55 protein-coding genes and 1 pseudogene (2 of these 56 running past the window's edge) are annotated in these 57,671 nt (G+C 39.9%); 16 read left to right on the forward strand and 40 right to left on the reverse strand.

Annotated elements, in window-relative coordinates; genetic code table 11:
• The 4 genes from QNH29_RS26690 to QNH29_RS26705 all read right to left on the reverse strand — a co-directional run.
• Nucleotides 1-461: the beginning of a glycoside hydrolase family 32 protein gene (locus QNH29_RS26690; protein WP_283862285.1), read on the reverse strand. 988 nt of this gene lie to the left of the window's left edge; the window shows 461 of its 1,449 coding nt (coding positions 1-461); the start codon lies at nt 459-461; the stop codon falls past the left edge of the window.
• Between the two features lie 64 nt (nt 462-525).
• Complete coding sequence (locus tag QNH29_RS26695) at nt 526-2,148, reverse strand: ABC transporter substrate-binding protein (protein WP_481858760.1); 1,623 nt, start codon at nt 2,146-2,148, stop codon at nt 526-528.
• Between the two features lie 15 nt (nt 2,149-2,163).
• Entirely contained in the window at nt 2,164-3,051 is an 888-nt protein-coding gene (locus QNH29_RS26700) for a carbohydrate ABC transporter permease (protein WP_283862286.1), read from the reverse strand.
• Between the two features lie 15 nt (nt 3,052-3,066).
• Nucleotides 3,067-4,002 carry an ABC transporter permease gene (locus QNH29_RS26705; RefSeq protein WP_283865754.1) on the reverse strand — a complete coding sequence of 312 codons (936 nt, stop codon included), beginning with the start codon at nt 4,000-4,002 and terminating at the stop codon, nt 3,067-3,069.
• A 201-nt stretch (nt 4,003-4,203) separates the two neighbouring features.
• Between QNH29_RS26705 and QNH29_RS26710 the strand changes: the two genes are divergently transcribed.
• Nucleotides 4,204-5,139, forward strand: a complete 936-nt coding sequence (locus QNH29_RS26710; protein ID WP_283862287.1) for a nuclease-related domain-containing protein — start codon at nt 4,204-4,206, stop codon at nt 5,137-5,139.
• 553 nt (nt 5,140-5,692) lie between these two features.
• Here the strand turns inward: QNH29_RS26710 and QNH29_RS26715 are convergent.
• Genes QNH29_RS26715 through QNH29_RS26725 form a run of 3 tightly spaced genes read right to left on the reverse strand, consistent with a single transcriptional unit; the run spans nt 5,693 to nt 10,374 of the window.
• Nucleotides 5,693-7,006, reverse strand: a complete 1,314-nt coding sequence (locus tag QNH29_RS26715) for an ABC transporter substrate-binding protein (protein ID WP_283862288.1) — start codon at nt 7,004-7,006, stop codon at nt 5,693-5,695.
• Between the two features lie 22 nt (nt 7,007-7,028).
• Nucleotides 7,029-8,603, reverse strand: a complete 1,575-nt coding sequence (locus tag QNH29_RS26720; protein WP_283862289.1) for a response regulator transcription factor — start codon at nt 8,601-8,603, stop codon at nt 7,029-7,031.
• Nucleotides 8,584-10,374, reverse strand: a complete 1,791-nt coding sequence (locus QNH29_RS26725) for a sensor histidine kinase (RefSeq protein WP_283862290.1) — start codon at nt 10,372-10,374, stop codon at nt 8,584-8,586. The genes QNH29_RS26720 and QNH29_RS26725 overlap by 20 nt, the downstream gene beginning before the upstream one ends.
• A gap of 205 nt (nt 10,375-10,579) precedes the next feature.
• Here QNH29_RS26725 and QNH29_RS26730 point away from each other — a divergent pair, with 205 nt between their 5' ends.
• The gene (locus tag QNH29_RS26730; RefSeq protein ID WP_283862291.1) at nt 10,580-11,497 is read left to right on the forward strand and encodes an aldo/keto reductase; all 918 of its coding nucleotides are present in this window, start codon (nt 10,580-10,582) and stop codon (nt 11,495-11,497) included.
• A 69-nt stretch (nt 11,498-11,566) separates the two neighbouring features.
• Here the strand turns inward: QNH29_RS26730 and QNH29_RS26735 are convergent, their stop codons facing one another.
• From QNH29_RS26735 to kynU, 4 genes are all read right to left on the reverse strand, one after another.
• Nucleotides 11,567-11,722 carry a hypothetical protein gene (locus QNH29_RS26735; protein WP_283862292.1) on the reverse strand — a complete coding sequence of 52 codons (156 nt, stop codon included), beginning with the start codon at nt 11,720-11,722 and terminating at the stop codon, nt 11,567-11,569.
• A 144-nt stretch (nt 11,723-11,866) separates the two neighbouring features.
• Nucleotides 11,867-13,000: an alanine dehydrogenase gene (gene ald / locus QNH29_RS26740; RefSeq protein WP_283862293.1), complete on the reverse strand. Its 1,134-nt coding sequence runs from the start codon at nt 12,998-13,000 to the stop codon at nt 11,867-11,869.
• Nucleotides 13,001-13,030: 30 nt separating this feature from the next.
• A complete protein-coding gene (locus tag QNH29_RS26745) occupies nt 13,031-14,422 on the reverse strand; it encodes an amino acid permease (RefSeq protein WP_283862294.1) in 1,392 nt (463 codons plus the stop codon).
• A 106-nt stretch (nt 14,423-14,528) separates the two neighbouring features.
• On the reverse strand, nt 14,529-15,815 hold the full coding sequence (gene kynU, locus QNH29_RS26750; protein ID WP_283862295.1) for a kynureninase: 1,287 nt from the start codon (nt 15,813-15,815) through the stop codon (nt 14,529-14,531).
• Nucleotides 15,816-16,003: 188 nt separating this feature from the next.
• Between kynU and QNH29_RS26755 the strand changes: the two genes are divergently transcribed.
• Complete coding sequence (locus QNH29_RS26755; protein WP_283862296.1) at nt 16,004-16,609, forward strand: TetR/AcrR family transcriptional regulator; 606 nt, start codon at nt 16,004-16,006, stop codon at nt 16,607-16,609.
• A gap of 72 nt (nt 16,610-16,681) precedes the next feature.
• Here the strand turns inward: QNH29_RS26755 and QNH29_RS26760 are convergent, their stop codons facing one another.
• From QNH29_RS26760 to QNH29_RS26770, 3 genes are all read right to left on the reverse strand, one after another.
• Nucleotides 16,682-17,128, reverse strand: coding sequence for a hypothetical protein (locus tag QNH29_RS26760; RefSeq protein WP_283862297.1), 447 nt, complete (start codon nt 17,126-17,128; stop codon nt 16,682-16,684).
• Nucleotides 17,129-17,316: 188 nt separating this feature from the next.
• Nucleotides 17,317-17,586 (reverse strand): family 4 glycosyl hydrolase, encoded by a 270-nt coding sequence (locus QNH29_RS26765; RefSeq protein ID WP_283862298.1) that lies wholly within the window; start codon nt 17,584-17,586, stop codon nt 17,317-17,319.
• Nucleotides 17,587-17,961: 375 nt separating this feature from the next.
• Nucleotides 17,962-18,921, reverse strand: a complete 960-nt coding sequence (locus tag QNH29_RS26770; RefSeq protein WP_283862299.1) for an NAD(P)H-dependent flavin oxidoreductase — start codon at nt 18,919-18,921, stop codon at nt 17,962-17,964.
• 80 nt (nt 18,922-19,001) lie between these two features.
• Between QNH29_RS26770 and QNH29_RS26775 the strand changes: the two genes are divergently transcribed.
• On the forward strand, nt 19,002-19,514 hold the full coding sequence (locus QNH29_RS26775; RefSeq protein ID WP_283862300.1) for a gamma carbonic anhydrase family protein: 513 nt from the start codon (nt 19,002-19,004) through the stop codon (nt 19,512-19,514).
• Between the two features lie 92 nt (nt 19,515-19,606).
• Here QNH29_RS26775 and paaX read toward each other — a convergent pair whose 3' ends face one another.
• The 13 genes from paaX to QNH29_RS26840 form a co-directional block, all read right to left on the reverse strand.
• Nucleotides 19,607-20,497: a phenylacetic acid degradation operon negative regulatory protein PaaX gene (gene paaX / locus QNH29_RS26780; RefSeq protein ID WP_283862301.1), complete on the reverse strand. Its 891-nt coding sequence runs from the start codon at nt 20,495-20,497 to the stop codon at nt 19,607-19,609.
• A gap of 83 nt (nt 20,498-20,580) precedes the next feature.
• Nucleotides 20,581-21,357, reverse strand: a complete 777-nt coding sequence (locus QNH29_RS26785; RefSeq protein WP_283862302.1) for an enoyl-CoA hydratase-related protein — start codon at nt 21,355-21,357, stop codon at nt 20,581-20,583.
• A 66-nt stretch (nt 21,358-21,423) separates the two neighbouring features.
• Nucleotides 21,424-22,626, reverse strand: coding sequence for a thiolase family protein (locus tag QNH29_RS26790; protein ID WP_283862303.1), 1,203 nt, complete (start codon nt 22,624-22,626; stop codon nt 21,424-21,426).
• On the reverse strand, nt 22,623-23,495 hold the full coding sequence (locus tag QNH29_RS26795) for a 3-hydroxyacyl-CoA dehydrogenase (protein WP_283862304.1): 873 nt from the start codon (nt 23,493-23,495) through the stop codon (nt 22,623-22,625). The genes QNH29_RS26790 and QNH29_RS26795 overlap by 4 nt, the downstream gene beginning before the upstream one ends.
• 166 nt (nt 23,496-23,661) lie before the next feature.
• Nucleotides 23,662-25,185 (reverse strand): aldehyde dehydrogenase family protein, encoded by a 1,524-nt coding sequence (locus QNH29_RS26800; RefSeq protein WP_283862305.1) that lies wholly within the window; start codon nt 25,183-25,185, stop codon nt 23,662-23,664.
• Nucleotides 25,186-25,208: 23 nt separating this feature from the next.
• Complete coding sequence (locus QNH29_RS26805) at nt 25,209-25,982, reverse strand: enoyl-CoA hydratase-related protein (protein ID WP_283862306.1); 774 nt, start codon at nt 25,980-25,982, stop codon at nt 25,209-25,211.
• A 10-nt stretch (nt 25,983-25,992) separates the two neighbouring features.
• Complete coding sequence (locus QNH29_RS26810) at nt 25,993-26,769, reverse strand: enoyl-CoA hydratase/isomerase family protein (protein WP_283862307.1); 777 nt, start codon at nt 26,767-26,769, stop codon at nt 25,993-25,995.
• Nucleotides 26,770-26,771: 2 nt separating this feature from the next.
• On the reverse strand, nt 26,772-27,074 hold the full coding sequence (locus QNH29_RS26815; RefSeq protein ID WP_283862308.1) for an EthD family reductase: 303 nt from the start codon (nt 27,072-27,074) through the stop codon (nt 26,772-26,774).
• A 17-nt stretch (nt 27,075-27,091) separates the two neighbouring features.
• Nucleotides 27,092-27,589, reverse strand: coding sequence for a 1,2-phenylacetyl-CoA epoxidase subunit PaaD (gene paaD / locus QNH29_RS26820; RefSeq protein ID WP_283862309.1), 498 nt, complete (start codon nt 27,587-27,589; stop codon nt 27,092-27,094).
• 26 nt (nt 27,590-27,615) lie between these two features.
• Nucleotides 27,616-28,419: a 1,2-phenylacetyl-CoA epoxidase subunit PaaC gene (gene paaC / locus QNH29_RS26825; protein WP_283862310.1), complete on the reverse strand. Its 804-nt coding sequence runs from the start codon at nt 28,417-28,419 to the stop codon at nt 27,616-27,618.
• Nucleotides 28,409-28,768, reverse strand: coding sequence for a 1,2-phenylacetyl-CoA epoxidase subunit PaaB (gene paaB / locus QNH29_RS26830; protein ID WP_283862311.1), 360 nt, complete (start codon nt 28,766-28,768; stop codon nt 28,409-28,411). The genes paaC and paaB overlap by 11 nt, the downstream gene beginning before the upstream one ends.
• Before the next feature lie 15 nt (nt 28,769-28,783).
• A complete protein-coding gene (gene paaA, locus QNH29_RS26835) occupies nt 28,784-29,740 on the reverse strand; it encodes a 1,2-phenylacetyl-CoA epoxidase subunit PaaA (RefSeq protein WP_283862312.1) in 957 nt (318 codons plus the stop codon).
• Nucleotides 29,741-30,022: 282 nt separating this feature from the next.
• Nucleotides 30,023-31,351 (reverse strand): phenylacetate--CoA ligase family protein, encoded by a 1,329-nt coding sequence (locus tag QNH29_RS26840; protein ID WP_283862313.1) that lies wholly within the window; start codon nt 31,349-31,351, stop codon nt 30,023-30,025.
• A gap of 270 nt (nt 31,352-31,621) precedes the next feature.
• On the opposite strand from QNH29_RS26840, the gene QNH29_RS26845 reads away from it, so the two are divergent.
• From QNH29_RS26845 to QNH29_RS26855, 3 genes are read left to right on the forward strand one after another with little or no spacing between them, the layout of a single operon-like run.
• Nucleotides 31,622-31,975, forward strand: a complete 354-nt coding sequence (locus QNH29_RS26845) for a DUF485 domain-containing protein (RefSeq protein WP_283862314.1) — start codon at nt 31,622-31,624, stop codon at nt 31,973-31,975.
• Nucleotides 31,972-33,522 (forward strand): solute symporter family protein, encoded by a 1,551-nt coding sequence (locus QNH29_RS26850; RefSeq protein ID WP_283862315.1) that lies wholly within the window; start codon nt 31,972-31,974, stop codon nt 33,520-33,522. The genes QNH29_RS26845 and QNH29_RS26850 overlap by 4 nt, the downstream gene beginning before the upstream one ends.
• Before the next feature lie 15 nt (nt 33,523-33,537).
• Nucleotides 33,538-33,987, forward strand: coding sequence for a PaaI family thioesterase (locus QNH29_RS26855; protein WP_283862316.1), 450 nt, complete (start codon nt 33,538-33,540; stop codon nt 33,985-33,987).
• Nucleotides 33,988-34,060: 73 nt separating this feature from the next.
• On the opposite strand, the gene QNH29_RS26860 is transcribed toward QNH29_RS26855, so the two are convergent.
• Entirely contained in the window at nt 34,061-34,933 is an 873-nt protein-coding gene (locus QNH29_RS26860; RefSeq protein ID WP_283862317.1) for a LysR family transcriptional regulator, read from the reverse strand.
• 148 nt (nt 34,934-35,081) lie between these two features.
• Between QNH29_RS26860 and QNH29_RS26865 the strand changes: the two genes are divergently transcribed.
• Together QNH29_RS26865 and yyaC are read left to right on the forward strand one after the other, a co-directional pair.
• Nucleotides 35,082-36,212 carry an AbrB family transcriptional regulator gene (locus QNH29_RS26865; protein WP_283862318.1) on the forward strand — a complete coding sequence of 377 codons (1,131 nt, stop codon included), beginning with the start codon at nt 35,082-35,084 and terminating at the stop codon, nt 36,210-36,212.
• A 50-nt stretch (nt 36,213-36,262) separates the two neighbouring features.
• The gene (gene yyaC / locus QNH29_RS26870) at nt 36,263-36,832 is read left to right on the forward strand and encodes a spore protease YyaC (RefSeq protein WP_283862319.1); all 570 of its coding nucleotides are present in this window, start codon (nt 36,263-36,265) and stop codon (nt 36,830-36,832) included.
• Nucleotides 36,833-36,906: 74 nt separating this feature from the next.
• Here the strand turns inward: yyaC and QNH29_RS26875 are convergent, their stop codons facing one another.
• Nucleotides 36,907-38,223, reverse strand: a complete 1,317-nt coding sequence (locus tag QNH29_RS26875; protein ID WP_283865755.1) for a CitMHS family transporter — start codon at nt 38,221-38,223, stop codon at nt 36,907-36,909.
• A gap of 216 nt (nt 38,224-38,439) precedes the next feature.
• Entirely contained in the window at nt 38,440-39,303 is an 864-nt protein-coding gene (locus QNH29_RS26880) for a LysR family transcriptional regulator (protein WP_283862320.1), read from the reverse strand.
• A 145-nt stretch (nt 39,304-39,448) separates the two neighbouring features.
• On the opposite strand from QNH29_RS26880, the gene QNH29_RS26885 reads away from it, so the two are divergent.
• Both QNH29_RS26885 and QNH29_RS26890 read left to right on the forward strand, forming a co-directional pair.
• Nucleotides 39,449-40,576, forward strand: coding sequence for a 2-methylaconitate cis-trans isomerase PrpF family protein (locus QNH29_RS26885; RefSeq protein ID WP_283862321.1), 1,128 nt, complete (start codon nt 39,449-39,451; stop codon nt 40,574-40,576).
• A 56-nt stretch (nt 40,577-40,632) separates the two neighbouring features.
• Complete coding sequence (locus QNH29_RS26890) at nt 40,633-40,779, forward strand: hypothetical protein (protein WP_283862322.1); 147 nt, start codon at nt 40,633-40,635, stop codon at nt 40,777-40,779.
• 103 nt (nt 40,780-40,882) lie between these two features.
• On the opposite strand, the gene QNH29_RS26895 is transcribed toward QNH29_RS26890, so the two are convergent.
• The 5 genes from QNH29_RS26895 to QNH29_RS26915 all read right to left on the reverse strand — a co-directional run bounded on the left by QNH29_RS26895 (nt 40,883) and on the right by QNH29_RS26915 (nt 46,263).
• Complete coding sequence (locus QNH29_RS26895; protein WP_283862323.1) at nt 40,883-41,887, reverse strand: MupG family TIM beta-alpha barrel fold protein; 1,005 nt, start codon at nt 41,885-41,887, stop codon at nt 40,883-40,885.
• Nucleotides 41,884-43,245: a PTS transporter subunit EIIC gene (locus QNH29_RS26900; RefSeq protein WP_283862324.1), complete on the reverse strand. Its 1,362-nt coding sequence runs from the start codon at nt 43,243-43,245 to the stop codon at nt 41,884-41,886. Before QNH29_RS26900 ends, QNH29_RS26895 begins: the two co-directional genes overlap by 4 nt.
• Nucleotides 43,246-43,347: 102 nt before the next feature.
• A complete protein-coding gene (locus QNH29_RS26905) occupies nt 43,348-44,205 on the reverse strand; it encodes a MurR/RpiR family transcriptional regulator (RefSeq protein ID WP_283862325.1) in 858 nt (285 codons plus the stop codon).
• A 22-nt stretch (nt 44,206-44,227) separates the two neighbouring features.
• Nucleotides 44,228-45,133, reverse strand: a complete 906-nt coding sequence (gene murQ, locus QNH29_RS26910; protein WP_283862326.1) for an N-acetylmuramic acid 6-phosphate etherase — start codon at nt 45,131-45,133, stop codon at nt 44,228-44,230.
• A gap of 269 nt (nt 45,134-45,402) precedes the next feature.
• Nucleotides 45,403-46,263 carry a Cof-type HAD-IIB family hydrolase gene (locus QNH29_RS26915; RefSeq protein WP_283862327.1) on the reverse strand — a complete coding sequence of 287 codons (861 nt, stop codon included), beginning with the start codon at nt 46,261-46,263 and terminating at the stop codon, nt 45,403-45,405.
• An 86-nt stretch (nt 46,264-46,349) separates the two neighbouring features.
• Here QNH29_RS26915 and QNH29_RS26920 point away from each other — a divergent pair, with 86 nt between their 5' ends.
• The 3 genes from QNH29_RS26920 to QNH29_RS26930 all read left to right on the forward strand — a co-directional run bounded on the left by QNH29_RS26920 (nt 46,350) and on the right by QNH29_RS26930 (nt 50,299).
• Nucleotides 46,350-47,474 (forward strand): CdaR family transcriptional regulator, encoded by a 1,125-nt coding sequence (locus tag QNH29_RS26920; RefSeq protein ID WP_283862328.1) that lies wholly within the window; start codon nt 46,350-46,352, stop codon nt 47,472-47,474.
• A gap of 93 nt (nt 47,475-47,567) precedes the next feature.
• On the forward strand, nt 47,568-48,980 hold the full coding sequence (gene glcD, locus QNH29_RS26925; RefSeq protein ID WP_283862329.1) for a glycolate oxidase subunit GlcD: 1,413 nt from the start codon (nt 47,568-47,570) through the stop codon (nt 48,978-48,980).
• Nucleotides 48,977-50,299, forward strand: a complete 1,323-nt coding sequence (locus QNH29_RS26930) for a (Fe-S)-binding protein (protein WP_283862330.1) — start codon at nt 48,977-48,979, stop codon at nt 50,297-50,299. The genes glcD and QNH29_RS26930 overlap by 4 nt, the downstream gene beginning before the upstream one ends.
• Before the next feature lie 165 nt (nt 50,300-50,464).
• Here the strand turns inward: QNH29_RS26930 and QNH29_RS26935 are convergent, their stop codons facing one another.
• Entirely contained in the window at nt 50,465-50,962 is a 498-nt protein-coding gene (locus QNH29_RS26935) for a DoxX family membrane protein (protein ID WP_283862331.1), read from the reverse strand.
• A 353-nt stretch (nt 50,963-51,315) separates the two neighbouring features.
• Between QNH29_RS26935 and QNH29_RS26940 the strand changes: the two are divergent.
• Nucleotides 51,316-51,497 (forward strand): annotated as a pseudogene (locus QNH29_RS26940) (sugar diacid recognition domain-containing protein); the annotation flags it as partial.
• A 378-nt stretch (nt 51,498-51,875) separates the two neighbouring features.
• On the forward strand, nt 51,876-53,174 hold the full coding sequence (locus QNH29_RS26945; RefSeq protein ID WP_481858761.1) for a Glu/Leu/Phe/Val family dehydrogenase: 1,299 nt from the start codon (nt 51,876-51,878) through the stop codon (nt 53,172-53,174).
• Nucleotides 53,175-53,543: 369 nt separating this feature from the next.
• Here QNH29_RS26945 and QNH29_RS26950 read toward each other — a convergent pair whose 3' ends face one another.
• From QNH29_RS26950 to QNH29_RS26965, 4 genes are all read right to left on the reverse strand, one after another.
• Entirely contained in the window at nt 53,544-54,791 is a 1,248-nt protein-coding gene (locus QNH29_RS26950) for an NAD(P)-dependent malic enzyme (protein ID WP_283862332.1), read from the reverse strand.
• 91 nt (nt 54,792-54,882) lie between these two features.
• Nucleotides 54,883-55,029 (reverse strand): hypothetical protein, encoded by a 147-nt coding sequence (locus QNH29_RS26955; RefSeq protein ID WP_283862333.1) that lies wholly within the window; start codon nt 55,027-55,029, stop codon nt 54,883-54,885.
• Between the two features lie 49 nt (nt 55,030-55,078).
• Nucleotides 55,079-55,579: an acyl-CoA thioesterase gene (locus QNH29_RS26960; protein WP_283862334.1), complete on the reverse strand. Its 501-nt coding sequence runs from the start codon at nt 55,577-55,579 to the stop codon at nt 55,079-55,081.
• Between the two features lie 741 nt (nt 55,580-56,320).
• Nucleotides 56,321-57,671 carry the 3' portion of an alanine/glycine:cation symporter family protein gene (locus tag QNH29_RS26965; protein ID WP_283865757.1) on the reverse strand. Its footprint extends 83 nt past the window's final position, so only the last 1,351 of its 1,434 coding nucleotides appear in the window; its start codon lies beyond the right edge, outside the window; it ends in the stop codon at nt 56,321-56,323.

Here is a 57,671-nt window from a genome sequence, read left to right on the forward strand (position 1 = left end):
GGATCGCGGTAATCGGTAATATTTACATCTGAAAGGACAGGATTGCCTTCATATTTTACCCACGTTCTGCCATTATCTTTACTATAAGCTAAACTCTGTTGCTGAAGCGGCCGGTCAGAATCCGGATAGGTGCCGGCACTTGTATAAATTGCAACCAATCCTGGTTTATCTTTTTCAAAAAATCCTGTGGTATTATTCCAATCCACAACCGCACTTCCTGAAAAAATGGCCCCCAGTTCATCCGGATATAAGGCAATCGGCAGGTGCTCCCACTGGATCATGTCCTTACTTACGGCATGTCCCCAATGCATCGGCCCCCAGGTCGTCCCAAATGGATGATATTGATAGAACAAGTGATACTCATCATTAAAAAAGACCATTCCATTTGGGTCATTCATCCACTTTTCCTCTGGTGAAAAGTGAAATTGTGGCCGGTGCAGTTCTTTACACATTTGTGTCATTTTTTTCTCTCCTTTATTCAAAACTAGTAGGAAAGGCTGTACGTACTGCACAGCCTTTTTCTGTTTATTCTTGGCTTCTGTCATAACCCTTTTGTTTAATGTCTAACCACTCTTGCAGTCCAAGTCGATCTAATTCTGCTAAATAATCATTCCATTCTTTTTCAACGCCGCCATTGGCAATCCATTCCGCACGCTTTCGCTTAATGTAAGCAAACATATCCGTTTCAATCACAGAAAGTCGATCAAGGTCCTCAATTGAGAAGAATACACGTGGATAAATATTCTCTGCTTCCATGTAAGGAACCATAACCTCTTTCATTAAGTTCAATCTCCAAGCAGCATCGTCTGGTTTCGTTGTTACAGTACCGTAGTAGCTGTCTAAAATCGCTAACGGTCCGCCGACAGAAGTTTTTTCTCTCAATTCAACTGGTGCTGTACCTTCTAAAGGAAGGTGTTTTAACATTTTTGCACCCTCGTCCATTCCAAAAATGTTTTGTTGCTTTTCATCCCCATACGTACCCCAGTTATTTTGAACCGATTGAGACGGATCATATAATTGGTCAATCCACTTCGCTGTTAATTCAAGGTTTTTATTTGAGGATGTTACGACTAAACGTGAACGGTCAAAGCCCATTCCATTTGTTCTGGCAACATTTTGATGTCCCTCTGGACCTTTTAATGGAGCTAATAAATCGTAATCATCGCCCATACCAGTGATATTCCCTTTATCCCATGTGAAATATAAACCATATTTTTTGTCTCGGCCTTTTGCAAGATACGTATTCCAATCATGTTCAAACGCTTCAACATCAATTAAGCCTTCATTATATAAATCATTGAACCAGCTGATGGCTTTTTTATAGCTTTCATCTGCAGCCGTAAGTTTTACTTCCCCATCATTGGTGACAACTGTAAAATCCCAGTTATCCCCTAAGCCAAATGCCCCAAACAAAGAATGTGGATCTTGTCCTCCATCATTGATGATGAATGACATTGGAATCTCGTCCGCTTCACCATTACCATTTGGATCCTGGGTTTTAAACGCAAGCAATACTTGCTTTAACTCTTCTGTTGTTTTTGGAACTTCTAATCCTAATTTATTTAACCATTCCATATTAATCCAAGGGAACGCGTCAACAGAGTGAATACTTTCTTTGCCTTCACCCAGCTCCTCAATCCATGGGAAAGCATAGATATGGCCATCAGGAGCCGTCATCATTGCTTTATACTGTGGTGCTTTTTCAAGGACAGCTTGTAGGTTCGGCATATATTGGATTAAATCTTCAACAGGAACAATAACGCCATCCTTAGCATGTTTTAATAATTCATAGTCACTGAAACCCGCATTAAAGATCGCGTCTGGAAGCTCACCGCTTGCAATCGCTAAATTTCGTTTTTCACCAAAAACATCTGTTGTGTAGTTTCTCCAATCAATTTTTACACCTGTTTGCTTTTCTAATCGTTGAAAAATCAATTTCTCATTCGGATCTTTAGGAGCTAATGGTGAACTGGATGTCATAATTTTTAATGTTTTTTCCTCTTTCAATGGGAAGGTTACGTCCTTTAGTCCATAATCCTTAGAGGAGAAACTTTCGCTGCCCCCGCTTTTGCTTGAACAGCCAGTAAGAATGAGCGACCCTGAAAGTAGTAGTGCTGAAGCAGTTGTAAGCATTCTTTTTTTCATCATAAACCCTCACTTTTTTTATTTTAATGAACCAACCATAACTCCCTTTTCAAAATACTTTTGGAAGAATGGATACATAATCAATAACGGCAAACTTGCAATGACAATGGAGGAATAACGGATCATTTCTGAAATTCTCATTAGCTCGTTCCTAGCTTCCACATCGGCAACCATTCCAGGCTGTACCTCGTTTTGAATCAGAATCGAACGCAATACTAATTGCAGTGGATGCAATTCTCGATCGTCAAGGTAGATCATCGCATCGAAATAGGCATTCCATTGTCCAATAAAGGCGTATAGTGCTAGAACAAAGATAATCGGCTTCGATAAAGGTAAAATAATTTGAAAGAAAATTTTCAAATCGGAAGCGCCATCGATTCGTGCAGCTTCCTTCAGCTCATTTGGAACCGCTTTAAAGTAAGTTCTTGCGAGTATAATAAACCACACATTCACCGCACCTGGCAGGATAATCGCCCAAATCGTATTCAGCATTCCTAAATCACGGATAACGAAATACGTTGGAATTAAGCCTCCTCCGAAAAACATGGTAAATAAGAAGAAAACCATAAATACCTTTTTTCCCACTAAACCATCTACCGATAATGTGTATCCGGCAAAGAGACAAACGACTACGGTCACAATCGTGAAACCAGTTGAGTATAGAAGTGAATTGAAAAACCCTCTTACAATCGTGTCATCGGTAAAGAGCCGTTTATAACCTTCTAATGACCAATCAGAAGCATGCAGCGAAAGCCCTTTTCGAATGATGGCATTCGGTTCTAAGAAAGACGAAAGAAATACATACAATAGTGGTCCCACAATGACAAGAACAATGATGGTTAGTAAAATATTATTAGTTAACAGCAGGATTCGGTCGCCCTTTGAGTGTTTGATTCTGTTGTTCATACGTATCCTCCTTTCTTATACGAGACCTTCGCCTTCGTTTAGTTTCTTAACCACTTGATTGACGACTCCAAGTAAAATCACATTTACAACGGCATTAAATAATCCAACCGCAGTAGCAAACGAGTAATCTCCTGCAAGCAGACCCCGTTTATATACATAGGTGGCGATAATTTCTGATGACGGCGAGTTCATCGGCGTTTGAAGCAGGTACGCTTTTTCAAATCCTATCCCCATGATTCCTCCAGCAGCCAGGATGAACAATACGGCCATAACTGGCTTTAACGTTGGGAGATCGATATGCCAGATTCGTTGGAGAAGTGACGCTCCGTCAAGGGTTGCCGCTTCATGCAGCTGCGGGTCAACGTTCGCAAGTGCGGCAACATAAACAATCGAAGCCCAGCCTGCTCCCTGCCAAATTCCTGACCAAATGTAGATGGTCCTAAAATAATCTGGGTCCGACATGAATGATATCGGCTTATCTAAAAAGATTGATAACAGTGCATTTATTGGTCCCACTGGTGATAGAAAAAGAAAGACCATTCCTGAAACGACAACTACCGATATAAAATGCGGTGCATATAAAGCTAATTGAACGTTCTTTTTCACGCCCGATCTTCTCAGCTGATTTAACATCAAGGCCAAAATAATCGGAATTGGAAAACCGATGAGAAGTTCAAAGGAACTTAATTTTATCGTGTTCATCAAGATTTCCATGAAATTGGGTGATGTTAGGAAACTGGTAAAATGTTTAAACCCCACCCACTCGCTTCCCATAATCCCCCGTATCGGACTAAAATCTTTAAAGGCTATCGTTGCCCCGTATATTGGGATGTACTTAAAAATAATCGTGAGAATAACGGCAGGAGCAAGAAGCAAATATAGAATGTAGTTCTTTTTGATATATTGAAGGTTCCTGCTTAATTTGGTCGGTTTACTTGTGTGAACCGGTATGGCTTGCTCTGCTTTTACTATTTCTTCCACTCTCTTATCCTCCTATCCATGTACTCTGCTGAAAGCACTTTCAACATGGGTTAAATATAACAAAATGGCAGGAAATAAGAGTTTAATATTTTTGGTTATAGCAGTTTAAAATTTTCGGCAGTTTGACATCGCTTTCAAACTATTTTTTCGGTATGATAGGATGGAGAAAGGATGTGGGATATGCCGCCGCCATATAAAGCCAGAAGTGAATCTTTGATATTAATGGTATTACGTATTTTGAACAAACGAATGAAATTAACTGAGGATGAACAGAGGTATTATCAAAACCAAGAGAAAGGTTTTCAAGGAGAAGTTCAGTTTGATATATTGACGGAGAAACTTAAACGCAGCAGCTATATTTTAAATGATTTACAGCTTGAAAGTAACAAATCTAGTTTTCAACTGGATTCCTCCCTTATTTTTCAAGACACCTATTCCCTCTTTGATGTAAAAAATTTCGAAGGCGAGTACGTTTATGGTGATGAATATTTTAAAACAATCAGCGGACGAGATTTCCAAAACCCCCTTGACCAATTAAAACGAAGTAAGTTATTACTAAGCCAGCTTCTCCAAACGCTGGGAAGTAAACTTACTGTTGAAGCATACGTGATTTTCATTAACCCCCAGTTTACGTTATACCAGACTCCACCTGACCTGCCTTTTATACTCCCCACCAAACTGGACAGCTTTATGAAGAAATTAGACCAGGGACCTTCACGATTAAACGACTCCCATAAAACGCTTGCGGATAAACTTATTTCGTTGCATCAGACAGTACCGCCCTATACACATTTGCCGTCCTATGAGTATGATCAACTTAGAAAAGGAATCACCTGCAAAAAGTGTCTTTCATTCTCAGTTTCTGTTCAAGGAAAGAGAGTAATATGCCATAGTTGCGGGTTCGAAGAAATGGTTACATCTGCTGTTTTGCGTATGGTTGGGGAATTTAGCTTACTTTTTCCAGATAGAAAAATCACCACAAATATAATTCATGAATGGTGCAGGGTGGGTATTTCTAAGAAGACAATTAGTAGGACATTGGGAAAGTATTTAATGGTCAAAGGTGTTCACCAATGGACTTATTATGAGTGGAAAGTGGATAAATGACAGTATTAAAGACAAATCTCGTGGTCTCTTGCTGAGTTTTTTCCTTCATCCCTATGATGAAAAACTAATCTCTTACTCTTTTGCTGAGTTTTGTCCTTCATCCCAATGATGAAGGACTAATCTCTTACTTTTTTTCTGAGTTTTGTCCTTCATCGCTATGATGAAAGACTAATCTCTTACTCTCTTGCTGAGTTTTGTCCTTCATCCCTATGATGAAGGACTAATCTTCCACTCTCTTTTTGAGTTTTGTCCTTCATCCCTATGATGAAGGACTAATCTTCCACTCTCTTTTTGAGTTTTGTCCTTCATCCCTATGATGAAAGACTAATCTTCCACTCTCTTGCTGAGTTTTGTCCTTCATCCCAATGATGAAGGACTAATCTTCCACTCTCTTGCTGAGTTTTATCCTTCATCCCAATGATGAAGGACTAATCTCGTACTCTCTTGCTGAGTTTTGTCCTTCATCCTTATGATGAAGGACTAATCTCTTACTCTCTTGCTGAGTTTTGTCCTTCATAATAATAAAATCCCCTAGTTAATAAACTAGAGGACATTACGGCTTTTTGATATCTCTTAACCCATTATTAATTTTTTCCGCTGCCTGGTTAGCAGCAATACCCACATCCTTACCATTCTTACCTACTTCCTCGAACAATTCCTTGATGGCTTCGCTGATAACAGGATAGGCTGGGGTTACCGGCCGATTTTTCGAGTGGTTTTGATCTTGTTGGACGAAGATATTTTTTGGGTATTGATTGAGTTCAGGAAAGTCTTTTGCTACTGAATATCTCACAGGTAAATCCCCGGAGATTTCGACGAACTTTTTCGATCCCTCGTACCCGGTTGCGAATTTTAAAAATTCCCAGGCTTCCTCCGGATGTTTGGTTTTCGAAGAAATCCCAAGTGCCCAGCCGCCATTCGGGACAATCTGGTAATCACCCTTCGGAAGCGGAGCAATCCCATAATCTTCTCCTAAAACAAAATCTGGAGTTTGTTCCAATTCGGATAAGGCCCACGAACCCAAGACCGTCATCCCAAGCTTATCCGTTTCAAAAGGAGTCGGAGGCATTTCAACCGCCGCTACTCCATGCTTATAATATAAATCTTGATAAAATTGCAACGCATCTAAAGCTTCTTTAGAATTGATAAACCCTTGCGCGGTTGTTCCATCTGGACTAATGACATCTGCACCAAACTGCCAAAGAATCGGCATTTTAAAATAAGCAGGACCTTCTCCAACATTAAATCCTTGGGCTGGGTCTATCCCAATCACACCCTTTGCTGGGTTGTTAATTTTTTTTGCAATCTCCAGTACTTCATCCCACGTCATGGGATTGTTTGGATCTCCTGATGGAAAAGGAATTCCCGCCTCCCTAAAAAGATTCATATTGTAAAATAAGGCAATACTGGATTCCACAATAGGGGCAAGAAAAATTTCATCCTTATACGTTAAACCCTTTAACACTCCTTCAGGTATATCTTCAATATTGCCTTCCTCTTTCATATAAGAATCTATGGATAATAGAGAACCGGAATTTGCATAAAGAGCGAGGTTCGGACTATCAATGGCCATAATATCTGGATGGTTTCCTGCCGCCAGCTCCGTGCGCAGCCTTAATTCGTATTCACTTCCCCAGTGCATCGATTGCATATTAATTTTAATATTAGGGTGTGATGCTTCAAAAGCGGCAATTACCTCTTCATAGGCTTGATTAAACGCTGGATTTGCCAAATTTCTTAAAAAGGTCAGCTCAATTTGCTTGGCTGGTTTCTCCTTATCTGGATTTTCACTTGACAGTGGCGAAAAATAGTAAAATGCAAAACCTGCCAAACTAATAAGAAGGATTACCGCCATCCATTTCTTCACTGTATCTGCCCCTTCCTTCCAATCAACCTGCACCCTCTATCGAATTTCGAAATTCGACAGGTGTTTGTCCAAAGTGCTTTTTAAAGACCGTACTAAAATACCCTGAATTTGAAAAACCAACTAAGTTGCTGACATCAATGATTTTCAACTGTTTATCTTTCAGTAATTGTTTGGCCTTGTCCATTCTCAATGTAACCAGATAATCACTGAAGTTTTGGCCCACATGATTTTTGAAAGTTTCCGATAAATGGGCACTATTAATGTGAAATAAAGCAGATAAGGTGGTAAGGGATATTTCACTTGCATAGTGCTGGTCCAAATAGTGCCGAATACTATCGATTAATTTCTTATTGGAAAAACGAGCAAGACGAACTTTTTCAATGATTAAGGATGCCAATTGAATCAGGTCCTCTTTCACTTTATGTTGAGAATACAGCTTCCATATATTCTGCTGGCAATTCCAAATCATATTTTGAATGTTGTTCGTTTCGACATCATACTTTTTGGCTAATGAACCCAACATAAATAACACTTGGTTGGCCGCAAATGAAAATGACATAACGGAACGACCTTCCAGAACCATCTTTAAATAATCTTTAAAAGCCGCAAAATCAAGATTTTCAATTGAATTCGTTATCCGTTTCTCAAAGTCCGGAGAAAAGTCAAATAATTCTTCGCTTGGGGCAGTTTGGTCCATAATCTGTGACTTCGATCCAAGTTGACTTTGGCTCCATGCAAGTAAACTGGATATATAGCCGCTCCGGTATTCTGACAATCCATTCACAATCGCACCAATACCAATGACCGTTTCTAATTTTAATAACTTGTTAACGTTAAGCTGAATATGTTGAACGAACTGGTCAACTGAAGAATTAGACTCCAATAGCATTAAAAGTTGAACCATATTTGGATAGCTTGGATCTGTAAACACATAAGTTGCTTTATACTGTTGGGCAATTTCCTTACACAGCAGCTGGAATGGCAGCCTAAGTTCCTCTAGACGATTGTCATCATTGCTTTCTCTAATTTCCACTGTTATAAACTGTACTTTTCCATTTTCAGTTGCTAGTTCTTCTAACTGAAGCTGCTGCAGCCTTTCCGTCACAATCGGAAGCTGTAATACTTCTTCTTTTGCTAAATGAAGGATAAATTGTTCCTGTAATTCTTGCAAATGAGAATGAACAAGCCTGCTCATTTGCGCGATTTCAGCTTGTTTTCTTTTCTCTTCCGCTACTTCCTTCCGTATCTTTCTTAATGCTTCTACTAATTCATCAGGGGCAACAGGTTTTAATAGGTAGTCTTTAACGCCTTGCTGCAGTGAATTTCGCACATACTCAAAATCGGAATAACCTGATAAGACAATGACTTTTACATGGGGAAATTCTTGATGGCAGCGTTTTGCCAACTCTACTCCATCCATAATCGGCATTCGCATATCTGTAATGACTACATCGATATCTTCGGTTTGGAGGATATCAAGAGCTTTTCTCCCATTTGAAGCCTCTTCTACGATCTGAAAACCCTCTTCTTCCCAGTCCACTTTTAAGCGTAAACCTTTTCGGATTTGAATTTCATCGTCAACGATTAATACCTTCATCCTGTTTATCCCCCCTTTTTAAATTAATCAGTAGTGTAATCTTAGTTCCTTGATCTTTTTTAGATTCAATCCAATAGGAAAAGTCATTTCCATAAGTAAGTTTTAATCGGCCTAGTACATTTCTTAAGCCAATGCTGTTCCCTTTGCTTTCCAACGCCGCCATCGTTTCATCGGTTTGCTGTAAGGTTGAAATTATCTCATCTGACATCCCTATGCCTTTGTCTTCAACGGATATACTGATCTGGTTACCAACCTTTTGAGTTTTTATAGAAATTTTTGCAAAGGTCTTTTCGCTAAAACTATATTTCACAGCATTTTCCACGAGTGGCTGCAAAATAAACTTAATGACGGGAACCATTTCCGTTTCAGGGTCTGCATCCATATGAATGTGAATCATGTCCTCATATCTCAACTTTAATATGTTCGTGTAACTTATGATATAGTTTAATTCTTCACGTAGAGAAACAATATTGCTCTTTGTATTTAAGGAATATCTCAACATCTTTCCTAAATAAACACTGACATTCATAACCTCTTTATTTTTCTCTTGAAGTGCTAAACTGCCAATAATTTCAAGCGTGTTATTTAAAAAGTGAGGGTTTATCTGTAATAATAAGGCTTTATATTCCGCATCCTTCCGGCGCAAATTGGCTTCATATTCGGTTTCAATTAAAGTCTGTAATCGGTCAATTGTATGATTGGTAACGTCGATAAGGTAATCAACCTCATTATTTTGAGATTTGCTGTCCGGCAGCAACACTTTTGCCCCTGAAAAATCTCCCCGCTCGATTAATCTCATTGCTTTTGCTAGTTTTCTTAAAGGACTTGTAATCGTGTTAGACATAAAATACGAAGCCACAATTGTTAGGATAAACAGGATGGCACTTGTTACTAAAAGGCTCTGCTGCAAATGATTGGCCCTTGCGAACAATTCGGACTCCGTCACTTCACTTACTAAGATCCAATCACCAACTGACAGCTTTTGAAAGAAAACTAGATATTTTTCATCCCGATAAGAAGCCTCAATGTGTCCTTCTTGGTCATCGCTGGCAGTAATTTGCTTCAAACTTTGCTGCAGGATCGAACTAGGTGTCATAATCTTTCCGGACAAAACGTTTTCCCCGTGTTGATTTAACAAATAGGTATGCTCATTTTGTCCGTTCTTGATTTTATTTAAAGCCGTTTCAAGTAAAACCGATGGAAAATTCACCTTTATAACCCCTGTTGAAATCATCGTATTAGTATCAATGAGGGGTAAAATATAGCTATTGATCTTCTTTTTCTGCATTTCTTGACTTTGTTGAAATGGATCTAAATGTGATTTAACATAGTCCTGGTTATTTTGAGTAAAATCCTGGTACCACTCTGTTTCATGAAGCGATGAATGACTTCCCCAAGACCCAGTTCCATCATCAAGCAGAACGGAGATGGACATGGCATTAGAATTGTTAATCATGATGGAGGATAGATTCTGTCTAAGCTGATTCATCGATGAGTCGATTTCTTCCTTTGCTGCACCTTGTCTACTTAATCTCAGCCATTCTTGTGTGGTTTGATCAACCAGTACTTGTTTGCCCAAATCTTCTGCCTGGGTGGTGATGGAATCAACGTATAGTGAAAACTGATCCATCATTTCGATGGTCAATTCTTGTGTCTGCTCGCGAATTTCAGTTGTAAAAAAGCTAGGAATAATGATTGATAGTATGATAAATGGAATTGTCAGTAAACATGTAAAAATCAGCAAAAATCGGTTTCGTAATGAAAAAAGCATGATTTCCTCCCTTCCAAACGAAGTCAAGTAAACCCTTACAATAAAAAAAATAATAGGAATAATATATTATAGCACTTAAATAATACTAGACTCTAGTACATGAAAAATGACAGTCACTTGAATTTTTTGAAACTGTTCAGCCGATGTGTCAAAATAGGAAGTGATGAATCGCAGTAGAAATTTCCCCTTATTGGAGGCTAAGTTGATGAGAACAATTAAACTAGGAACCACTAAATTAGAAGTGCCTGTAGTTGCAGTCGGATGCATGCGCATGCAGGCATTAGAAACGAAGGAAGCAGAGACTTTTATCCAAAGTGCATTAGAACAAGGAGCAAATTTCTTCGACCATGCTGATATATACGGGGATGGAAAATCTGAGGAAATCTTCGCAGAAGCAATCCAAATGAATGCGGATATTCGTGAAAAAATCATCCTCCAATCTAAATGCGGCATTCGCAAGGGAATGTTTGATTTTTCAAAGGAACATATTTTGCATTCCGTAGATGGCATTTTGAAACGGCTGAAAACCGAATACCTGGATACTTTACTCCTCCACCGTCCGGATGCGCTAATGGAGCCAGAGGAAGTAGCGGAGGCATTTGACATCCTAGAAAGTTCAGGAAAGGTACGTCATTTTGGAGTTTCCAACCAAAACCCAATGCAAATTCAACTGCTGCAGAAATATGTGAAACAGCCGATTGCTGCGAACCAGCTGCAATTGAGTATCACGAACGCCAACATGATTTCAAATGGCATCAATGTAAACATGGAGAATGATTCCGCGATTAATCGTGATGGCAGTGTCCTTGATTTTTGCAGACTGAACGACATCACCATCCAGCCGTGGTCACCTTTCCAATATGGGTTCTTTGAAGGAGTATTCCTAGGGAATGAAAAGTTCCCAGAATTAAACCAGAAAATCGATGAAATTGCCGCGAAATATGAAGTGAGTAATACGACTATCGCGATTGCGTGGCTGCTGCGTCATCCAGCCAAAATGCAGCCAGTTATCGGTACGATGAACGTTGATAGGTTGAAGGAATGTTGTAAAGCAAGCGAAATCACTCTAACACGCGAAGAGTGGTATGAAATCTTTCGTGCTGCTGGAAACATCCTGCCATAGTATAAAGCGAAGGAGTGCCGTTAAAGGCACTCCTTCTATTTTGTGATGATATGACGAAAGGGTTTAACCCTATTCATCATCTACCTCGTCATCACCGATTTGGTCCTCCTCCTCTACATCTTCAATTTTTTCCCCTTCTTCCGGCTGCTCATCATTTCCACAACCCGTGATGGTGAAAAGAGAAAAACCTAAAAGCAACATCATCAATAACCTCTTCATCTTCATTCCACTCAACCTCCTTTTATCCTTAGCTTTTCCAGATTAACCAGCAATATGACAAAAACATAAAAGCAGCTGACCCTAACGACCAGCTGCTTTTACTACAAAAAGAGGGTGCCCTAACTTTCTGGGCACCCTCTTTTTACTGCATTATAGAGCAATTAATTCTTTTTTCAGAGCGTCATCGACACTTACATAGTCGTGACCAAGATCCCTTGCAACTGCTTCAAAAGTAATTTCACCGTTTGCTACGTTTACTCCAAGTTTTAACGCTTCGTTTTCGGAGATTGCTTTATATACCCCTTTGTTTGCCATTTGTAAGGCATATGGAAGGGTAACGTTCGTTAATGCAATGGTAGAAGTTCTTGGTACGGCACCAGGCATGTTGGCTACGGCGTAATGAACTACACCATGCTTTTCATAGGTTGGATTGTCATGGGTTGTAATATGGTCAATCGTTTCCACGATTCCACCTTGGTCGATTGCTACATCAACAACAACAGAACCTGGCTTCATTGCCTTAATCATTTCTTCTGTTACCAGCTTAGGTGCCTTTGAACCAGGAATCAATACAGCACCAACTAAAAGGTCAGCTTCTGCTGCTGCCTGTGCAATATTGAATGGATTGGACATGAGTGTTTTAATGGAATTGCCAAAAATATCATCCAATTGACGTAACCGGTCAGCACTTACGTCGATAATCGTTACATCCGCACCTAATCCAATGGCCATTTTCGCTGCGTTCGTACCAACAATACCACCGCCAATAATGGTCACTTTTCCACGGCTTACACCTGGAACACCTGCAAGAAGAATTCCTTTACCACCGTTTGACTTTTGTAAAAATTGCGCACCAATTTGGGCAGCCATTCGGCCAGCAACCTCACTCATAGGTGTCAGCAGCGGCAACGTGCGATTCATTGACACGGTTTCATAAGCAATCGCAAGCACGCCTTTTTCCTTAAGCGTCTGAGCTAACGCAGGTTCAGCGGCCAAATGTAAATAAGTGAATAATAGTAAGCCTTCACGGAAATAGCCATATTCACTTGAAAGCGGCTCTTTTACTTTCATAATCATATCTGACCCGGCCCATACGTCTGCCGCATTTTCAATAATTTCTGCACCAGTATTTAGGTAATCTTCATTGGTAAAACCACTGCCCACACCAGCGTTTTTCTCAACTAACACTTTATGCCCTGCATTTACAAATGAAACGACACCAGCTGGAGTTAAAGCTACACGGTTTTCGTTGTTTTTAATCTCTTTAGGTACACCAATAATCATGACAATCTCTCCTTTTTAAAAAAAATTAGATTAAACAGCCTCTTTATTCTTCAGATCATCAGATTTCTGAGGGTTCTTTTTTTTCATAATAAAATAACCAATTGATAAAAACAGCAGCCAAGGGATACCGAATTGAAGCATAATTTTGAAATCAGTAAACCATGCCGTGATCATTAAACTAAGTAGGAGGAGTCCTCCCACTATCGTTAAATACGGAAATCCAATCATTCTGACCGGCAGTTTGCGTCCACCCATTTTTTCCCACTTTCTGCGGAAAGAAAGGTGAGAAACGAAGATAACTAACCAGGTAAAAAGTGAACCAAACATGGAAATGCCCATCATGAAGGCATAGGATGATCCAGGCAGCAGCGCATTCACAGTTGCAGCAAGGACGATTCCAGTCGTTGAAGCTGCCAAAGCAGTAGTTGGAACACCTTTTTTATTCAATTTACTGAGAATGGCTGGAGCAAACTTTTCATTTGATAAGGAATACATCGTTCGTGATGCAGCATATAGCTGTCCGTTCATGGCTGATAAAGCAGCTGTTAAAACGATAAAATTCATCACTCCAGAGGCACCTGGTATATTTAAGATTTCCATTACTTGTACAAACGGACTTTCTTCAATTCCAGCCGATTTCCATGGGACAATCATCAACATGATTGCCATCGTCAAAACATAGAACCCACTCAAACGAAATACCGTTGCTTTCAATGCTTTCGGAACAGCAATATCTGGCTCTTTTGCTTCACCTGCTGTAACGGCTACTAATTCTGTACCTAAAAAGCTAAAAAGTGAAATGAAGACGGCAATCCACATACCCTTTACACCAAACGGCATGAAACCACCATTGTCGACTAGGTTCTTAGCCCCCACACCTTCATGGCCAGAAGTTCCAAATAACACATATGCTCCAAGCAGAATAAACCCAACAATGGCACTAACCTTTATCATCGAGAACCAATACTCAAATGTAGCAAATGCATTCACACTAGTAGCGTTTACATAAATGAGGACTGCTGCAAATGCAATAATCCAAACAATCCCAGGGACCTCAGGAAACCAGTACTTCATATAAATGGCAATCGCACTTATTTCAACCCCTATAGCAAGAACCTGAGCAATCCAATAGGAGTACCGGACAAGAAAACCTACCATCGGATGAAGAAATTTATCGGCTATCGTCCCAAAAGATCCTGAAGTGGGGTAGGCAACCGTCATTTCTGCCAAACAGCCCATTAATAATAAAACGATGAATGCACCTATGGTATAACTCAGTATTACACTAGGTCCAGCCGTACCAATAGCTAATCCACTTCCAAGGAATAAACCGGTCCCAATTGCCATCCCCATCGCAATCATCGAAAGCTGACCGGTTGATAATTCCCTCTTTAAACCCTCACCACTACTTGTATCCTTCATCCTAATTCATCCCCTTCTCTAACCAAAAGGCTTTGTCCGTATTTTATTTAGCAACTGTCCGCCTCAGGTGGACAGTGTCCACGAGTGGTGACAGGCACCGTGTTCGTTAAGCGACTACTTCCCGTTCGTTTTTGAATTTCTCATACTGCTTTTCTGTCATGATGGTTTTAAGGATTTGAACGACTTTCCAAACTTCTTCATAAGAAGTGTATAGGGCTACTGGTGCAAGGCGAATGATGTTTGGAGCACGAAAATCCGGAACGATCCCGTTTTCCTTTAATGACTTACAAATTCGTGCTGCTTCATTATGCTCAAGGCTCACGTGACCGCCACGGCGTGCATCTTCTCTTGGCGTGCCAATGAAGAATCCCATATCTGCCAGTTCGGTATCGATTAAATCCATTAAATATTGATTGATTTTTAGTGATTTAGCGCGAATATTTTCAATGCCTGCTTCTGTGAAAATTTCTAAAGACCCAATCAAAGGGGCAACGCTTAACACATGAGGAGTTCCAATTTGGAAGGCTCCTGCAGATTCAGCAGGTGTTAATGTATGCTCCATATCAAATTGTTTTTCTTTTTTAGAACTAAACCATCCAGCGAGTCCAGGCATTTTTCCAAAATGCCTCTTATTGACAAATAAGCCTCCAACACCGCCAGGTCCGCCGTTTAAATGTTTATAATTGCACCAAAACGCAAAGTCAACATCCCAGTCACTGAAAAAATGTGGAATTGATCCAGCCGAGTGGCAAGCGTCAAAACCGATTAAGATACCCCTATTGTGTGCTGCTTCCGTTAAACGTTTAATGTCTAATATCTGACCGCTGCGATAAAGAACCGTTGGCAAGACGATTAATGCAACTTCGTCGGTCATTGCTTCAATAATGTCATCCTCTTCTAAAAAACGGCCATCACGGCTTTTTACACGAATGAGATGTTCATCCGGATTATATCCATGAATCCTTAGCTGACTTTGAAGAGCATAAATATCAGATGGGAAAGTTAGTTCATCTGCTAAAATTTTTGTGCGCATACCATCTGCTTTATAAAAAGTCGAAACAAGCTGATGCAGATTAGTAGTGGTAGAACCGGTCACAATGACTTCTTTAGCAGAAGCGCCTACTAACGGCGCAAGCTTTTCTCCAAGTTCCTCGGCCATATAGAACCATGGATGGTTCCCCTTCATCCATCCATCAATCCCATGTTCTTTCCAATCCTCTAAAGATTCTAAAAGAGTTCTTTCAGCCCTTTTCGAAAGAAGGCCCAATGAGTTCCCATCCATATAAATGGATCCTGGCTTTAAATAAAACTCTTCTCGAAAATGCTTAAGAGAATCTTCCTTATCCAATCCTTTCGCGTATTCTAAAGTTGCTTGAAAGTTATTTAAAAGCATTATGATTCTCCCCTTTACAGTATTAAAAGCGCTTACACAAATGTATATGACATAATGTCAATATCATTATCTACGGAATATGACATTGTGTCAATATTATTTTTTTCAGAGAATTATTACTACTCGCCCCCTTCCCTTTTTATGAAAATCCCTTTATCCTAGAGATAATGAGTTGTGGAGGAATATAAATGACTGTAGAGGATAAACGACATTTACGCTCGATTTTGACACGGCAAAAATTACTAGGAGCCGCAAAAGAAGTTTTTCTTCAAGAAGGCTTTCAAAAAGCAACCATCTCACAAATGATAAAAAAAGCTAAAGTCGGATACGGAACGGCCTATGTTCATTTTGAGGGCAAAGAAGATCTGTTAATTGTATTGATGGAAGATGTCATGGAGCGGTTTTACGAGATTGCGGAAATCTCTTTCTTACCAAAATCAAAACAAGAAGCAGAGGAAATTATTTATAAACAAGCCAATGGTTTTTTAACAATGGCAGAAGCCGAACGCGATATGATGCAGGTCTTTGAACAGGCAATTGGCGTGTCTTCCTTAATATCAGATAAATGGAAAATGATACGGGAAAAATTTATTCAACGAATTTCAAAGGACATTGCCTATACACAGCAAAATGGGTTAGCTCGAGCGGAATTAGATCATGAAATTGTGGCACGGGGTTGGTTTTTTACCAATGAAATGTACCTGTGGGAGATTGTCAGGAACGAACACCATACATCAGTTGAAGAAATAGCAAAAACAATTACCTCGGTCTACGTCGCAGGACTGTATATTTAAGGCAGGAAGAAGAACGTACCTATCACTCAGGTGGTGACAGGCACCATTTATACATCACTGTATATTTCTGATTCATGCTTCTTCCTCTATTTCTTCTTCTATCTCTTCTTCTGTGTCTGTTTGTTCTTGTTCTTTTTCTGCTTGTATTCTTGTGATTTCTTCTGTTAGTTGTTCGAATGCATTTAGGCGATAGTGGGCGCAAGCCAGCAGGTTGTCAATGATTTCAATGAATTTTTCATAGGGAACTCCATTTTTGCTGCATTCGGTTATTAGTTTAAAGAAGTCTTTTTCAAATAAATGATACCGTTCTTTAAATGTTTTCGAATCCATTGTTAGGAAATACTCATCCTCAACGACGAATTCGTTAAACACTTTCTTAGTTAACCGTTTTTTCGTAACCTCTATATCTTGTTTATCTTGATCTTTGTCATAATGGGCTTCGTCCTCATACTCGGAGCAAAGCGTGTCATAGATTTTCTCCAGCAGCTCGGTCGGGTTTAGATATTTCAACTCTTCCACAAAAATCACCCCTATTTATATAGTTACCCAAAAAAGGAAATTTCCGACACTTGGATTAAACCAAAACCTTTTGTTACCGAATTTTCTACTTCCCCCGGTTTTTGGGCATAATCCCGCCTTCCCACATCTAATAAGGTGCAAGAAAAAAGCGCATGCAACATGCTGCATGCACTTTTTCTATAAATCCCCTAAACCAATACGCCTTCTTCAAGCTTTTTTGTTAGTGTTGGCCAGAAGTCTTTATTCGCTTCGATTAAATCATCGAGAATTTTCATTGCGACAATCGCAGCTGGGATCGTCTTATTAACTGTAAACGCTTGTAATGCTTTTTCATAAGAACCTTCTGTGATGGCTTCTACTAAGATTTTCCCCGAAGCAAGCTGCTGGTCATTCACTGCTTTGTGGAAGTATGGAATTTCACCCACATATTCAGGTACTGGACCTTTGCACTTTATCAATAACCTTACTGGTTTCACCGGAACGGGAAAAGATGATCAATAGATTATACTTTTGGATATTATTGAAAAAGATAGCTCTGCTGTCGCTTATAGAAGTGTTTGTAACATAGTACCAAATAACTCAAGTTTTTTTGCTAGATAGTTTGAAAACAAAGTAGAAAATCCGGCGCCATAAAAATAAACCATTTTATTACGTTCGATTTCATATAAAAAATCTTCTATATTCTTTTCCCCGATTGCCTCAAAAGTGAGCTTGTAGTTTTTACTAAACTCCTTCAGGGTTTCCTCGTAAGATCTGTGAATGCCAGCAACAGACTCTGATTCTGAATCTCTCCATTATCCAGGTTAGTAAAACAATGAGAATTCATCCCTTAATTATATCATCACAGGAAAGCTGCTTAATCGATCTTCCATTTGTTTTCTAGCATCGTTCATCATTCCATCAAGCAGTTCTTTCACGGTTGGGATATGTTCAATGAGTCCGGCCACTTGCCCGCTATTCATGAAACCATTCTCATCATCCCCCTGGATTGCACCAGCAATGTGATGGTCCTCTGATGTCATGTCACGGTATTGTTCCGAGGCCAATCCGCTTTGTTCCAATTCAATAATGCGAGCAGCATATGGTGCTTTTAGAACGCGTCTTACTTGTCCGACTGAACGTCCTAAAATAACGGTTTCAGTATCCCCTGCGTCTAGAAGCCTTTGCTTATATAATGAATGAAAGGGTGCTTCTTTCGTTGCAATCAATCGGGTTCCTAACTGTACGCCGGCAGCACCGAGCATTAAAGCTGCAGCCAGACCTTGACCATCTCCAATGCCACCCGCAGCCACAACCGGTATTGTGACATGGCGGCAAATTTGTGGTATGAGCGTAAATGTGGTTAATTCCAGACTTGAATTAATACCGGCAGCCTCAAATCCTTCTGCCACCAGTACATCTGCCCCTGCATCTTCTGCCTTTTGAGCTTGTTTCACCGATGCAACAACCGCAATTACTTTTATGCCTTTTTCATGCAAGAGTGGAATAAAAGGAGCAGGATTACCAGCCGATAATGATACAATCGGTATTTTATGCTTTAACACCAGTTGAATCATTTCCTTCGTATAAGTACTAACATTAATCGGTATGTTCAACGCAAAACTGTTATGCGTTTTGTGTTTAGTTTCAAGAATAATCGCTTCGACTTGCTCAGGCGTCATCGTTCCACACCCTATCGTACCGAGACCTCCTGCTTTAGATACAGCAGCCGTAAGCTGTGCATTACTTATATTCCCCATTCCCCCCTGAATGATTGGATATTGAATAGAAAAAAGTTCGCAAACACGTTTCATTTTTTCACCCCTCCGTTAATTACATGTTATACTATAATCAATAGAAAAACAATTCTGATTTTTTAAAAGGAGCGAAAGTAATGATTATCCCTTTCAATGGCATAACCCCATCCATCCATAAAACAGTTTTCGTGGCACCTGGCGCTTACGTAATTGGCGATATTACGATTAAAGAAGAATCTTCCATCTGGTTTAATGCTGTGTTACGAGGGGATGAGGATTCGATCATCATTGGCGCAAAGTGCAGTATTCAAGATAACACCACCATTCATTTATACAAAGGATGTCCTGTTATCATTGAAGACGAAGTTACAGTGGGGCACAATGTTATTTTGCACGGCTGCAAAGTAGGGAAACGTTCCATTATCGGTATGGGCTCTACCATATTAGACAATGTTGAAATCGGAGAAGAATGCATTATTGGCGCGAATACACTGATTGCCGCGGGCAAAAAGATACCGCCTCGCTCACTTGTCGTTGGTTCGCCAGGAAAAGTCGTCCGGGAATTAAACGATAAAGACCTAGAACTTATTCGCCTATCTATTGATTCATATGTACAAAAAGGACGGGAATTTAAAGAAATCCTTCAATAAATTTCTGGGCAAAACTGCGCCGGACTGTATCCACTTCATCACAAAAAAAGGCTGCCTCGAAAGTCTTCCATAAATGACTTTTGAGGCAGCTTTTATTTTTTTGAATGAATAATTAACGGATGATTTTTCGCGTCATAGGAATGATCCTTTCTGCGTAAATCATTATCCGCTTCAAAGACATTTTCAAAGAACCTGCTGGCTGGTTCCGCTAAAAGTTTATAATACTGACTAAAAAGCAGTGCCGCATGATTACCACTCCACATGGGCGGCAAAAGTTCCTTTGGCAGACCTGGATCAATGAACAGAAATTTTCTGTATTCATGAACTAGATTTGTTCTCTCCACAAAGCACTCTGAGTCGGACATTTCTCCTTTGCTTAGCACACTTTGATGTACAATGAATTGCTTACTGTACTTTGAGATGAACTCCTCATACTTATTCTCGATTTCCTCAAGCGGCCAGCTTTTTTCCACAAGCGATTGACTATCTTTTGGCCCTTTATAGTCCGAGACAAAGAAATCAACATATTCACTAATATCATATTTTTCGATTAAAAGATTCACTTCTTTTTCAAGGTTATTCGGTGAAATCCAGCAGGCATTAGAGAAACTGCCAAACCCGCTCCACAATAGCTCCTGTCGAAGCTCATCACGAATCTGTCGTTTTTCTTCTGGAATCGAATACATTAAAATACGCCATTTTCTGTCCCATTCATGCGGGTTCAGTTTAAAAATCCGGTTGGCAGCCTCATCCATCCGGGAAACACCTCGTTCTGTCAAAAAGTAAAAACTTTTGTTTCCCTGCTTTTCTGACTGAATCCAACCTTGCTTTACCATTCGTGAAACCGCGACACGAACGCCCTGTTCATTATGCCCAAACTCTTTCAATAAACGAACTAAGCTGCCAATCCAAATTTTGTTTCCATAATGACGTAAATAATCTCCATAAATGGTGAAAATCATCGATTGTGTGTTTGCACCCATAACCTCTTCACTCTTTCTTTTTACCTGTCCCTTACATATTTTGAACGAGACGTTTTTTTTCTATTATATCATAAACATCCATTTTATCTCCCTGAAAATTGAGGTTTTCTCCGCTCACTAAACGCATTGAGCGCCTCGATCCGGTCTTCTGTTGGAATTGTCAGTTCATACGCTTTTGCTTCAATCGCAAGCCCCGTTTGCAAATCTGTGTTCATTCCCTGAATGATCGCATATTTCGCCTGTTTTAATGCAACAGGACCATTTTTCATCATGTTTTCAGCAAATTGTTTGCACTCTTCAGAAAGTACATCACGTGGCACCACTTTTAATACAATACCAAGGTCGAGTGCCTCCTCTGATGAGATTTTTTTCGCGGTTAAAATTAGTTCTTTGGCTTTCATTTCACCAATCAGTCGGGGAAGACGCTGCGTTCCTCCTGCACCAGGAATGATTGCCCAGCTTGTTTCGGTCAACCCCATGGAAACACCTTGTGCCGCAATCGCAAAGTCACACGACAGCAGCCACTCAAATCCTCCGCCCAGCGCGTAACCATTAACTGCTGCGATTGTCGGCTGTGGCAAGCTGGCAATACTATTAAACACATCCCGAATCGCTTTCACATTTCTTCTTACTTGTGCCTCATTCAATGTCTTTCTTTCTTTCAAATCAGCACCGGCACTGAATGCTTTTTGGCCGGCTCCTGTAAAAATAACAACGCGCACCTCAGGATTTACATGAATGGAATCAACAGCCTCCTGCAGTTCACGTAGTGTATCATAGTTAAAACAATTTAATACGTCTGGTCGGTTTACTGTTACATATCCAATATGATCTATCACTTCATATAATACGTTTTCCATGACATTTTCCCTCTCTTATTTAAAAATAAAGGCCATCCCTCTTATTCGAGACAGCCTTTGTAATTTCTATTCTATATTTTCAATAATCGCCGCAATCCCCTGACCGACACCTACACACATGGTTGCCAGGCCATATTGAACATTTTGTTTTTTCATTTCATATAGAAGCGTGGTTAAAATACGGGCACCACTTGCACCTAAAGGATGTCCGAACGCAATAGCACCGCCGTTTACATTAACCTTTTCCTGATCTAACTCAAGCTGGCGGATGCATTCCAGCGCCTGTGAAGCAAAAGCTTCATTTAGTTCTACAAGCCCGATATCGTTTACCGATAAGTTTGCCCGATCAAGCGCTTTTCTCGTTGCATATATTGGACCAAGGCCCATAACAGCAGGCTCAAGACCAGCAACCGCTCCAACTACATATTTTGCAAGGGGCTTCAACCCAAGTTCTTTTGCCTTATCTGCACTCATTAATAATAAAGCGGATGCACCGTCATTTACTCCTGATGCATTACCAGCTGTTACAGTCCCGCCTTCAAAAATCGGACGCAGTTTAGCAAGTTTTTCAATCGTTGTATCTGGACGCGGATGCTCGTCTTGATCGAAGACAATCTCGTTTCCTTTCCGATCATGAAAACGAACTGGTACAATTTCTTCCGCAAAACGATTGGATTCCATTGCTATTTTTGCCCGCTGCTGGCTTTGAAGTGCAAACTGATCCTGATCTTCCCGTGAAATTGAGCAGCGTTGTGCGACATTTTCAGCTGTCTGTGGCATGGAATCTGCTCCATACATCTCTTCTAGCTTTTTATTCGTAAATCGCCATCCAATCGTTGTATCCTGAAGCTCCATTGATCCCCGAGGGAAGTCACTGTCAGGCTTGGCCATGACATATGGTGCTCTAGTCATACTTTCCGTTCCCCCTGCGATGTATATATCGCCTTCCCCTACAGCTATAGATCGTGCAGCATACATAACCGCATCAAGACCTGATCCGCACAAACGATTAATCGTTGTTCCCCCTACGTTCACCGGAAGACCAGCTAAAAGTGCTGACATTCTCGCTACATCTCGGTTATCCTCCCCTGCCTGATTCGCATTTCCGAAGATGACATCTTCAATTTGTTCCGGCGGCAGCCCTGGATTCCGCTCTGTCAGCGCTTTAATTACAATTGCTCCGAGATCATCTGGACGTACACTTTTTAAAGCTCCTTTATACTTCCCGATAGGTGTTCTTACCGCATCAACAATTACAACGTCCCTCATTTTCCCACCAGCTCTTCTATTTTTGTATAGTCGTACACACCTTTTCCAGACTTACGACCCAGCCTTCCCGCTTTTACATACTGTTCAAGAAGTGGTGCTGGGCGGTATTTTTCACCAAGTTTTTCATGTAAATATTTTAAATTATTTAAACGGGCATCTAGCCCTACTAAATCCCCCAGCTCAAACGGCCCCATCGGATAATTCAACCCAAGCTTGATTGCTTTATCAATTTCTTCAGGTGTTCCTAACCCTTCTTGAAGCATATAGAATGCTTCATTCCCAACCAGGCAGCTGATCCGGCTTGTTACAAAACCCGGAAATTCGTTAATGACTACTGTCTCTTTCCCCATTTTCTCAGCGACCTGTTTTATGACTGCTGCTGTATCGTCACTCGTTTCGAGGCCGCGTACAATTTCGACCAGCGGCATTTTCTGTACTGGATTGAAGAAATGCATCGCAATCGTTTTTTCAGGACGCTTCCCATAAGAACCAATTTCTGTCGGGCTCATAGTGGAAGTATTGGTCGCAAAATAGCAGTGTTCTTGTGCATGCTCTTCAATTGTTTCAAAAACAGCCTTTTTAATTTCTGCACGCTCTGGAACTGCCTCTATGATTAAATCAGCATTACAAGCCGCTTCTTTTAAATTGGAAGAATATAATAATCGATTTTTTGCAGCATCCGCTTCTTCAGAAGTGATTTTTCCGTACCGTACACCTTTTTCAAAAATAATATCAATCTCTTTTTGCGCGCTGTCTAATGCAGATGGATTCACATCTACTAATGTGATGTCAAATCCTCCGGTTGCTCCTACATAGGCGATCCCTCTTCCCATTACTCCGGATCCTACGACTACTATGTTTGTAATCATTTACCTTTCTCCTTCCAAATAATAGAGGCTGGCTGCGATAGAATCAGATTAGCATCCAGCTATACCCGAATGATTTTTCTGAAATATTTTCAGCCAGCCTTTATTCAATATATTTTAACGCTATTTACTATCTATCAGAAGCAGGCCCCCTGATAGAAGTTTTACATTATTGAATGCCGAAAGGATTTAATGGGCGGCTTCCATAATAGGAAATAAAACTTTTCGTTTCCGTATAAAGATCTAATGTCTCAATACAAAGCTCCCGTCCGAATCCTGATTGTTTATAACCGCCGAAAGGTGTTCCTGGAAAAGCTGAGAATGGGCAGTTTACCATGACAATCCCTGCTTGGATTTGGTTACCTACACGAGTTGCACGGGCACCATCTTTCGTCCAAAGGGCTGAGCCAAGACCGAACTCTGTATCATTTGCTAGTTTAATAGCTTCTTTTTCATCTTTGAACTTCATAATCACAACAACTGGTCCAAATATTTCTTCTTTCACTACTTTCATATCGTGATTCACATTACCAATGACTGTCGGCTCATACCAATAACCGCCTTCGAATCCTTCAACTACTGCCGGCTTTCCACCTGCTAAGATTTCAGCTCCATCAGCAATAGCTGATTGAACATAGCTATCAATAACATCTAATTGACCTTGATCGATAACGGATCCAACATGTGTTTCTTTATCTAATGGATTTCCTAATTTAAGCTTTTTCGTTTTTTCTACGAATCTAGTAACAAATTCATCATAGATATCTTCATGTACATATAAGCGAGATCTCGCCTCACAAGATTGTCCTGTATTATAGAAAATACCGAACAATGACCCATCTACAGCCGCTTCAATGTCAGCATCCTCGAATACGATATTCGGAGATTTCCCGCCAAGCTCCAATGTTACCCGCTTTAATGTTTGAGAAGCCTTGCCCATGATATCTCTGCCGATTGGCGTCGAACCTGTAAAAGCTACTTTATTTACATTTGGATGTTCAACAAGATAATTTCCAACCTCAGAACCAGAACCAGGAATAATATTAACCACTCCCGCTGGAACTCCTGCCTCAATACAAATTTCCCCTAAAACAATGGCCGTTAACGGAGTTAATGAAGCTGGTTTTACAATAACAGAACATCCAACCGCGATTGCAGGTGCAATCTTCCACGCCGCCATCATTAACGGGTAGTTCCAAGGAATAATTTGTGCACATACACCTACAGGTTCTTTCTCTGTATAGTTATGGAATTGACCTGCCATATTATTTACGGAGCCGCTATGTCCTACAATGGCACCTGCATAAAACTCAAAAACTTCAACAGCCTGCATAACTTGTCCTTGTGCGGCTGAAATAGATTTCCCGCTATTTAATACTTCCAATTCAACTAATTCATTAAAACGGGAACGCATAATTGCTGCAATTTTATTTAAAATACGAGAGCGTTTATTAATGGGAAATCTCTTCCATTTTCCGTTTTCGAAAGCCGCAAGAGCCGCTTGTACCGCTCTCTCTGCATCTTCTTGTGTAGCTTTTGCTACCTTAGCAAGGATTTCACCAGTGGCAGGATTGTAAGCATCGATAGTCGCTCCATTAGAGCTTTCAACTCTTTCGCCATTAATAACTAGATGGTAATAATCACGCTTCATTTCTACTTTTTCAAATATTGGTGCTTCTTGTACTTTTACCATTTAATCCCACTCCCTTTTTTATGTTATTCACCTATAAATTGAGCTTTACGTTTCTCTGTAAATGCCGTTACCCCTTCAACATAATCTTTCGTTAAGCCGGCAATTCGTTGTCCTTCGGCTTCTTCTTTCAAATATTCTTCAAAAGAAAGATGGTAAGAGGCCTCTAAATATCTTTTGATTAAGCCGATTGCTTTCGTTGGTCTGCTTGCAATATTCTCTGCAAAGGCTGTCACTTGCTCGTTCCAGTCCTCAACAGCGATTACTTTTGTAGCAAGGCCCATTTTTTCTGCCTCCGCAGCAGGTACTTTTTGTCCAAGTACCGATAGTTCTAATGCTTTTGCATGACCAACTATCCGTGAAAGGTAATACAGATTACCCGAATCAGGAATTAACCCAATATTGACAAAGGCATTTAAAAAGCTTGCTTTCTCAGAGACAAGACGGAAATCGCAGGCTAATGCCAGACTGAAGCCTGCCCCTGCAGCCACACCGTTTACTGCTGCAATAATGGGTTTTACACATCTAGCGATTTCCTTCATCATTGGACCGTAATCGTCACGGAGCATTTGCCCTAAATTCATGCTGTCATCCACATCTGCTAAGTCTTGGCCGGAACAAAAGGCCCTGCCTTCTCCGGTAATGACAATCGCACGCACTTCATGAGAGTGTGACGATTGTTTCACTGCCTTTTGGATTTCTTTATTCATTTGTGATGTAAAAGCATTCAGTTTATCAGGTCGGTTTAGACTGAGCCAAGCTACCCCGTTTTCAATCCGATAAGTAATTGTTTCGTACATAGATAACTCCTTATCTGCCGGTAAAATTAGGCTTTCTTTTTTCTACAAAGGCTTCCATGCCTTCCTTTTGATCTTCTGAAGCAAAAAGCAAGTAGAAATTTTTTCTTTCATATTGCATTCCTTCATATAAGGAGTGATCCACTGCCTTATTAACAGAGTCTTTGATCATTCTGACTGCTAAGGGTGGCTGTGCCGTAATCTTTCTTGCGAAAGTTATTGCTTCCTCCATCAATAATTCAGGTGCGACAATTTTATTAATAATGCCGTATTTCAAGGCTGTTTCTGCATTGATTCTTTCGGCGGTCAAGATCCATTCAAGCGCCTTTGTTTTACCTACCAGCTTCGTCAATCTTTGTGTGCCTCCTGCTCCAGGCATAACTCCAAGTGTTACTTCCGGGAAGGAAAACAGTGTATCTCCAGCAGCTATAAGTAAGTCACATGATAAGGCAAGCTCAAAGCCGCCGCCGAATACAAAGCTTTTGACTGCACCAATGATAGGCTTTTTAACGAGACTTAACCGGTCCCAATCAGCAAATTGATTCAACAATTCTAATCTAATAGGATTGTCATTGGCCATCTCATCAATATCCGCCCCAGCCGAGAATGCTTTTCCATGACCGGATAGTAAGATGACTTTCACTTGGGTATCACGGTCGAATTCTTCTGCTGCAGAAACAATTTCAGCAACCATTGTCCGGTTCAGCGCATTCAATTGTTTAGGCCTATTTAAAGTGATAAAACCAATTTCATTCTCGACAGAAGTCTCAATATATTGAAACAGTCCCATCCTTATACTTCCTCACCAATCATCATGGTGACGAGTTTCCCAGCAAAGCCCATCAAGTCTTTCCCTGATGCTTTTCCTTCAGGGGAACGCATACCTTGTTGAAGCGCTTCATGATTTTCATAATACATTTCGCATAGAATGTGATATTCAGAGTCTTTCCCCATTGGTGTTCCAACTATTTTCGTAACAACCATTTTTTGAAGACCTGGGATTTTCTCTGTAATCGGACCGTGAACATTGAAATAATGTTCATCAAATTCTTCTTTATTTTCCGGCTGCTTATATAGAGCAATTAACTTTACCATTTTATTTCCTCCGTATTTTACATAAATTTAATCATTGGTTTCATTGCTTCAAATGGGTTTTTACATGATTTGCAATATAAAATGCTGCGGCACGCTGTTGGCCCAAATATGTTTTCCATCGTGACATACGTGGATTCACAATACGGACAATCTATATGCCACGACCCATCTTCTTTCATTTGCCGAGGGGGAGGGGAGATACCGAATACCTTTAGTCCGGCTTTCCCCTTTTCCGTAATCCGATCAGATGTCCAAGATGGGGAACGCAGGAATTCTACGCTCACTCCGTCAACGCTTGGCAGCTGTTTTACGGCTGTTTCAACATTTTTTTGAATGATAGGCAAAGCTGGACACCCTAGAAAGGTAGGCAGTATTTTTACTGAAACATCTGATCCTGATATCTCAACATTCTCCACCATTCCTAAATCTAGAATGCTGACGGTACTAATTTCAGGATCTTTTACGTTTTCCAGTAGTTTATAGATTTCTTCTGATGTTATTAACACGGTAGACATAGTACCCTCCCCCTTTTCCTCTCGTATTACCAGGAAGCTGCTTTGTTACTAGCGTATACTTCACATAAAGTTTCGAGTGCCTTCTCTAAATCCTTTGTGTGCTTCCCATTGCGTCCATCGCCATGAGCCATTCCTACTTCTATGGGCCCTTCTAGCCCAACACTTTTCAATACAGGTGCAATAGCCTGATTCCACTTACTCAGTAAAACCGCTTCGCTTTCAATTAAACCTTGTTGCACGATTATATTTCGATGTTCTCCAAGAGAGAAAACACCTTGGAAATCCTTCAGCGTTTTTTCAATAGCTGCTTTCATTCGGGAAACCGCTTCCTCATGGCCTGAACCTAAAAGTTGAACGAACCATGTTTTCCAGTGCATTAGATGATAGTAAAGTTCCATTTGTACCTTTGCTGCAACTTCAGCCAGCGGCTCATATGAACATGAATGTAAAGATTGAATCTTAATCGCTTTAGCCTGGGTATAGAAGTAATTTCTCACAACCGCAAAAGCCCAATCATAATCTGGTTCTCCCATATAATTTCCAGTTCCATTAACGAGTTCCAAGATAATCGCATTACGCCTTTCATTTGCCGGACGGTCATGGGCCAGTTGATTGGCATTCCCTTCACCGAGTTCCTCTAGCAATTGATAGAAGATGGCCGCGTGACCCATTGTATCTTGTGTAATAGAGGAAGTAGCTATGTCTTCCTCAATGTGGGGCGCAAGACCAAGCCATTCAGACCCACGATAGGAATGAATAAAGTCATCGTCTGCTAATTGAAATAACAACTCTTTAATGGCCGTATTCTCTGCTGATGAATTATTTGCCATTTTTCACACCTCCAGCCCAAGACAAAATTTCCTTTTCGTCAAGCATTTCTTGTTCGTATTTCCGCCATTTTTTCTTTAAATAGCCATATCCTTTTGTTTTGCGGTAATCCTTATTATCTAAACGTTGAAGCGTTTTCTTTTCTTCCGAAGTCATTTTACGTATATTCTGACGTTTGACAACCCAGATATCATCCACTGTTTCACGTCGCATAAAATTTTCCTGCGCCATCAGGATCGCGATATCCTCATTAGGCGCGAGTAAGCTAAAATGATATTGTACTGGTGCAGTTGGGGTCTTGCGGCTAAATACTTCAAACTCTTCAAAATAAGATTCTTGCCTAGTTTCCATGTTCTTTCCCCTCCCTTAGACAGTTTTTGGAGCCAATGCTTCACGTACCCATTGGTTATTTTTATAAGAAACTCTCCTAAGATTTAAGCGCTCTTGTGAACGAGGTCCTTCATTTCTAGCAATCTTCTTTAATTTGTTCCAGTCAGGCTGACGATAAATCCATTTTCCCGTTTCTTCATCAAACCTTAGTGTTTCATCTGGAATGGTAAAACCAAGTGAATGAATCCGCTTAATATATTTGCTAAAGAAAGATTGACGAAGTCCCTCATTCGTGCCTGTTCTGATTTTATACTTTAAGGTAACATCTTGTTTTGAAGCACCCATTTCATTCTTGCTTGGCGGTCCGAAGAAAAGCAGCAAAGATTCCCACCAATAATTAAGTGCATCTTGTACCATTTGTCTCTGTTCATCTGTACCTTCTGCCAAAGCCATAATAATCGCTTCTCCGTGTTGAGCGTGGAAGACTTCTTCTGCACAAATTCTGTGTAAGGCACGGGCATATGGACCGTAAGATGCACCAAGCATATCCGTTTGGGTGATAATAGCCGCTCCGTCCACTAACCAGCCAATCAGCCCTGCATCTCCCCATGATTTAGCTTCCATATGGAAAACATTATGAAACTTTAAATTCCCTGTAAAAAGATCCTGCATCAGATCGTCCCGCTTTTTGCCATACGGTTTCAATAAATCTTCCGCAACACGAAGCAATAATTGTCCGTGTCCCATTTCGTCTTGTACCTTCGCCATAATCCCGAGCTTTCGGTGCAAAGTGGGAGCTTTAGGTACCCATTCCTTTTCAGGAAGTGCACCCATAATTTCGCTCATGCCATGCATAGAAATCAATTTGATTAATGTATTCCGATATTCATCTGGCATCCAATCATCGGCTTCAATTTTATCTCCCGCTTCGATTCTAGCCATAAATTGCTCCAGCTTTTCCTGTTCTGTTGTTTCATTTAAAAGAACGCTCATTTCAAATCCCCCTTTTCTTAAAATCTATATAACGTTAATTTAACGTAATTATATTTTATGGTTATATTAAAAGCAAGAATATTGCGTCATTTTTTTAAAATAAAAAAAAATGGGTAATACTCTTTAAACCGTGACGATTACACTTAAATCAATCAATTTTAAATTAAGATATGTGTATTGCAGTTGGTGCAGCCGTACCAGAATTTTTGATTACAATGACAAGGGAACGGCATTTGTTCTTCTTGATAAAAACCATTCCCTTCTGTGATAATGACAGATTCTTTATACGCTGATCAAATCACTTTTTCGCTTATCGACAATACGAATGGCTTTTCCTTCAGAACGCGGAATGCCTTTTGGAATGTTGACAACAATATCCATCGTGACTAGACATGTGTTTTTCATATGATGCTGGACCTTCTTCTTCAATTTTTGAACATTGACATGCGTTAAGTCTCCATCAATCCCAGAGTAGAAATCGCTTTCAATTTCAACATGCAATTCAACACTGTCCATTGCACCTTTCTTAACAAGGTGAATCTGATAATGAGGAACAAGTCCCTCCACTTGCAACAATGCCCGTTCAATTTCCGAAGGGAAAACATTGACACCTCTGACAATGATCATGTCATCTGTTCGGCCTTTTACTCTGGACATTCTTGTTGTCGTACGTCCGCATTTACACTTTTCTCGCGTAATAGAGGCAAGATCCCCTGTTCGATAACGAATAATTGGCAGCGCTTCCTTCGTTAAGCTAGTAAAAACAATTTCTCCAACTTCTCCATCTGCAACCGGTTCAAGTGTATCTGGATTAATAACTTCAACCAAGAAGTGATCATCTGCGATATGTAGTCCATCCTGTGCTTCATGACACTCTATCGCAACACCTGGTCCCATAACTTCACTTAGGCCGTAAATATCAACCGCTTTCAAATTTAGTTTCTTTTCAAGCGTCGCTCTCATTTCTTCCGACCAAGGCTCAGCCCCAAAAATACCATATTCGATTCCAAATCCAGCAGGGTTCATCCCCATTTCTTCCATCTTTTCAACAATATTTAGAATATAAGATGGTGTTCCACAAATACCCCTCGGTTTCAAATCATTAATAAGTGTAATTTGTCTATCTGTATTTCCCCCCGAAATTGGTAATGTTGCTGCGCCTAACTTTTCAGCTCCGTTATGAAGACCAATCCCGCCTGTAAACAATCCATAGCCGTAGGCATTATGAAAAATATCTGATTTGCGTCCGCCAGCAGCGACAATTGCACGGGCAACAATCACTGACCAATTTTCAATATCATTTTTTGTATATCCTACAATGGTCGGCTTTCCACTCGTTCCCGATGATCCATGAATGCGGACTACCTCATCCATGGGAACCGCAAATAAACCAAATGGGTATTGCTCACGAAAATTCTGTTTTTTGGTGAATGGAAGCTTTGTCACATCGCTTAACTGTTGAATATCTTCTGGCGTAATGCCCAGTTCATCAAATTTCTCTTTGTAAAATGGTACATTCTCAAATACATTTCTAACCGTTTTTTGAAGACGTGCAAGCTGCAAACTTTCCATTTCAAATCGGGCCATAGTTTCGATTTCTGGATTGTACATTGTTTCAGTCCCCCTCATTGTTTTTCATTTTGCAAAATATTACATAACGGAATTACAACGAAAATAAAAAAACTAGTAATATAGTTTTCAGATTAATACGACATTTCCACGTTGTCAATAGTGATAACTAGGAATTTTGATAGAAAATAGAAAATTTTTTTAATATTTTAATTTACTTAATTTTCTGTTTATGCTAATTTTAACGAGAGTGATATATATCACTTTTTAATACCATCGTTCTAAAATCGTATTATAAAAGGGGAGGTTATTATGGAATCACCAGTAAAAAGAAGTTACTTAACCGAAGAACATGTCGAAAAGAAGCCCTATGATCAATTGGTTGAAACCGAAGATTTTAAGGGTTTACTTCAAAAGAAAAAGGCATTTATCATCCCAGTCTCTACTTTCTTCCTTGCGTTTTACTTTGTCCTGCCTGTTTTAGCTGCTTATACAGATGTATTAAAAGGAGAAGCATTTCTCGATATAACATGGGCGTGGGTTTATGCACTTCTTCAATTCGTTGTGGTTTGGATCGGTGGAATTGTCTACCTTAAGAAATCAGAGAAGTATGACAAAATGGCCCAAAATATTTTAACTAAATACCAGAAGGAGCTTCGCGGATGAGCACATTATCTCTTATACTTTTTTTAGGCATTATATTATTAACGCTTACAATAACATATTATTCTTCTAAAAAAACGAAAAACGCGAGCGACTTTTATACAGCTGGCGGAGGTTTGACGGCATGGCAAAATGGATTGGCTGTGGCTGGCGACTTTATGTCTGCCGCTTCTTTTCTTGGAATTACAGGGGCTATTGCGCTGATTGGTTTCGATGGATTTTATATGAGCATTGGCAATCTTGTCGCGTTCCTCGTCTTATTGTACTTTGTTTCAGAGCCGCTTCGTAATCTTGGGAAATACACGTTAGCGGATATGATCTCTGCTCGCTTTATGTCCAAAAAGGTACGTGGGATCGCCGCAGCGAACACTCTTGTCATTTCAATTTTTTATATGATTGCTCAACTTGTCGGTGCGGGTGGATTGATTAAACTTCTACTCGGAATCGATTACGGTCTTTCCGTTCTTCTTGTAGGTGTATTAATGACAATTTATGTTATTTTCGGTGGAATGCGGGCGACAAGCTGGGTACAAATAACTAAAGCCGTTCTTTTGCTGGGCGGTTCTACTATATTGACGTTTATAGTATTTTCCCGCTTTAACTTTAACATCGCAGAAATGTTCCGCCACGTTCAGACAGCTACACCTCTTGGTAATGACTTTTTAAATCCAGGAAATAAATACACGAATGGGCTCGATATGATTTCACTTAATATGTCACTTGTCCTTGGCGCAGCAGGACTTCCGCATTTACTTGTCCGCTTCTTTACGGTAAAAGATGCGGCGACGGCACGAAAATCTGTTGTATATTCAACATGGTTTATTGGCGCCTTTTTTATTATGACGATTTTCCTAGGGTTCGGTGCTGCTTCATTCGTTGGTTTTGACCGGATTGTTGAAGCTAACCCTGCTGGAAACATGGCTGCACCGCTACTCGCATTAACCGTCGGCGGAGAATTTTTGTTCGCTTTTGTTTCAGCTGTCGCATTTGCCACTATTCTGGCGGTAGTATCCGGTCTTGTTTTAACGTCAGCATCTGCCTTCGCTCATGACATTTATGGAGAAATTATTAAAGACGGGAAAATGACCGAAAAGCAGCAAGTTTTTGTAGCACGTATGGCGTCAGTTAGTGTAGCGGCTATTTCAATCGTGCTAGCCTTGTTCGCACAGTCGCTGAACGTTGCTTTCCTTTCGGTACTTGCATTAGGTATCGCAGCCAGCGCTAACTTGCCGGTTATTCTTTGCACAATTTACTGGAAACGATTTAATGCAAACGGTGCTATCACCGGCATGTTGTTTGGTTTAATCAGCTCTCTTGTTTTAGTTTTGCTTAGTCCGAATGTATGGAATCCGCAGCCTGGAATGGGTATTTTCACAGGAGACCCTATTTTCACAATGAGTAACCCGACCATTTTTACCGTACCAATAGGGTTTATAGGTGCCTATTTAGGTACAGTGTTGTCTAAATCAAAAGAAAACGAAAATAAATTCGCAGAGGTATTGTTTAAATCAAACACTGGATATGGCATAAGCTCTGCAAAAGATCATTAAGTAAAGGAGAATACCATGACAATTGAATTAGATGATCAGACTATTCACGATTTACATTACGATGAAATTAAACAAGTTCTAAAAGACGAACCCTTTGCAGCTTTTCTTGGCATGAAGTTGACAAATCTCGGACCTGGTACAGCGGAAGCTGAATTAGTTCCGGACGACCGCATGCTTAATGCACATGGAACTGTTCACGGGGCAATTATCTTTTCACTTGCAGATTACGTATTTGCCGCAGCGAGCAACTCTTATGGCAAAACAGCAGTGGGTGTCACAACAAATGTTAATTTTATATCCGCTGGCAAACGTGGCAGGACTCTAACTGCAAATGCAAAAGAAATAAAGAAAAATCACAAACTCGCTTGGTACAAAATCAATGTCCAAAGTGAAAATGAACTAATCGCGACAATGGAAGCGATGGTTTACAGAAAGAGTCATTATTTTGTAAAACAGGATAAATAAAGATTATATACGAAAAAGAATCCTAATCGGATACTCGATTAGGATTCTTCTTATGATTACTTTTCTCTTTCCTCTATGTAATACTCTTCATGTCCATTCCTTCTACAAACTCTACAAAGGCTTTCACAATATTTAACTGTAAAGATTCCTCATGGTAGAACATCCAAGTCTTACGTATGATTTTCTCTCCATCTTTTGTTCTAATCTCAAATTTGTGGATATTATCCAAATCATTTATTAACAAGCTTGGCAAGATTGCGTAACCTAACCCATTCTCAACCATCTTTTTGCATGTGTCAGCTTTATCGACATTGATGCTGACCAATGGCGGCTGGGAATAGTTTTCAGTCCACCAATTATCCACTAAGGTTTTTAGTAATGGATCAGTGTGATAATCAATTCTCGATAAAGCGGGGAGGTCACGGATATCGATTTCTTCTTTTGATGCAATACAAATGCTTTCTTTAAAGAGCAGTTTCTTTTGATCTTGCCAGCTATAATCTCCTCTTACAAAGCCAATATGTACATCTTGATTGTGCATTAAATGAGTAATATGGCTGCTTAATCCTGTTGTTACCTTGAACTCAACATCTGGGTATTGATCTTTGAAGAGTTTTAATAGCCCAGGAAGTTTATAATCAGTAAAGAAATTTGAAACACCTAATCTCAATATTCCGGAAATTTTATCCTCCATATTCAGAACCGTTTCTTTTATCTTTTGGAAACGCAATATCATTTCATGTGCACTTTTTGCGAGATATTCGCCCTGCGAGGTAAATTGGACTCCGCGCCGGCCTCTGATAACGATTCGGACTCCAAAATGTTTCTCCATCGCTTTCAAACGATTCGTCAAAGCCGGCTGAGAAATATACAATATTTTAGCTGTATTTGTTATATTTTTCTCTTGATAAAGGGTCTGCAAAACCATCCAGTCTCTTTCGTCCAATATTTACACCTCTAAATTAGAAATAACTTTTCATTATGGTTAAACATATTATTCGATATTTTAATTATTGCTATGATTATACTATATTTATAATACGGAAGCTCAAATAGCAGCGAATTATATTTTCATTGAAAGAAGGCAGGGAAATTTGAAAAGAAACAACACTTTTTTTCGTAGTGTTTCGTTTATAGCAATAAGCAGCTTAGGCGGATTTTTACTCACGTTGACAGGTCTCTCCCTTGGATGGATGATTGGTACATTTCTGGCAGCTGCCTTACTATCCTTTTTGAGGCCCTCACTACTAAGGAGTAATGCCTATCAAAAAGGTGTTCCAAAATACTGGTTGTATATAGGACAGTGTATTTTAGGTATTGAATTGGGTCAGAAAATAAACTTGTCTTTTTTGCACATTTTTAAAGAATATTGGATGACCATTATTCTCATGCTACTTCTATCAATCTTTTTTTCTTTACTTGCTGGATTCCTACTTTGGAAATATAGTAAAACTGATATGCTTACTAGCTTTTTTGGAACGGCCCCTGGCGGATTATCCGCCATGCCGGGGATTGCGGAAGAGGTCGGAGCGAATACGGCTGTCGTAAGCATTATTCAAACCATGCGTGTTTTTTTAGTTATACTTATTATTCCTATTAGTGTCTCCTTATGGGCTCGTAATCCGGTAGATCACGTCACCATTCCTGCACAGACTGTCTCTCCCTTTGAATTGGAGAAGCTGCAATGGACTTTAGTGTTAGTTGGAATTGCATATGGGGGGTACCACTTGGGCAAGTATTTAAAATTTCCTGCTCCATGGTTGATTGGAAGTATGGTGGCGGTTGCTATTGTCCAATCGTTCGGTTCTTTGTATATAGGTCATGATATGGTTTCATGGTGGCCGCATGTGGTAATCACTTTATCACAAATTTTTATTGCGGCAAGTATTGGTTCCCGTTTTCATAAAAGCATGTTTATCGGATTAAAGCAGACGATATTTGTCGCCCTTTTAAGTACGATTGGCCTTATTTTTTCCATGATTATGTGCGCCATTTTTGTTTCAAAAGTAACGGGAATCGCACTTATTACCTCTGTTCTTGCATTTGCTCCAGGCGGTATTGCTGAAATGACAACAACTTCTGTTGTGCTAAATGCAGATTCTACATTTGTCATAGTAGTGCAAGTACTTCGAATCATGATTGTGTGTGTTATATTACCGCCATTTTTCAGGCTGTTAAATTATTGGGAACATAAAAAGCATCTATCTTCTCAACCTTCAGCTTAATTGAATAAAATCACTATTGTTCAGATAATAGTAAAAAGGGGAATCAAGATATGTCCAATCTACAAGAAAACGGAGCAGGTATATTCTGTGATCCGAGCGATAAAAATACAGAAAAATTAGCATTTATAATGAAGGAAATTATTCAATCCTCTGGATATCAAAAAGAAGATATTATCTTTCTCTGCATTGGTTCAGACCGCTCTGTAGGAGATTCATTGGGCCCTTTAGTTGGGACGATGCTTAAAGAGAATCAGGTACCTTACCGTATCTACGGTACTTTGGAAAAGCCAGTTCATGCATTTAATTTAAAAGAAACATTAAAAGAAATTAAAAAGGAATTTAAAAAGCCGCTTATTTTTAGTGTGGATGCCAGTTTAGGCGATCAAAATCAAGTGGGTTATGTTTTCTTGAAAGAAGGACCTCTTGTTCCGGGGAAAGCCCTAAAAAAGGTATTGCCGGAAGTAGGAGACTATCATATTATAGGGATGGTAAATTATATAGATCCATTACCAGCTATGCAATTTTTAAATGATACTCGTCTATTCACAGTTATGAACCTTGCAAAAACAATCGTAAAGATTATTACTCAAGCAACCAACGAGAGTCAAGGAACCTCTTAAAAAAGTGAGGCTGTCCCAAAAGCCATTTAAGAATTGGTATTTGGAACAGCCCTGTTTCTATTAAGGTGAGATAATTAAAATAGAGTGATAGCCCCTGTCAGGATAGCGACAAGGATAAGAATTACTGAACAAAAAAGAGCCCATTTAAATGCATACTTCTGTAGTTCCCCGATGTCTTTATTGACCATTCCCACTAATAAAAGAGTCGAAGCCACGAGTGGACTTAAAAAATGTACAGGCTGTCCCATTACAGAAGCTCTGGCAATTTCTAAAGGACTCACTCCATAAGCTGTTCCTGCTTCAGCAAGAATCGGTAAAACGCCAAAGTAATAAGCGTCATTGGATAAAACGAATGTAAATGGCATGCTAGTCAAGGCAACGACTACCGGAAAAAAGGTGCCTAAAGAATCCGGAATGATGGCCACTAATGAATTTGCGATGGCATCGACCATTTTTGTGCCGGAAAAAATTCCAGTGAAAATACCGGCCGCAAATACTAATGTAACAACCGTTATAGCGTTTGCAGAATGTGCCACAATCCGCTCCCTTTGCTGCTCTAAATTTGGGTAATTAATAACTGAAGCAATAACAAATCCGATTAGAAACAAAACGGGTACCGGTATTAAACCCATTACAAGAACGACCATGATCGTAAGCGTTAAAAGAAGATTGACCCATATTAATTTGGGACGCTTTAAATCCGCTTGTATGGCGGCAGCAACTGCAGCTTCACCAAGAGCGGTGCTCATTCTAGGAGCATTATTGATTTGGACAACTCCAACCCTCTTACGTTCTTTTTTCCCAAGTACATAAGCGGTAAAAAGTATAGATGCCATTCCTGCAAGCAGTGTTGGAATAATTGGAATAAAGAATTCATTTGCATCTAGACCAAGAGATGCTATCGCTCTTGTAGCGGGTCCTCCCCAAGGCGTCATTCCACTCATAATACTGACAGAAAGCATAGAAATGGTGGCTAGAATAAGAGGATTCATACCAAGTCGCAAGTAAAGCGGCAGCATGGCAGAGATGGTAATCATATGAGTTGTTGTACCATCACCATCTAAAGCAACAGTCATTGCGATCACTGCAGTTCCTATCGCTATTTTAACTGGGTCCCCTTTTACAATTTTCAACATCGTTTTAATAAGTGGATCAAATAATCCGGCGTCAATTAGAACTCCAAAAAACAGGATAGCGAACAATAACAAAGCAGCTGAAGGTGCAACAACCTTTAATCCCTCATACATCATTTCCCCAAGTTTAGAACTAAATCCACCAATGATGGCAAAGGCTATCGGTACGATCGTAAGGGCAGTAACCGGGGATAAGCGTTTGGACATAATTAAGTAAGTAAACACAACTACCATTGAAATTCCCAAAAAAGTAAGAATATTAATCTCCCTCCTAATAAAAAGAAATCGCTTACAAATAAATAAGCATAAAATATTTTTCCATTACCTTGCTCCCTTTTCTCTTTTTTAGAATAATTTAAATATTAAAATAAGTAAAATAGAAGTTTTTTAACATTTTTATATAAAAAAACTTATAATCCCTTTTACCGAACAAAAGCACAATAAAGATCGTCAAGATCTCATTGTGCTTTTTCATTAAAGATTAGGATTACTATTTAAAAAATCAATAAAATTTTTTACTGAAGATAGTTTTAAAGACTCCTCGTTATACATCAACCATGTATTTCTTAATACAGGTTCTCCATTCTTATAAGATAACCCATATGTAAACAGGTTATCTGATGGCTGCATACATATTTCTGGTAAGATAGAAACGCCAAGACCATTTTTAACCATTTCCTTACAGGTCTCCTGCCGATCCGTTTCCATAGTAACTAATGGAGGTTCAGAAAATCTATCATGCCACCAGCCATTCATTAAACCTTTCAATGAGCTGTCTGTTTTATAATTTATGAATGGAAGATTTGGCAGGTTCTCCAGATCCACCTCAGTTTTTGAAATTAAACAAAGTCTTTCCTTGTGCAGCAATGTTTTAATTCCATACCATTCGTAATTTCCCCGTAATATTCCTAATTGAACACTAGCAGAATCAAGAAGATTCATGATTTCGGTACTCCATCCTGTATTGACATTAAATTGTACAAGTGGATATTTTATTGAAAACTGTTTAAGTATTTTAGGAAGTTTATATTGAGCAAAATTACTAGAAACGCCCAAACGCAGCGTGCCTCTTACTTCATTTTGCATATTTAACATGTAATCTTTCGTCTTTTGGAGTTTTTTAATCATTTCTTCCGCATAACCCGCTAAATGTGTACCTTCAGAAGTAAACTCAATACCTCCTTTTATTTTAAAAAATATACTCGTCCCAAATTCTTTTTCTAAATTCTTAAGCCGGTATGTTAACGCTGGTTGCGAAATGTATAATCGCTCTGCGGCACGGCTAATATTTTTTTCCTCATACAATACCCTTAACGCGGCCCAGTCTTTTTCGTCCAATTTATTCGCCACCTGTTTTGGATTATAATTTTTTTTTTACTTTTCTTTAAAAAAATATGTATTTTACTTATGATTGAACCTATCATACTATATTTTCAAAGGAACTGGTAGTGGTAAAACAATTTATATAAAGGTGGTTAATACAATGAAGGTACCCGTGGTTTTGATGCGTGGCGGAACAAGTAAAGGGGTTTTTCTCAATTTTGAACATTTGCCCTTGAATCGTTCGCATTGGGAAGACTTTTTACTCGATATAATGGGTAGTCCGGATCACAGACAGATTGATGGTCTTGGCGGGGCAAATTCGTTGACTAGTAAGGCAGCAATAATCAAAAAGTCGGATTCGCAAGAATTTGATGTGGAGTACACATTTGCTCAAATAAGCATTGATAATCAAATGGTTGATTTTAAAGGGAATTGCGGTAATATATCATCTGCGGTAGGGCCATACGCAATTGAGCAAGGATTAGTTCCAGTAAAGGAACCAGTCACAACGGTAAGAATTTTCAACACTAATACACAAAAATTAATAATAGCAGAAGTAGAAATTGAAAATGGCAAAGTAAAAACGGAAGGAAGCTGTTCCATTCCAGGCGTGCCTGGTACAGGCTCACCTATCTATCTTACTTTTAATCGTGCTGAAGGAGCTGTTACAGGAAAGCTCTTTCCAACTGGTAATCCAATTGACATGATTAAAACAAGGAATCGACTTTTTCCTGTTTCTATTGTTGATGCCGCAAACCCACTTGTGTTTGTTAGGGCTCAAGATATAGGTCTGACTGGAAGTGAATTACCTGCTGACTATACACAGGAAAAGTTAATTGAACTGGAAGAAATTCGTTCAATTGCGGCTGAAATGTGCGGTTTCGCTGATAGAAAATCCGCAACGCTTCTATCTCCTGCTGTACCGAAAATGGCCATTATTTCACCGCCAATGGATTACGTCGATATGACCGGAATAGAGAGAAAAGCGGAAGAAATGGATTTGATGATTAGAATGATGTCAATGCAAAAGCCCCATCAGGCTCTTGCAATCACAGGGGCCATTTGTGCAACTACAGGAGCCTTCTTACAGGAAACGATTCTTTCAGAAATGGTGAACATTAAACAGGAAGTTTTTCGATTAGCTCACCCAGCAGGAATTATGGAAACGAAAGTGGACTTCCTGGCAGGCCACATTCGAGCCATTAAAGTGGTCCGTACCGCGAGAACCATTTTAGAGGGCTATGTGTATATGAAAAGAAATTATGAGATTTCCTATCAATTTGCTTGATTAAACTTTTCTGATATTCACAGCACATCAAATCTATTTTAATTGGAGGCTTTTAAATGTGGATCATAACTCTTTATTTAAAAGGAAATATTAAAATGTTTGAATTTGACAAAAAAGAGGATGCTACCGAAGCTTTTAAAAATATTCAAGGCGCCAAAATTCTTACTGAAATTGTATACTTTAATGACCCATGTTTTGTATAAATGGATTTTTGGGGACAATCCTTGGTAAAAAAAATGACGTGTGAAATTCACACGTCATTTCGTATTCCATTTAAAGAGAAAAGCACAAGAAAACAGTTCCATTTTATTCATGTACTAATTTTATTCTTTGGCCAGGTTTAAGATAGGAAAGAAGCACGATGTCTTCCTCGACCACTCTTCCTACGACATTGACACGCTCATCTGCCGGCAAGTCACAAAGAGCGATTTGAACCTCACCGCGGTACCGTCCATAGCGGTCATTGTCCATGGTAATCGAACCAACCACTCGATCCGAAGTATTTTCAGGAATCACAGGATCCGCACTTCTTGTATCCATAAACCTTAGAACATCACGGGAAAAATCAGGGCGGAGCTTGAATTCCCCTTCCTGAAACCCTTCGACTCGAATCTCAACACAGCCATGATCAACATCGATTAATTTTCGAAGAAGCACGGCACTTACCTCTGGATCACCGATATAAACATCCTCAACCCCAAAATGGAACAATTCCAACGCCGCCACAAATGGGTCCATTTGACGATGCTCCTCAAGTGTTGGCAGCCCTTCAAACAACGGACCGCGTTTTTCTCCATCACCGGGAATATAAGCACTCACCGGAATTCCATACTTCCCAAAAAGTTCATTTTGTCTCTCAAAAAACAAATCAGATAATCCGGTCTCAACTCTTGGATAGAAATTATGCCAAGCCAATAGCTGATCCGCTTTTAATCCTGCATCCAAAAGTGCACGCACATCATCCTCAAATAAAATGCTGGCATTCAGTGCTAGCTTATATTCAGCCGCCAGCTTTAAGATCAACTCCCGCTCAAAAAAGTCATCAAGTCTAAGACCGCTGACCCCAAGTGATTTCAACCCAAACAAGCTATCTAATCCCAAGTGACCAGGCGTTTTTAACGACACATCTGCATAAACCTCTATGCCTGCTTCCTTCGCACACTGAAGCAGTGCCATCGCGCGACCCGCTAAATCTCCAGATTCTTCTGGAATGTGAAGCGAGGTAAACGCCCGCTTCACACCCATTTTTCCAGCCATTGTAATCCGTTCTTCTGCTAAAGGATCATTTAAATAGAAGGAAATTCCGATCAATCAAATTCACCAGCCATCTCATCTTTGAAACCGAATAGATATGTGAACAGGAATCCTGCTGCATAGGCAATTAATACCCCTACTAAATAAAGGAGAACTTGGCCAGTAACCACTAGGAACGCAAGTGGTAAACCAGATACTCCGATTGCAACTGTTGCAATACCAAACGCTGCTTGGAACGCACCGCCGACACCGGCACCTAAACATGCTGTTAAGAACGGACGGCCTAAAGGAAGAGTTACACCGAAAATTAACGGCTCACCGATACCAAGAATACCAGCTGGCAGACCGCCGCCAATGGCTCTTTTTAAGCGAGTTTTCTTTGTTTTTAGGTAGATGGCAAACGCAGCACCCACTTGACCTGCTCCACCCATTGCCAGGATTGGAAGTAGCGGATCATCACCAATGGTGTTAATTAACTCTAAGTGAATTGGAGTTAAACCTTGGTGTAAACCAGTTACAACAAGCGGAAGGAATGTTGCACCTAGGACGAAGCCGGCAACCACACCGCCCATATCTAGTAATGATGTTAAACCTTTTGTGATAATATCTGAAACGAATCCACCAAGCGGCATAAAAACAAGATAAGTAACAATACCAGTAACCAATAAAGCCACAGTTGGTGTAATAAAAAGATCAAGACTTGTTGGAACAAACTTACGTACTCGCTGCTCAACTAACGCGATAAAGATGGCTGCAAACAGAACCCCAATTAAACCACCGCGACCAGGAAGCAAATCTTCGCCAAACAAATGAATACCTGCAACAGCCGGGTTAATAATTAAGATACCGGCAATCGCACCCAATGCTGGTGAACCGCCAAATTCTTTGGCTGCATTTGTACCAACTAATATTCCTAGATAACCAAATAATCCGCTGCCAATGACAGAAAGAATCGTTGCTAGCTGTGAATCAGCTGCTAACCAGCCTGCTTGAACTATTGCTTTGGTAATCCCGGTAATTAAACCTGATGCCACGAGGGCTGGAATTAATGGAATGAAAATTCCTGCGATTTTACGTAAAAACATCTTAAATGGTGTTGCGTTCTTCTTATTGATTTCTGCTTTTGTGCTGGCTGCTTTTTCTTTTAAGTTAATGCCGCCTGCTGCATCGATCAACTTGCCAAACTCTTCGGTTACTTTGTTTACTTTTCCAGGTCCAAGAATGATTTGAAGCGTTTCTTCCTCTACCACTCCCATAACTCCGTCTATTTTCTTAAGTGCCGCCTTATTGACAATCGACTCATCCTTCGGTGTAACGCGAAGTCTTGTCATACAATGTGTATAGTTGCCAATGTTAGTGGAGCCGCCTAATTGTTCAAGGATTTTTTCTGCTAATTGTCTATTTTCTCCAGCCATGAATTTCCCCTTCTCTCTGTTGTATTTTTAAACTTTGAATCACGTGAATCTATTTCCCCATTCAAAAAGGTATAAATAGTGTTCACATCACCCCCTGAAAGGTTAGTTGCTTTCTTTAATAAACCGAATCGCCTCTCTTGTTTGATCAATCGCTTGAATCGTTTGCTCATACTGAACGGTTGCCATGGATAAAAACAAAATATCCATCATGTATAACTGAGCTAGACGTGACGATGTCGCGGCACTTCGAAATGCTGCCTCTCCGGAATAAGAGGTATACAGTTTAATATCAGCTAAAGATGCGACCGAAGACTGTCCATATTTAGTCAGACTAATTGTCTTTACGCCGCGCTCTTTCGCCAGTGCCATCACTTTTACAACCTCTGCTGTTTCTCCAGAATGAGAGATAGCAAAAACGACATCATCCTTTCCCGCGTTGGCAATCAATGTTGCAACAAGGTGTGTATCTGTAAAAGCGGTTGCATTTTTTTGAATCCGCAGGAACTTCTGCTGCGCATCCTTTGCAATAATATTAGATGCGCCAATTCCAAAAAAATGGACATTCTGAGCATGGAGCAGAGTTTGAACCCCCCGCTCCAATTCCTCATAATTGATAATCTCCTCAGAATCGCGGATGCTCTGAATACTATTGCTGGTTGTCTTTTGGACGATGGAATAATACGATTCACCTGGTTCAATATCACGGTACCCTTGTTCTGCCTTGGGTTTCACTAAATCTCCCGCAATTCTAACCTTTAAATCTTGAAAACCATTTAAGCCAAGTGACTTGCATAAGCGAATGACTGCAGCTCCGCTGGTTTTCGCTTGGGTCCCGATATCATTTACCGTACTGTTTAAAATACTTCGTGGATTTTCAAGAATATATTGTGCAATTTTTCGCTCGGAAGCCGGAAGCTGATCCAGCATATTTTGAAGCATTGTTAATCCGCCTGCTGCCACACACATTACCACCTTTACCTCATCATTTTTTCTGGATTGCCATTTTTACATATCCATTTGCTGCTGCTAGTAATTCTTCTGCCTGCTGTTTTGTTGATTCCGTCATAATCATAACAATCGCTGTTTTTACTTGAAGATCTGATTTTTCTAAAGTCTCTAACGCTGCTTCATAGGAAACGCCAGTAATTTTACCGATAATCCCAATCGCGCGTTCCTTTAACTTTAAGTTGCTCACTTTCACATCAACCATTAAATTTTCATAGGCTTTTCCTAAAAGAATCATTGATGATGTAGAGATCATGTTCAAAATCATTTTATGAGCAGTTCCTGATTTCAAACGGGTTGAGCCCGTTAGAACCTCTGGACCGACAATAACCTCGATTGCTTGGTCAGCTTCTTTACTAATCGCGGCATTTTTATTACACGAAAGCGCGACGGTTTTTGCTCCAATGCTGCGTGCATAGCGAAGGGCACCAATCACATAAGGTGTTCGTCCGCTGGCAGCAATGCCAATCACAGTGTCATGTTCAGTCAGTTCCAATTGCTTTAAGTCATTCACACCGAGTTCAGGATCATCTTCCGCTCCTTCAACGGCTTTCAAAAAGGCGCCTTCTCCTCCAGCCATAAGACCTACCACCATTTCAGGTTCGGTGCTGAAAGTAGGCGGACATTCAACTGCGTCCAGTACACCTAATCTGCCGCTCGTACCGGCACCTAAATAAATCAGTCGGCCGCCGTTTTTAAAGGATTCAAATACAAACTGAACCGCTGCCTCTACTTCCGGTAAAACTTCTTTGACAGCCAGTGCTACCAATTGATCTTGTTCGTTCATGATTCGTAATATATCGATGGCCTCGGCCGTATCAATCTGCATCGTTTCTTGATTTCGGGACTCGGTCGTTAGTAATTCGAGATTTTCTTCGATCATTTCCTTATCCTCCTGTTTGATTTCTAGCTGTAAGCGATTTCTACAACCTCATTATAACGCCATTGAAATAATAATTCAATAACTATATTAAAATTTTAAAATATCATTTCAAAAATCTATTTTAAAAGCTCGGTTAAAGACAGATGAATTTTTTTCTCACGGAAATGGCTTATTAGGGACTAAACACAATGAGATCTAGTCTGATTTGTCTTTCATCGTCTTTTTTTCCGTTGTGCTGTGGTAGTCAACTATGAAATTTAACAAAGCTCTTATAATAAATAACGTCGAATCGCCTGTGCAACCCCCGCTTCCTGATTATTTCCCGTCACCTGATCGGCCAGTGCCTTAACTTCAGCTGGTGCATTGCCCATCGCAATTCCAAGTCCTGCTGCTTTAAGCATCAAAGAATCATTATAATTATCTCCAATCGCTGCGATTTGGGAGATAGGGATGTTGTATTTCTCACTAAGCTTTAAAAGTGATGAAGCTTTGCTTACTCCTGATGGTGAAATCTCTAAATTTAAAAAGTTGAGACTGCTGCTAACCTCCATCCCGCCAATCTGTTCACCAATAACCTTAGAAAAATCAGCAAGTCTCCCCTCTTCATCAAAAACCGCAATTTTTGTGATATCTGGTTGGTTACACTTCATGTATCGATAAAAATCATCCACGATTTTCACCTGACATTGACCGCGAAAAATTTCTAAGTCCGCTGCTCTGCTCCCTGTTTTTTCAAGGGAAGGAATATTATTTTCAATCCAGTTCTTGTTCCATTTCGTTTCTTTTGGAACGAGTAATGTATCTCCTTCGTAAAAATGAGCGTAGAATCCTTCACCCTCACATAATTCCCAGAAACTCAATAAGCGGTCGTGATCAAAAATTGCCTGTTCACTGTTCTCTCCATTTTCATCCAGAATGATCGCCCCATTATAAGCGATGATTGGTTCTCCTTTCAGACCAATGGTATTGGCAATCCACCGTGTTGAAAGGGGAGAACGCCCGCTGCAAATAACCACTCTTCCTCCATTTTTACGGTACTCATGAATCGCTTCAATGTTTTCCCTATCAATTTCTCTGTGTTCATTTAGTAATGTCCCGTCCAAATCGGTTGCTAATAATTTATATGCCAACTTACTCTCCCCTTTGCACTATTTTTTCAATATGTTTATAGTATTTATTAAAATATCATTTTAATCAATGGCAGGTGGTGCTGTACATGCTACATCCAGATCTAGCAGAGAAAATTGTCAGGGAAGTCCAGCGATTAATAACGGAAGAGATTATTGTGGTCAACACAGAGGGAATCATCATGGCCAGCACCAACACAGACCGCATCGGTACCTTCCATGAAGGGGCCTTAATTACTTCACAGCAGAAGAAAAAGCTGATTATCACCGAAAAAGATACCCCTCAACTAAAAGGGGTAAAATCCGGAATCAATCTCCCGATTTTTTTTCAGCATGAAGTCATTGGCGTTATTGGGATTACCGGTGACCCAAAAAGTGTCACCCCCTTTGGTGAAATCATCCGTAAGATGACGGAGCTATTAATCAGCGAAAATTATTATGGTGAACAGTTTGACTATCACTCCCGGGGGATGGAAACGTTCGTGCTTGAGTGGCTTCAGGCAAAAGAACCAAGTGCCGATTTGCTTGAAAGGGCTCGAGCTTTGACCATTAATCTTAAACTTAACCGTACTGCGGTCATTATCGAATTTGAACAAAGAAAACAACCATTATCAAGGGATATGTGGTCATCTATTTTGAATTCTTTCTCCATAAATAAAAACGATGTGGTCACAAGATCCGGAAACGAACGAATCATTTTGTTAATCGATTGCTCCGAGTCCCTGCAGCCAACGTCCATTAAACATCGACTAGAACAATTTCTTTTATTTATGAAAAATAACTTTGAGATATCAGCCTTTGCCGGCGTAGGTCAATGTGCAGCTTCGTCCAACCTGCACCAATCCTATGCGCAAGCCGAACGAGCATTGAAACTGGCAAGACGGAATCGAGGGATTATTTTTGATGAGGAATTAATCCTTGAAATGGTTACAGGGGAAATAACTCCAGAGATTAAAGCAGAATACATTCAAAGGAGTATTGCTCCGCTACTAACAGAAAACGACCTTCTCGAAACTTTAAAGGAGCTATTTAAACAAAATCATTCATTGAAAAACACGGCTCAGGCCTTACACATTCATATCAACACCCTCCATTATCGTTTAAAGAAAATCGAGGAGCTGACACATCTGAACCCAAACACGATTCATGATTTGTTCTGTTTGTATCTCGCGGTTTTATTTTTAGATGAAAAACCAAATTTTAAAAGAAAATAAGTTTAACTTTTGGATGTTTCTCCATAGCAGGCTTAGGCCTGTTTTTTTATACTTTAAATAGCATGAAAATAGTACGTAAATGGGGGAAATAGCATGCTCTCAAATGAGGTAAAAGACAAATTGATTTCGATTGTGACGGAAAAAAACTTCGATGATTCGAAAATCGAACGTTTAGTATATTCTTACGATGCCACTCCGAACTTCCAATCAATGCCTGATGCGGTGATTAGCCCACGCAATACGGAGGAAGTTTCGCAAATTTTGAAGATATGTAACCAATACGGAGTTCCGATTGTTCCGCGCGGTTCTGGAACGAACCTTTGTGCAGGAACTTGCCCAACGGAAGGCGGAATTGTCCTGCTTTTTAAACATATGAATAACATTCTTGAGATTGATGAAGAGAATCTCACGATTACTGTTCAGCCTGGTGTCATTACGCTTGATATGATTCAAGCAATTGAAGAAAAAGGGCTTTTCTATCCACCCGATCCAAGTTCGATGAAAATCTCTACCATCGGCGGCAATATCAATGAGAATTCAGGCGGCTTGCGTGGTCTTAAATATGGCGTAACCAGAGATTATGTCATCGGTCTTGAAGCCGTGCTGCCAAATGGCGATATCATTCGTACAGGCGGAAAGCTGGCAAAGGATGTAGCCGGGTATGATTTAACACGTTTGTTTGTCGGATCTGAAGGTACGCTAGGTGTCATTACCGAGGCGACCTTGAAGCTGATTCCAATGCCGGAAACACGTAAAACCATGCTCGCTCTTTATCAGGACCTATCCGCTGCTGCCCGCTCTGTTTCAAAAGTAATTGCTAATAAAATTATTCCGACCACCCTTGAGTTTTTGGATCAGGCGACCTTAAAGGTTGTCGAAGATTATGCCCAAATCGGGCTGCCAACAAATGTTCAAGCGGTTCTATTAATTGAACAAGATGGCCCGCCTGAAGTCGTTGAACGCGATATAGCAAAAATTGCAGAAGTCTGTAAGCAGGAAAATGCCGTATCGATTCAAATTGCCGCTACCGAAGAGGAAGCCATGGCGCTTAGAACGGCAAGACGTGCGGCACTTTCGGCAGTCGCTCGTTTAGCACCGACGACCATTTTAGAAGACGCAACCGTTCCTCGCTCCGAAATTGCCAATATGGTGAAAGCCATTAATGAAATAACGGAAAAATATCAGTTGACGATTTGTACCTTTGGTCACGCTGGCGACGGGAATCTCCACCCTACCTGTGCAACAGACGCAAGAAATCATGAAGAAATGGAACGCGTCGAAAAGGCATTTGCGGAGATTTTTGAAAAAGCGATTGAATTAGGCGGCACGATTACGGGGGAACACGGAGTCGGTGCAATGAAAGCACCGTACTTAGAGTGGAAGCTGAAAAAAGAAGGAATCGCCGCCATGATGGGGATTAAGCAAGCGTTTGATCCGAATAACATTATGAATCCTGGAAAAGTTTTCGCGAAAGACAGTAAGAAACGCGTGGTGATTACAAGATGACAACCTTACTTGAACAAGAAAAAATTCAACAACAATTCAAAGAGCGGATGAATGAAGATGAACTCTTAAACTGCATGCGCTGCGGCTTTTGTCTCCCAACCTGCCCAACGTATATTGAATCAGGTTATAAAGAATCCCACTCTCCTCGGGGTCGGATTGCGATGATGAAGGCTGTTGTCGATGGAATGGTTGAACCCGATGAAGATTTTGAGCGTTCACTCGAGCTCTGTCTTGGCTGCCGTGCCTGTGAACCGGTCTGCCCATCTGGTGTGAATTATGGGCATTTATTAGAGGAAGCAAGAGACATTATCAATCAGAACAAAAAACACTCTTTACCAGTTAAGGCGGTTAGAAAAACGGTGTTTGAAGGGTTATTTCCTCACCAAAACCGCATGCGCACGATGGTTGGTCTTCTTGGTTTCTATCAGCGTTCCGGGATTCAAACCCTTGCGCGCAAAACAGGCTATTTAGGGCTGCTGCCTGACAATTTAGCCACGATGGAAAAAGTACTTCCGAAGGTTCCAACGATGAAAGAAATGAAAAACCGGCCAGAGCACCTGCCAGCGATTCATGAGAAAGTGCATAAGGTGGCGTTTTTCAGCGGCTGTTTAATGGATACCATGTTTATGAAAACCAATGATGCCACCATGAAATTATTGCAATTAGCGGGCTGCGAGATTGTAATTCCGAAACAGCAAACCTGCTGCGGGGCCTTGCACGGGCATAGCGGTGAAAAAGATGCTGCGAAAGAACTTGCCAAGAAAAATATTGCGGCATTTGAAGATTTGGGCGTAGATTTTATTATTACGAATGCTGGCGGCTGCGGGGCTTTCCTTGTTGATTATGATCACCTATTGAAGGATGACCCTGTTTGGAAAGACCGTGCTGTTGCTTTTACGGCTAGAATAAAGGATATTTCTGAAATACTAGTCGCCGTTTCTTTTCATAAAAAAGTAACACTAGAGCTTCCTGCTCAGGTTATTACTTATCAGGATTCCTGTCATTTACGGAATGTGATGAAAACTGCTTCCGCCCCACGAACACTGTTGGCGGCGATCAAAGGCGTCCAGTTTAAAGAAATGAAAGAAGCCGATCGCTGCTGTGGGTCTGCTGGAATCTATAATATTGTCGAGTCCGAAATGTCGATGGTTATGCTGGATTATAAAATGGTTCAGGCAAAAGCAACAGATGCGACGACCATCGTTACTGCTAACCCAGGGTGCTTGCTGCAAATGCAGCTTGGGATTGAGCGTGAGAGCTTGTCTGATAAAATGCGGGCTGTTCATATTGTGGATTTACTGGCAGAGGCAGTGAAATAGCATTGATTTTTTAAAAAGTTTTACGATATATCTGCGTTAAATTTATTATATCTGCGTTAATTGGAATGTATCTGCGTTAATCGAATTATATCTGCGATGCCTATATTCAGCCCCAAAACAAAAGACGATTCGAGGGGGACGAATCGTCTTTTTTGTTACTGCTCGCTATGCGGTTACTTTTGCTTTATCAACTGTTTTGCGGATAAATGGAACCACCCAGCGGTCTAAACCATATTTTCCTGCGTTGAATCCTGCTGCTAAGATGATGAAGCCTAAGAAAATATCTGTTGGATTATGAGATACAGTTCCTGCTAGGAAGAAACTGAAGTTCATTACTAAACCAAAAAACATTGCTGCGGTTGTTAAGCAACCAAGTAGAAGTCCTAAACCGATTAATGTTTCGCCCCACGGAACGATGAAGTTGAACACGTCAATATTTGGCAGTGCAAAGCTTTCTAGGAAGTGAACGTACCAGCTATAAACCACGCTGCCATCTGGACCTTTTACTGGATTGGCTGCTGCTCCTTTTAGGAATCCAGAAGCGTCGAATCCGCCAGTAATTTTGTGAAAACCTGCTGTGAACCAAGAGTAGCCGAGGTATAAACGAATAATAGTTAAAATAGCTGCTGAGTATTTATTTTCTCTTAAAAAGTGGTTAAACATAAGTCATTCCGCCTTTCAAAATTTGTTTGCTCTTTATACTTACACTATATTGGATTTTTACAGTTATTAACATAGGTATAGTAATAAGTTCACAGTTTGTTTGAAATGATATGGCGGAAAGATGAACATACTTAATCTGGTATGAGTGTACGTCTTCGATTCAGGGGGCTTCCGCTTTATTGGAGCTTGTCTTGTCTGAATTGGACTGGTATTCTGACAGCTTGGCTTTTTTGTATCTGTCCAAATGGGGCATGCATTCTGACAGATTCCATTTTACTAGGAATCACTTTGTCCAAATGACACCTGCATTCTGACAAATTCCCCTTTTTTGAAGTTCTGTCAGTCCAAATGGTATCATGGCCAGCACGAATCGAGATCGAATAGGTACCTTCCATGAAGGTGCATTAATCACGCCAAAACAGAAGAAAAAGCTGATTATCACTGAAAATGAAACATCGCAATTAGGGGTAAAGTCCGGAATCAATCTCCCGATTTTTTTTTGCAGCATGATGTCATTAGCGTCATTGGGATTACTGATTTTAATAGTTATATAGTCTAGGTAATCGGTTTTAGGACAATCGTTCTTATATAATACCGATATAAAAGGGAATTCTTTTTTAGAAATTTATTTTATTTTTGTAGTTTTCCGTATGATTATGTAGTTTCTACTATAAAGTAAACTTATGTTTTTTAAGGAAATGTGAAAGCGCTTAATATTTTAGTTTTTAGTTAAGAAGGATCTTGAGAAAAGTAGATGAAGAAAACAAGAGTTCATATACCTTTCTACTATCCTGTTGATTTAATTTACGGAGGTGGGGATTTCCCAAAGATGATAACTTCAGCAATACAGAATTCGATTGGATGATTAGGGAAAGTCTCCAAGCTAACTATTTTAGACTAAGAGGTGTAAAAAATGAAAATGACAGATCTTGTTAATACTAATCAAGTGCAAAAGCCATATAATAATGAAAGTGAAACAATAGATTTATTAACTTCAACTCAATTGATTATAAAAGAGGCGGTTGAAAATTTAGGATATAACGATGAAGTATATGAGCTGCTCAAGGAACCACTTAGAACAATCACAGTACGTATCCCAGTTCGAATGGATGACGGTTCCATTAAAATTTTTACCGGTTACCGTTCGCAACATAACGATGCAGTAGGTCCGACAAAAGGTGGAGTACGTTTTCATCCTGAAGTCAATGAATCGGAGGTAAAAGCATTATCTATCTGGATGAGTTTAAAGTGCGGGATTGCAAATCTTCCTTACGGCGGTGGAAAAGGTGGTATTATTTGTGACCCAAGAAACATGTCGTTTAGGGAACTAGAGAGATTAAGTCGTGGATATGTTCGTGCTATCAGCCAAATTGTCGGTCCTACAAAAGACATTCCGGCACCTGATGTATATACAAACGCTCAAATTATGGCTTGGATGATGGATGAGTACAGTCGTCTTCGTGAATTTGATTCCCCTGGTTTTATTACAGGTAAGCCGCTTGTTTTAGGGGGATCACAAGGTCGTGAAACCGCAACAGCTCGCGGTGTGACAATTTGTATTGAAGAAGCTGTAAAGAAAAAAAACATTGAATTACAAGGTGCACGAATCGTGATTCAAGGCTTTGGAAATGCTGGAAGCTTTTTGGCCAAATTCATGCATGATGCTGGAGCAAAGGTGATTGGTATATCAGATGCACATGGCGCTCTATATGATCCAGAAGGGCTTGATATTGATTATTTACTTGATCGGCGTGATAGTTACGGTACAGTTACAACTTTATTTACAAATGTCATTACCAATCAAGAATTACTTGAGAAAGAATGTGACATTCTTGTGCCAGCTGCCATTTCCAACCAAATTACTGCGCAAAATGCTGGGCGTATTAAGGCAGCGATTGTTGTGGAGGCAGCAAACGGACCAACAACCCTTGAAGCGACAAAAATTTTGGATGAAAGAGGAGTCCTCCTTGTACCAGACATACTGGCAAGTACAGGTGGTGTCACCGTTTCTTACTTTGAATGGGTTCAAAATAATCAAGGATATTATTGGTCAGAGGATGAGGTTGCTGAAAAACTAAGAAACGTGATGATCGCTTCCTTTGAAGAGATTTATCAAACATCACAGACCCGTCATGTTGATATGCGTTTAGCAGCATATATGGTTGGTATAAGAAAACCGGCTGAAGCTTCGCGTTACCGGGGCTGGATATAATCTTAAACGATTTACCAAGTATGGCAGCAAAAACTATTACTTTAATCTTGTATTTTTTAAAATCGTTTTTTGATAGAATGCAAAAGTTGAAAATTCTTATGACATATTTAATTCGTCCTAATAGATAAAAAAAGATGGTAAAGGATATTGCTCCTTACCATCTTTTCTGCTTTATTTAATGTATCTTTAAAAAGCTGACGAGTTTTTCGTATTAATTTTGCCATTTCTTTTGTCATTTAAGCAGTTATTTTTGAAAAACCCCTCAAAACGGACCCCTTTACTAATTGATATAGGCTTTTAACTTTTTCGTCAATATGTGCCCAAACGAATAGTATGAGACCTTAGTTTAACTTTAATTAGGAAATGGATTTATTCTAAAGCAGTTTGTTTTTCTTCTGCCAACGCTAATATGCGCTCTTTTACTTGTTTCGCATTAACAAGCTTTTGCGAAACACCTGTTTCCATTGCTGCGTTAGCAACTGCTTCTGCTACATAAGCCGCTACTCTTCGGTCAAATGGATCTGGAATTACATAATCAGCGCAAAGATCTTCATCTGCAATTAATCCGGCAATCGCATAAACGGCTGCGAGTTTCATTTCTTCGTTGATTTCTTTGGCGTAAACGTCTAAAGCACCACGAAAAATACCGGGGAATGCAAGTACGTTATTGATCTGATTTGGAAGATCTGAACGACCTGTTCCAACTACGAGTGCTCCCGCTTCAATTGCTAATTGCGGCATGATTTCAGGCACCGGATTTGCCATCGCAAAAATGATCGAACTATGATTCATTGAACGAACCATTTCTTGCGTGACGACACCTGGGGCTGATACTCCCACAAACACATCTGCTCCCACAAGAGCATCTGCCAGAGTACCTTGTTTTAGTTCTCTATTGGTAATACGAGAAATTTCCTCTTTAAATGGATTCATTCCAAACGGGCGTCCTTCATAAATAATTCCTTTTGTATCACATAAAATAACGTCTTTTACACCCATATGCAGCAGCAACTTGACAATCGCTACGCCTGCAGATCCGGCACCATTTACGACAACACAAATCTCTCCTATTTTTTTGTTTGCTAGTTTCAAAGCATTGAGTAACCCAGCCGCTGTTACAATAGCTGTACCGTGCTGATCGTCATGGAAAACTGGAATATTACATATCTTTCGTAGCCGATCTTCAATTTCAAAACATTGCGGTGCAGCGATGTCTTCTAAGTTCACTCCGCCAAAAGTCGGTTCCAATAATTTAACGACTTCCACAATCCTGTCCGAATCTGTTGTACCTAAGCAAATCGGGAATGCATCCACATCTGCAAACAATTTGAATAACAAAGCTTTCCCTTCCATGACCGGCATGGAAGCTTGCGGGCCGATATTCCCAAGACCCAGTACGGCTGTTCCATCTGAAACAACGGCAACAAGATTCCCCTTCATCGTGTATTCATACGCTTTGCTTTCATCTTCATAAATTTCCAAGCACGGATCCGCTACCCCTGGAGAATAAGCGAGACTTAAATCTTTCGCATTACGTACTGGAACTTTTGAATGAACACCAAGCTTTCCACGATTTTCCTTGTGCATCTTTAATGATTCTTTACGTAAAGTGGACATATATGGCGCTCCTTAATTTAATTGATATTTGGTTTAGTAAACAAATAGTTAAAAAATTCTCAAACCTCATGAGTAATATTTTTAACAGTAGCTAAGCAACAAAATAATCATTAAAGTAAACAATCTCGGAAAGAATCTTGCATCCTTCAATATACTTGAAAGCTTCCCTTGCATCTTTTTCCGTGTCAAATTCAAACATCGAAGTATTTTCCTTTGAATAGACAGTGATTACCCACATAAAAAATTCCTCCTATAAAAGATTACTGTTCCTCTTGTCAATCCAAGGGCTAATTTGTAGTTAAAAATGAGGCTAATTCTTTACTTTTTTGTTTTCTTTCTTTGCGCATTGTTGCTCGGTCTGGAGCAGTTTCGTGTAACTTTCTCTCTTCTTTTGTTTCCGGAATGACTTGTGGAACACGCATTGGGCGTCCATGTTCATCAAGTGCAACAAAGGTTAAGAGGGCAGTCGCTGCCATCTTACGCTCACCGCTTTTTAAGTCTTCTGCAATAATTTTTACAAATACCTCCATTGATGAAGTACCGGTCCATGTCACATAGGATTCGAAACAGACTGAATCTGTTGGTCGAATGGGATGTAAAAAGTCAACTGAATCTGTTGAAGCCGTTACACATTCCCTTCGACTATGACGCGCTGCGGAAATGGAGGCGACTTGGTCCAAATCACTCATTAACCGACCACCAAATAAGGTATTGTGATTATTTATATCGTTTGGGAATACGCGACTAGTCCGAATCACTCGTGATTCTTTACAATATTTTACTTCCATTCACACATCTCCCTAAAAGATATTAATCTGTTTATACATCATTATGGGTTATCCTTCTTCCGACCAAGAAACAAACCAAAATATGAAGCGTTTTCACATTTATTTTTCATAAAGAATGTAGATTTAATTTATAATACGAACTACATAAAAATACGGAAAAATACGTAAATAAAATTAATTTTTTACCAGATCTGCTTAGCCCTTGGTTGGACTAACGCTGGTATTGGGCCAAATCGGATTATAAAGTGCAAAGGAATATGATATTGAAATAACAGAAAAAAGCTGCCGAGGCAGCTTTTTTCATGTTAGATTAAGAAGCCTTTTCAACTTCTTCAATATCAAATGTATGAGGTACTATAAAAGGGACTTAGTCTACAAGGTATGGGTGCAAAATATTTCATTGTTTTTCGATAAAAGACATCTTTTAATACCGAAAGTGACATAAAATCATTAATTAGGAAACGACTATTGTAAGTTTGTCGAAAAGTTCTAGTTTAAAAGTTTTATTTCAATATAACTTTACGGTATCGTGAAGTATTTTCAGAACTTTCCCCCGAAACCATCCAATTTTCAGATAGGCGTCCTTCTGATTCAATTTTTACACCTTAAAGTAATTGTTATTAGTGAGGATCTTGTACGTAAGTATAGATTGGAACAATTAGTTGATGAACATCTGCGTGATAAATCTACCAGAAAAAATCTAAAGATATTCAGACCAGAATCTGTTTAAACGCCTTATTATTATATGGCCTTTTCCTTTTCTAAGGTTGAATCAACTTGAGAGAGTTCCCAACATTCAATGTTCTCATGATTCTTAATAGTATCTTTATAAAATACCGGATCTTTACCCTCCTTTTTCTGTTTCATGTAATCCGTTAATGCAGCAAAAGCCACTTTTGATAATATGAGAATGGCAATTAAATTTACAATAACCATGAAGCCCATAAATAGATCAGCCAAATCCCATACAAGTTGAATCTTTGCAATTGAACCGAATATGATCATGGCGAATACGCTTATTCGGTATAGCATCAGCCATGATTTACTTTTGTGTAAAAAGCGAATATTTGTTTCCCCATAATAATAGTTACCAATTAACGCACCGAATCCAAATAGGAAAATAAAGATGGCTAGACAGCCTGATGCCCAGGAACCAACATGTTCACTTAATGCTGCTTGTGTAAGGGCAATACCATTTAACTCTGGTTGTTTGTAAGCATCGGAAAGTAAAATAATAAATGCTGTGCTTGTACAGACGATCAGTGTATCCGTTAATACGCCAAAAGCTTGAATAAGTCCTTGTTTCACCGGGTGACTTGTTGTTGCAGTTGCGGCAACGTTTGGTGCACTCCCCATACCGGCTTCATTCGAGAATAAGCCACGTTTAACTCCATGCATGATCGCAGCGCCGAGTGAACCGCTTACAGCTTGCTCAAAGCCAAACGCGTTTTTAACAATAAGAGAAAGAACTTCCGGCATTTTTGTTATGTTCGTAGCTATGACAAATAAGGCAATACCGAGGTATAACACAGCTAAAAGCATAACCTTGTATTCAGCTATTTTTGCAATACTCTTCACACCGCCAAAAATAATCGCAGCGAAAACAAGTGCCATGATAATCCCTAGAGTTAAACGATCTGTACCAAATGCGTTCTCAAAAGCAATTGTAACGGTATTTGATTGTACAGAATTAAATACCAGACCGAAAGAAAGCGTAATTAAAATGGAGAATAGTACTCCCATCCAACGTTTGTTTAATCCTTTTTCCATATAATAGGATGGGCCGCCACGGAAACCGTCTTTATCTTTTACTTTATATACTTGCGCTAACGTACTTTCAATAAAGCTGGATGCTGAGCTAATAATAGAAATAATCCACATCCAAAATACCGCTCCAGGACCGCCTAATGCAATCGCAATCGCAATTCCTGTAATATTACCTGTTCCAACGCGTGCCGCCATCCCAATACAGAACGCTTGAAATGGGGAAATGCTTTCTTTAGAACCAGTTCTCCCCTCCATTAATACACGGACCATTTCCTTTAACATTCGAAACTGTACAAAATTCGATTTAAATGTGAAATAAAAACCG

It is taken from the genome of Neobacillus sp. DY30 (assembly GCF_030123065.1).
In the GTDB taxonomy this organism is placed as follows: Bacteria; Bacillota; Bacilli; order Bacillales; family Cytobacillaceae; genus Neobacillus.

What these genes read in the sequence shown, in the direction of transcription:
- QNH29_RS26695 (WP_481858760.1), bottom strand. Translation starts at nt 2,148, where the DNA reads ATGATGAAAAAAAGAATGCTTACAACTGCTTCAGCACTACTACTTTCA.
- QNH29_RS26700 (WP_283862286.1), bottom strand. Translation starts at nt 3,051, where the DNA reads ATGAACAACAGAATCAAACACTCAAAGGGCGACCGAATCCTGCTGTTA.
- QNH29_RS26710 (WP_283862287.1), top strand. Translation starts at nt 4,204, where the DNA reads ATGTGGGATATGCCGCCGCCATATAAAGCCAGAAGTGAATCTTTGATA.
- QNH29_RS26720 (WP_283862289.1), bottom strand. Translation starts at nt 8,603, where the DNA reads ATGAAGGTATTAATCGTTGACGATGAAATTCAAATCCGAAAAGGTTTA.
- QNH29_RS26725 (WP_283862290.1), bottom strand. Translation starts at nt 10,374, where the DNA reads ATGCTTTTTTCATTACGAAACCGATTTTTGCTGATTTTTACATGTTTA.
- QNH29_RS26730 (WP_283862291.1), top strand. Translation starts at nt 10,580, where the DNA reads ATGAGAACAATTAAACTAGGAACCACTAAATTAGAAGTGCCTGTAGTT.
- QNH29_RS26735 (WP_283862292.1), bottom strand. Translation starts at nt 11,722, where the DNA reads ATGAAGATGAAGAGGTTATTGATGATGTTGCTTTTAGGTTTTTCTCTT.
- ald (WP_283862293.1), bottom strand. Translation starts at nt 13,000, where the DNA reads ATGATTATTGGTGTACCTAAAGAGATTAAAAACAACGAAAACCGTGTA.
- QNH29_RS26745 (WP_283862294.1), bottom strand. Translation starts at nt 14,422, where the DNA reads ATGAAGGATACAAGTAGTGGTGAGGGTTTAAAGAGGGAATTATCAACC.
- kynU (WP_283862295.1), bottom strand. Translation starts at nt 15,815, where the DNA reads ATGCTTTTAAATAACTTTCAAGCAACTTTAGAATACGCGAAAGGATTG.
- QNH29_RS26755 (WP_283862296.1), top strand. Translation starts at nt 16,004, where the DNA reads ATGACTGTAGAGGATAAACGACATTTACGCTCGATTTTGACACGGCAA.
- QNH29_RS26770 (WP_283862299.1), bottom strand. Translation starts at nt 18,921, where the DNA reads ATGAAACGTGTTTGCGAACTTTTTTCTATTCAATATCCAATCATTCAG.
- QNH29_RS26775 (WP_283862300.1), top strand. Translation starts at nt 19,002, where the DNA reads ATGATTATCCCTTTCAATGGCATAACCCCATCCATCCATAAAACAGTT.
- paaX (WP_283862301.1), bottom strand. Translation starts at nt 20,497, where the DNA reads ATGGGTGCAAACACACAATCGATGATTTTCACCATTTATGGAGATTAT.
- QNH29_RS26785 (WP_283862302.1), bottom strand. Translation starts at nt 21,357, where the DNA reads ATGGAAAACGTATTATATGAAGTGATAGATCATATTGGATATGTAACA.
- QNH29_RS26790 (WP_283862303.1), bottom strand. Translation starts at nt 22,626, where the DNA reads ATGAGGGACGTTGTAATTGTTGATGCGGTAAGAACACCTATCGGGAAG.
- QNH29_RS26795 (WP_283862304.1), bottom strand. Translation starts at nt 23,495, where the DNA reads ATGATTACAAACATAGTAGTCGTAGGATCCGGAGTAATGGGAAGAGGG.
- QNH29_RS26800 (WP_283862305.1), bottom strand. Translation starts at nt 25,185, where the DNA reads ATGGTAAAAGTACAAGAAGCACCAATATTTGAAAAAGTAGAAATGAAG.
- QNH29_RS26805 (WP_283862306.1), bottom strand. Translation starts at nt 25,982, where the DNA reads ATGTACGAAACAATTACTTATCGGATTGAAAACGGGGTAGCTTGGCTC.
- QNH29_RS26810 (WP_283862307.1), bottom strand. Translation starts at nt 26,769, where the DNA reads ATGGGACTGTTTCAATATATTGAGACTTCTGTCGAGAATGAAATTGGT.
- QNH29_RS26815 (WP_283862308.1), bottom strand. Translation starts at nt 27,074, where the DNA reads ATGGTAAAGTTAATTGCTCTATATAAGCAGCCGGAAAATAAAGAAGAA.
- paaD (WP_283862309.1), bottom strand. Translation starts at nt 27,589, where the DNA reads ATGTCTACCGTGTTAATAACATCAGAAGAAATCTATAAACTACTGGAA.
- paaC (WP_283862310.1), bottom strand. Translation starts at nt 28,419, where the DNA reads ATGGCAAATAATTCATCAGCAGAGAATACGGCCATTAAAGAGTTGTTA.
- paaB (WP_283862311.1), bottom strand. Translation starts at nt 28,768, where the DNA reads ATGGAAACTAGGCAAGAATCTTATTTTGAAGAGTTTGAAGTATTTAGC.
- paaA (WP_283862312.1), bottom strand. Translation starts at nt 29,740, where the DNA reads ATGAGCGTTCTTTTAAATGAAACAACAGAACAGGAAAAGCTGGAGCAA.
- QNH29_RS26840 (WP_283862313.1), bottom strand. Translation starts at nt 31,351, where the DNA reads ATGTACAATCCAGAAATCGAAACTATGGCCCGATTTGAAATGGAAAGT.
- QNH29_RS26845 (WP_283862314.1), top strand. Translation starts at nt 31,622, where the DNA reads ATGGAATCACCAGTAAAAAGAAGTTACTTAACCGAAGAACATGTCGAA.
- QNH29_RS26850 (WP_283862315.1), top strand. Translation starts at nt 31,972, where the DNA reads ATGAGCACATTATCTCTTATACTTTTTTTAGGCATTATATTATTAACG.
- QNH29_RS26855 (WP_283862316.1), top strand. Translation starts at nt 33,538, where the DNA reads ATGACAATTGAATTAGATGATCAGACTATTCACGATTTACATTACGAT.
- yyaC (WP_283862319.1), top strand. Translation starts at nt 36,263, where the DNA reads ATGTCCAATCTACAAGAAAACGGAGCAGGTATATTCTGTGATCCGAGC.
- QNH29_RS26885 (WP_283862321.1), top strand. Translation starts at nt 39,449, where the DNA reads ATGAAGGTACCCGTGGTTTTGATGCGTGGCGGAACAAGTAAAGGGGTT.
- QNH29_RS26890 (WP_283862322.1), top strand. Translation starts at nt 40,633, where the DNA reads ATGTGGATCATAACTCTTTATTTAAAAGGAAATATTAAAATGTTTGAA.
- QNH29_RS26900 (WP_283862324.1), bottom strand. Translation starts at nt 43,245, where the DNA reads ATGGCTGGAGAAAATAGACAATTAGCAGAAAAAATCCTTGAACAATTA.
- murQ (WP_283862326.1), bottom strand. Translation starts at nt 45,133, where the DNA reads ATGATCGAAGAAAATCTCGAATTACTAACGACCGAGTCCCGAAATCAA.
- QNH29_RS26920 (WP_283862328.1), top strand. Translation starts at nt 46,350, where the DNA reads ATGCTACATCCAGATCTAGCAGAGAAAATTGTCAGGGAAGTCCAGCGA.
- glcD (WP_283862329.1), top strand. Translation starts at nt 47,568, where the DNA reads ATGCTCTCAAATGAGGTAAAAGACAAATTGATTTCGATTGTGACGGAA.
- QNH29_RS26930 (WP_283862330.1), top strand. Translation starts at nt 48,977, where the DNA reads ATGACAACCTTACTTGAACAAGAAAAAATTCAACAACAATTCAAAGAG.
- QNH29_RS26935 (WP_283862331.1), bottom strand. Translation starts at nt 50,962, where the DNA reads ATGTTTAACCACTTTTTAAGAGAAAATAAATACTCAGCAGCTATTTTA.
- QNH29_RS26945 (WP_481858761.1), top strand. Translation starts at nt 51,876, where the DNA reads ATGAAAATGACAGATCTTGTTAATACTAATCAAGTGCAAAAGCCATAT.
- QNH29_RS26950 (WP_283862332.1), bottom strand. Translation starts at nt 54,791, where the DNA reads ATGTCCACTTTACGTAAAGAATCATTAAAGATGCACAAGGAAAATCGT.
- QNH29_RS26955 (WP_283862333.1), bottom strand. Translation starts at nt 55,029, where the DNA reads ATGTGGGTAATCACTGTCTATTCAAAGGAAAATACTTCGATGTTTGAA.
- QNH29_RS26960 (WP_283862334.1), bottom strand. Translation starts at nt 55,579, where the DNA reads ATGGAAGTAAAATATTGTAAAGAATCACGAGTGATTCGGACTAGTCGC.